The 57,671-nt window shown below is 57.5% G+C and carries 50 protein-coding genes (2 of these 50 running past the window's edge); 16 read left to right on the top strand and 34 right to left on the bottom strand.

Translation table 11 applies throughout. The annotated features are described in order from the left end of the window. The 20 genes from ureA to CHB79_RS22410 all read right to left on the bottom strand — a co-directional run. On the bottom strand, window positions 1-104 hold the start of the coding sequence (ureA, locus tag CHB79_RS10205; RefSeq protein ID WP_010488306.1) for an urease subunit gamma. 199 nt of this gene lie to the left of the window's left edge; 104 of the gene's 303 nt are visible here — the first part of the coding sequence; its start codon is at window positions 102-104; the stop codon falls past the left edge of the window. A gap of 39 nt (window positions 105-143) precedes the next feature. Then, window positions 144-995, bottom strand: a complete 852-nt coding sequence (locus CHB79_RS10200; protein WP_089359770.1) for an urease accessory protein UreD — start codon at window positions 993-995, stop codon at window positions 144-146. Window positions 996-1,074: 79 nt separating this feature from the next. Then, window positions 1,075-1,773, bottom strand: coding sequence for an urea ABC transporter ATP-binding subunit UrtE (gene urtE, locus CHB79_RS10195; protein ID WP_089359769.1), 699 nt, complete (start codon window positions 1,771-1,773; stop codon window positions 1,075-1,077). A gap of 69 nt (window positions 1,774-1,842) precedes the next feature. Next, complete coding sequence (gene urtD, locus CHB79_RS10190) at window positions 1,843-2,694, bottom strand: urea ABC transporter ATP-binding protein UrtD (RefSeq protein ID WP_089359768.1); 852 nt, start codon at window positions 2,692-2,694, stop codon at window positions 1,843-1,845. Further along, window positions 2,691-3,782 carry an urea ABC transporter permease subunit UrtC gene (gene urtC, locus CHB79_RS10185; RefSeq protein WP_425439591.1) on the bottom strand — a complete coding sequence of 364 codons (1,092 nt, stop codon included), beginning with the start codon at window positions 3,780-3,782 and terminating at the stop codon, window positions 2,691-2,693. Before urtC ends, urtD begins: the two co-directional genes overlap by 4 nt. After that, window positions 3,782-5,359 carry an urea ABC transporter permease subunit UrtB gene (urtB, locus tag CHB79_RS10180; RefSeq protein WP_089359971.1) on the bottom strand — a complete coding sequence of 526 codons (1,578 nt, stop codon included), beginning with the start codon at window positions 5,357-5,359 and terminating at the stop codon, window positions 3,782-3,784. The genes urtC and urtB overlap by 1 nt, the downstream gene beginning before the upstream one ends. 123 nt (window positions 5,360-5,482) lie before the next feature. Then, on the bottom strand, window positions 5,483-6,751 hold the full coding sequence (gene urtA / locus CHB79_RS10175; protein WP_089359767.1) for an urea ABC transporter substrate-binding protein: 1,269 nt from the start codon (window positions 6,749-6,751) through the stop codon (window positions 5,483-5,485). 194 nt (window positions 6,752-6,945) lie between these two features. Continuing rightward, window positions 6,946-7,542: a MarC family protein gene (locus tag CHB79_RS10170; RefSeq protein ID WP_089359766.1), complete on the bottom strand. Its 597-nt coding sequence runs from the start codon at window positions 7,540-7,542 to the stop codon at window positions 6,946-6,948. Between the two features lie 147 nt (window positions 7,543-7,689). Further along, the gene (locus CHB79_RS10165; protein WP_245851423.1) at window positions 7,690-10,458 is read right to left on the bottom strand and encodes a hybrid sensor histidine kinase/response regulator; all 2,769 of its coding nucleotides are present in this window, start codon (window positions 10,456-10,458) and stop codon (window positions 7,690-7,692) included. A gap of 113 nt (window positions 10,459-10,571) precedes the next feature. Beyond that, complete coding sequence (purD, locus tag CHB79_RS10160) at window positions 10,572-11,861, bottom strand: phosphoribosylamine--glycine ligase (protein WP_089359764.1); 1,290 nt, start codon at window positions 11,859-11,861, stop codon at window positions 10,572-10,574. A 225-nt stretch (window positions 11,862-12,086) separates the two neighbouring features. Continuing rightward, window positions 12,087-13,694, bottom strand: coding sequence for a bifunctional phosphoribosylaminoimidazolecarboxamide formyltransferase/IMP cyclohydrolase (gene purH, locus CHB79_RS10155; RefSeq protein ID WP_089359763.1), 1,608 nt, complete (start codon window positions 13,692-13,694; stop codon window positions 12,087-12,089). A 72-nt stretch (window positions 13,695-13,766) separates the two neighbouring features. After that, window positions 13,767-14,087 (bottom strand): DNA-binding transcriptional regulator Fis, encoded by a 321-nt coding sequence (gene fis, locus CHB79_RS10150; RefSeq protein ID WP_010488273.1) that lies wholly within the window; start codon window positions 14,085-14,087, stop codon window positions 13,767-13,769. Then, window positions 14,084-15,082 carry a tRNA dihydrouridine synthase DusB gene (dusB, locus tag CHB79_RS10145; RefSeq protein WP_010488271.1) on the bottom strand — a complete coding sequence of 333 codons (999 nt, stop codon included), beginning with the start codon at window positions 15,080-15,082 and terminating at the stop codon, window positions 14,084-14,086. Before dusB ends, fis begins: the two co-directional genes overlap by 4 nt. 179 nt (window positions 15,083-15,261) lie before the next feature. Further along, complete coding sequence (locus CHB79_RS10140) at window positions 15,262-16,584, bottom strand: DUF3426 domain-containing protein (protein ID WP_089359762.1); 1,323 nt, start codon at window positions 16,582-16,584, stop codon at window positions 15,262-15,264. A gap of 91 nt (window positions 16,585-16,675) precedes the next feature. Then, window positions 16,676-17,554, bottom strand: coding sequence for a 50S ribosomal protein L11 methyltransferase (gene prmA, locus CHB79_RS10135; protein ID WP_089359761.1), 879 nt, complete (start codon window positions 17,552-17,554; stop codon window positions 16,676-16,678). A 148-nt stretch (window positions 17,555-17,702) separates the two neighbouring features. Further along, window positions 17,703-19,052 (bottom strand): acetyl-CoA carboxylase biotin carboxylase subunit, encoded by a 1,350-nt coding sequence (accC, locus tag CHB79_RS10130; protein ID WP_010488265.1) that lies wholly within the window; start codon window positions 19,050-19,052, stop codon window positions 17,703-17,705. Window positions 19,053-19,069: 17 nt separating this feature from the next. Next, window positions 19,070-19,531 carry an acetyl-CoA carboxylase biotin carboxyl carrier protein gene (gene accB, locus CHB79_RS10125; protein WP_010488263.1) on the bottom strand — a complete coding sequence of 154 codons (462 nt, stop codon included), beginning with the start codon at window positions 19,529-19,531 and terminating at the stop codon, window positions 19,070-19,072. 22 nt (window positions 19,532-19,553) lie between these two features. Further along, the gene (aroQ, locus tag CHB79_RS10120) at window positions 19,554-19,997 is read right to left on the bottom strand and encodes a type II 3-dehydroquinate dehydratase (protein ID WP_010488261.1); all 444 of its coding nucleotides are present in this window, start codon (window positions 19,995-19,997) and stop codon (window positions 19,554-19,556) included. Between the two features lie 121 nt (window positions 19,998-20,118). After that, window positions 20,119-21,906, bottom strand: a complete 1,788-nt coding sequence (locus CHB79_RS10115; RefSeq protein WP_089359970.1) for a protein-disulfide reductase DsbD — start codon at window positions 21,904-21,906, stop codon at window positions 20,119-20,121. A 164-nt stretch (window positions 21,907-22,070) separates the two neighbouring features. Next, a complete protein-coding gene (locus tag CHB79_RS22410) occupies window positions 22,071-22,838 on the bottom strand; it encodes a methyl-accepting chemotaxis protein (protein WP_425439596.1) in 768 nt (255 codons plus the stop codon). 1,518 nt (window positions 22,839-24,356) lie between these two features. On the opposite strand from CHB79_RS22410, the gene CHB79_RS10105 reads away from it, so the two are divergent. The 6 genes from CHB79_RS10105 (at window position 24,357) to CHB79_RS10080 (ending at window position 30,116) form a co-directional block, all read left to right on the top strand. Further along, entirely contained in the window at window positions 24,357-25,424 is a 1,068-nt protein-coding gene (locus CHB79_RS10105; RefSeq protein WP_010488256.1) for a DUF2333 family protein, read from the top strand. A 3-nt stretch (window positions 25,425-25,427) separates the two neighbouring features. Next, window positions 25,428-25,979 carry an NUDIX hydrolase gene (locus CHB79_RS10100; RefSeq protein WP_010488254.1) on the top strand — a complete coding sequence of 184 codons (552 nt, stop codon included), beginning with the start codon at window positions 25,428-25,430 and terminating at the stop codon, window positions 25,977-25,979. Window positions 25,980-26,488: 509 nt separating this feature from the next. Then, entirely contained in the window at window positions 26,489-26,860 is a 372-nt protein-coding gene (locus tag CHB79_RS10095; protein WP_089359759.1) for a translation initiation factor Sui1, read from the top strand. Window positions 26,861-26,989: 129 nt separating this feature from the next. Next, window positions 26,990-28,903 carry an arginine decarboxylase gene (gene speA / locus CHB79_RS10090; RefSeq protein ID WP_010488246.1) on the top strand — a complete coding sequence of 638 codons (1,914 nt, stop codon included), beginning with the start codon at window positions 26,990-26,992 and terminating at the stop codon, window positions 28,901-28,903. 161 nt (window positions 28,904-29,064) lie between these two features. Next, entirely contained in the window at window positions 29,065-29,475 is a 411-nt protein-coding gene (locus CHB79_RS10085; protein ID WP_010488238.1) for a hypothetical protein, read from the top strand. Between the two features lie 146 nt (window positions 29,476-29,621). Further along, complete coding sequence (locus CHB79_RS10080; RefSeq protein WP_010488237.1) at window positions 29,622-30,116, top strand: DUF2569 domain-containing protein; 495 nt, start codon at window positions 29,622-29,624, stop codon at window positions 30,114-30,116. A 75-nt stretch (window positions 30,117-30,191) separates the two neighbouring features. Here the strand turns inward: CHB79_RS10080 and CHB79_RS10075 are convergent, their stop codons facing one another. From CHB79_RS10075 to CHB79_RS10035, 9 genes are all read right to left on the bottom strand, one after another. Beyond that, the gene (locus CHB79_RS10075; RefSeq protein WP_029529579.1) at window positions 30,192-31,385 is read right to left on the bottom strand and encodes an IS4 family transposase; all 1,194 of its coding nucleotides are present in this window, start codon (window positions 31,383-31,385) and stop codon (window positions 30,192-30,194) included. 262 nt (window positions 31,386-31,647) lie between these two features. After that, window positions 31,648-32,937, bottom strand: coding sequence for a CitMHS family transporter (locus CHB79_RS10070; protein ID WP_010488235.1), 1,290 nt, complete (start codon window positions 32,935-32,937; stop codon window positions 31,648-31,650). Between the two features lie 83 nt (window positions 32,938-33,020). Then, complete coding sequence (locus tag CHB79_RS10065) at window positions 33,021-33,719, bottom strand: RraA family protein (protein ID WP_010488234.1); 699 nt, start codon at window positions 33,717-33,719, stop codon at window positions 33,021-33,023. Between the two features lie 12 nt (window positions 33,720-33,731). Further along, a complete protein-coding gene (locus CHB79_RS10060) occupies window positions 33,732-34,706 on the bottom strand; it encodes a hydroxyacid dehydrogenase (RefSeq protein ID WP_089359758.1) in 975 nt (324 codons plus the stop codon). A 95-nt stretch (window positions 34,707-34,801) separates the two neighbouring features. Then, entirely contained in the window at window positions 34,802-35,722 is a 921-nt protein-coding gene (locus CHB79_RS10055; RefSeq protein WP_089359757.1) for a LysR family transcriptional regulator, read from the bottom strand. Between the two features lie 159 nt (window positions 35,723-35,881). Further along, window positions 35,882-36,190, bottom strand: a complete 309-nt coding sequence (locus CHB79_RS10050; RefSeq protein WP_010488228.1) for a DUF2845 domain-containing protein — start codon at window positions 36,188-36,190, stop codon at window positions 35,882-35,884. 38 nt (window positions 36,191-36,228) lie between these two features. After that, on the bottom strand, window positions 36,229-36,681 hold the full coding sequence (locus CHB79_RS10045; protein WP_089359756.1) for a DUF2214 family protein: 453 nt from the start codon (window positions 36,679-36,681) through the stop codon (window positions 36,229-36,231). Between the two features lie 45 nt (window positions 36,682-36,726). Beyond that, complete coding sequence (locus tag CHB79_RS10040) at window positions 36,727-37,758, bottom strand: sensor domain-containing diguanylate cyclase (protein WP_010488224.1); 1,032 nt, start codon at window positions 37,756-37,758, stop codon at window positions 36,727-36,729. A 24-nt stretch (window positions 37,759-37,782) separates the two neighbouring features. Beyond that, entirely contained in the window at window positions 37,783-39,114 is a 1,332-nt protein-coding gene (locus CHB79_RS10035) for an MATE family efflux transporter (RefSeq protein WP_089359969.1), read from the bottom strand. Between the two features lie 341 nt (window positions 39,115-39,455). Between CHB79_RS10035 and CHB79_RS10030 the strand changes: the two genes are divergently transcribed. The 3 genes from CHB79_RS10030 (at window position 39,456) to CHB79_RS10020 (ending at window position 42,562) form a co-directional block, all read left to right on the top strand. After that, complete coding sequence (locus CHB79_RS10030; protein WP_010488222.1) at window positions 39,456-40,220, top strand: FadR/GntR family transcriptional regulator; 765 nt, start codon at window positions 39,456-39,458, stop codon at window positions 40,218-40,220. Between the two features lie 32 nt (window positions 40,221-40,252). Then, the gene (locus CHB79_RS10025; protein ID WP_089359755.1) at window positions 40,253-41,275 is read left to right on the top strand and encodes a LacI family DNA-binding transcriptional regulator; all 1,023 of its coding nucleotides are present in this window, start codon (window positions 40,253-40,255) and stop codon (window positions 41,273-41,275) included. A 129-nt stretch (window positions 41,276-41,404) separates the two neighbouring features. Then, complete coding sequence (locus CHB79_RS10020; protein ID WP_089359754.1) at window positions 41,405-42,562, top strand: L-talarate/galactarate dehydratase; 1,158 nt, start codon at window positions 41,405-41,407, stop codon at window positions 42,560-42,562. Here CHB79_RS10020 and CHB79_RS10015 read toward each other — a convergent pair. The 5 genes from CHB79_RS10015 to CHB79_RS09995 form a co-directional block, all read right to left on the bottom strand. Continuing rightward, complete coding sequence (locus tag CHB79_RS10015) at window positions 42,550-43,467, bottom strand: LysR family transcriptional regulator (protein WP_089359753.1); 918 nt, start codon at window positions 43,465-43,467, stop codon at window positions 42,550-42,552. The genes CHB79_RS10020 and CHB79_RS10015 overlap by 13 nt on opposite strands. Before the next feature lie 250 nt (window positions 43,468-43,717). Next, window positions 43,718-45,238 carry a tripartite tricarboxylate transporter permease gene (locus CHB79_RS10010; protein ID WP_010488217.1) on the bottom strand — a complete coding sequence of 507 codons (1,521 nt, stop codon included), beginning with the start codon at window positions 45,236-45,238 and terminating at the stop codon, window positions 43,718-43,720. 11 nt (window positions 45,239-45,249) lie between these two features. Continuing rightward, window positions 45,250-45,735, bottom strand: a complete 486-nt coding sequence (locus CHB79_RS10005; protein ID WP_089359968.1) for a tripartite tricarboxylate transporter TctB family protein — start codon at window positions 45,733-45,735, stop codon at window positions 45,250-45,252. Between the two features lie 63 nt (window positions 45,736-45,798). Beyond that, window positions 45,799-46,782: a tripartite tricarboxylate transporter substrate binding protein gene (locus CHB79_RS10000; protein ID WP_010488213.1), complete on the bottom strand. Its 984-nt coding sequence runs from the start codon at window positions 46,780-46,782 to the stop codon at window positions 45,799-45,801. Window positions 46,783-46,816: 34 nt separating this feature from the next. After that, on the bottom strand, window positions 46,817-48,199 hold the full coding sequence (locus tag CHB79_RS09995) for an enolase C-terminal domain-like protein (RefSeq protein WP_089359752.1): 1,383 nt from the start codon (window positions 48,197-48,199) through the stop codon (window positions 46,817-46,819). A gap of 394 nt (window positions 48,200-48,593) precedes the next feature. On the opposite strand from CHB79_RS09995, the gene kdgD reads away from it, so the two are divergent. From kdgD to CHB79_RS09960, 7 genes are all read left to right on the top strand, one after another. Continuing rightward, the gene (kdgD, locus tag CHB79_RS09990; protein ID WP_089359751.1) at window positions 48,594-49,505 is read left to right on the top strand and encodes a 5-dehydro-4-deoxyglucarate dehydratase; all 912 of its coding nucleotides are present in this window, start codon (window positions 48,594-48,596) and stop codon (window positions 49,503-49,505) included. 92 nt (window positions 49,506-49,597) lie between these two features. Beyond that, window positions 49,598-51,040 carry an aldehyde dehydrogenase family protein gene (locus CHB79_RS09985; RefSeq protein ID WP_089359750.1) on the top strand — a complete coding sequence of 481 codons (1,443 nt, stop codon included), beginning with the start codon at window positions 49,598-49,600 and terminating at the stop codon, window positions 51,038-51,040. A 102-nt stretch (window positions 51,041-51,142) separates the two neighbouring features. Beyond that, window positions 51,143-52,498, top strand: a complete 1,356-nt coding sequence (gene gudD / locus CHB79_RS09980; protein WP_089359749.1) for a glucarate dehydratase — start codon at window positions 51,143-51,145, stop codon at window positions 52,496-52,498. A 63-nt stretch (window positions 52,499-52,561) separates the two neighbouring features. Further along, on the top strand, window positions 52,562-53,929 hold the full coding sequence (locus tag CHB79_RS09975; RefSeq protein ID WP_089359748.1) for an MFS transporter: 1,368 nt from the start codon (window positions 52,562-52,564) through the stop codon (window positions 53,927-53,929). Between the two features lie 26 nt (window positions 53,930-53,955). Then, window positions 53,956-55,512, top strand: coding sequence for a galactarate dehydratase (gene garD / locus CHB79_RS09970; protein WP_089359747.1), 1,557 nt, complete (start codon window positions 53,956-53,958; stop codon window positions 55,510-55,512). A gap of 103 nt (window positions 55,513-55,615) precedes the next feature. After that, a complete protein-coding gene (locus CHB79_RS09965; RefSeq protein WP_425439595.1) occupies window positions 55,616-57,025 on the top strand; it encodes an FAD-binding oxidoreductase in 1,410 nt (469 codons plus the stop codon). Between the two features lie 27 nt (window positions 57,026-57,052). Then, window positions 57,053-57,671: the 5' portion of a 2-hydroxyacid dehydrogenase gene (locus tag CHB79_RS09960; RefSeq protein WP_089359746.1), read on the top strand. 314 nt of this gene lie beyond the right edge of the window; 619 of the gene's 933 nt are visible here — the first part of the coding sequence; its start codon is at window positions 57,053-57,055; its stop codon lies off the right edge, out of view.

The following is a 57,671-nucleotide window of genomic DNA, read 5'->3' as shown; positions in this document are numbered from 1 at the left end:
GCTTCCGGGTAGTTAAGCTTGACCCCGCGTGCCAAGCGGCGCTCGGCCACCAGCCCGGCAGTGAAAATCAGCAGTTTGTCTTTTTCCCGTGGACTTAAATCCATCTGTGCATCTCCAGGCTGGACGCGAAAAAGCGTCGAAAATTAGGTGTTCCAGATTCTTGGTGGTACGGCTTCACGGCCAAGTACCGCAGGGCGCAGAAGTTGCCACAGCTGGATCAGCCAGGCACGAGCATGCAGGGCCTCGCGGGCCAGGCAGCGAGCGACCAATATGCCTGGCAACTGGCTGAGGTCGCCGCGTAGCTCCAGCCTGTTGTCTGCTGCCAGTTCGCGGCATTGCTCAAGCAACTCAGGGGCAATCTCGGCGCTGAGCAGCAAGGTGGCGAACACCGGATAGCCATCCAGGCCGATCGGCGAGTCGAGCAAGCCGTCATCGCCGACTACGCGTTGACGCTCATGCCAGAGCAACTCGCCATCGCGGCGGATATTCAGTTCGGCCTGAAAGTGGCCAAGATCGAAGCGTTCATCACTGGCCGGGCGTCCCAGGGCGACTATGTCCCAGTAAAATAGTTTGCCATCGCCAATCAGCTCAATGTCGCTGACCAGCTCGGCCTGGGCGGCGCTGTATACGATGGTTTCCTGCGGCATCCATTCCAGTGTCGCACCGGCTTCAACCCGTATATTCAATTGCTGATAAGCCGGGCCAGCGGCGCGATACCATTTGGCGGCGCCGGGACTGGTTAATTGTGCCCATGCGTTCTCGCCGAGGTTGATGTCGATATCCAGGCGATCGCCTCCGGCGATGCCTCCCGGCGGGTGGACAATAATGTGCTGGCACACTTTCGGGCCTTCGGCGTACAGGTGTTTCTGCACCCGCAACGGGCCTTTGTGGCGGCGCATGACCGGCCTTGTCGTGTCGGTGTCGTGGGCATAGCCAAGCTCCAGCTCGGCGTGCCAGCTGGGCGTGAAAATGCCTTGGGTAATTGGTGCATTCATAAGGCGCTGACTATTCAGACTCGAGTTAAGCGTATGGGCTAGTTTGGGTGCTGCTCGCGGCTTTTAAAAGCCCGAAACCTTAAATCGCCACCAAGCCTCTTACGCCGTCTGCCTCCATGGTTTCACCGCGCCCTTGCTGGATGATTTCGCCCCGCGACATCACCAGATACTGATCGGCCAGCTCAGCGGCAAAGTCGTAGAACTGCTCGACCAACAGGATCGCCATGTCGCCACGCTCAGCCAGTTTCTTGATCACCACGCCGATCTCCTTGATCACCGATGGCTGGATACCTTCAGTCGGCTCATCGAGTATCAGCAGGCGTGGTTGGCTGGCCAGGGCACGGCCGATAGCCAGTTGCTGTTGCTGCCCGCCAGACAGGTCGCCACCGCGGCGCAGCTTCATCTCCTTGAGTACCGGAAACAGCTCATAAATAAACCCGGGCACTTCCTTGGCCTGGCTGCCGGGAAAGCGCGAAAGGCCCATCAACAGGTTTTCTTCTACGGTGAGTCGGCCGAATATTTCACGTCCTTGCGGCACGTAGGCAATGCCGGCATGCACACGCTGGTGCGGCTTGAAGCCGGTGATAGCCTGGTCTTCCCAGTTGATGTCGCCCTGCCTGGCGGGGATCAGGCCCATCAGGCATTTGAGCAAGGTGGTTTTACCGACGCCATTGCGCCCCAACAGGCAGGTGACTTCGCCGATCCTGGCCTCGAACGACAAGCCCCGCAGAATGTGGCTGCCGCCGTAGTACTGGTGCAATTGTTGAACTTGCAACATGGGATATTCCTTGCTTGAGCATATTTGCGGATGCTGAGGCGCTCATCCAGACACAATTACTTATGGGGTTTAGCGGCCAAGATAAACTTCGATCACGCGCTCATCGGCCTGCACATCATTAAGCGAACCTTCGGCAAGCACGCTGCCTTGATGCAGGACGGTGACGTGATCGGCGATTGAGCCGACAAAGCCCATGTCGTGCTCAACCACCATCAATGAGTGCTTGCGCGCCAGGGACTTGAACAACTCGGCGGTGAATTCGGTCTCGGCGTCGGTCATCCCCGCGACAGGCTCATCAAGCAGCAACAGTTGCGGGTCCTGCACCAGCAGCATGCCGATTTCAAGGAACTGCTTCTGGCCATGGGAGAGCAAGCCTGCCTGGCGCTCACGCGAGCCTTCCAGGCGAATGGTTTCGAGCACCTCGTCAATCCGCTCGCGTTGCTCGCCACTGAGTTTGGCGCGCAAACTGGCCCATACCGATTTATTGGTCTTCTGCGCCAGTTCGAGGTTTTCGAACACGCTTAGCGCCTCGAATACTGTTGGTTTCTGGAACTTGCGGCCAATGCCGGATTGGGCGATCTCGACCTCGCTCATGCGGGTCAGGTCCAGGGTTTCACCGAAGTAGGCACTGCCGTTATCCGGGCGGGTTTTACCGGTAATGACATCCATCATGGTGGTCTTGCCAGCGCCATTGGGGCCGATAATGCAGCGCAACTCGCCAACGCCGATGTACAGGTTGAGGTTGGTCAGGGCTTTAAAGCCATCGAAGCTGACATTGATATCTTCCAGCGTCAGTATGGTGCCGTGGCGAACGTTAAGGCCTTTCTCCGCCAGGCGCCCGGCACCGATTGCATCGCGGGCGCTGCCGAGCGGATCATGGATGGGTTCGAGCATGGCCTCAGGGATGGGTGTGGCTCTCATTGTTTTTCCCCTCTTTTGAGCAGGCCGATGATGCCGTGCGGCAAGTACAGGGTGATCAGGATAAACAGCGCGCCGAGTGCGAACAGCCAGTACTCGGGGAATGCCACGGTGAACCAGCTCTTCATGCCATTGACCACTCCGGCGCCGAGCAACGGGCCGATCAGGGTGCCGCGACCGCCCAGGGCCACCCATACCGCCGCCTCGATCGAGTTGGTTGGTGACATTTCGCTGGGGTTGATGATGCCGACCTGTGGAACATAGAGCGCCCCGGCCAAGCCACACAACACCGCCGACAGCACCCAGATAAACAGCTTGTAGCCGCGCGGGTCGTAGCCGCAGAACATCAAGCGGTTTTCCGCATCGCGCAGGGCTGTCAGCACCCGGCCAAACTTGCTCCTGGCCAGCTTCCAGCCGAGCAGCAAGCTGGCAACCAACAGGATGACCGTGGCTAGAAACAACGCGGCGCGGGTCGCGGGCGCTGTGATATCAAAGCCGAGAATACGCTTGAAGTCGGTGAAGCCGTTGTTGCCACCAAAGCCGGTTTCATTACGAAAGAACAGCAGCATGCCGGCGAAGGTCAGCGCTTGGGTCATGATCGAGAAGTACACGCCCTTGATCCGCGAACGGAAGGCGAAGAATCCGAAAACCAAGGCCAGCAAGCCGGGGGCCAACACCACCAGGCACAAGGCCCAGATGAAGTGATCGGTTCCCACCCAGTACCAAGGCAGTTCTTTCCAGGCGAGAAAGCTCATGAAGGCTGGCAAACCATCACCGGCGGATTGGCGCATCAGGTACATGCCCATGGCGTAGCCACCCAGCGCAAAGAACAAACCGTGGCCCAGTGAAAGCAATCCGGCATAGCCCCAGACGAGGTCCAGGGCCAGGGCGACAATGGCGTAGCACAGGATCTTGCCGACCAGGGTCAAGGTATAGGCGTTGACATGAAATGCACTGTCGGCGGGCGTCAGGTGCAGCAGCGGCAGGGCGATCAACAGGGCCAGGACGACAGCGCCCACGGCAATTGACAGCCTCGGGCCAAGCTTGGCGCTGGTACGTGCCAGCAGGGTTTGATTCAGGGGCATAGTCATTAATCGATTACCCGTCCTTTAAGTGCAAACAAGCCTTGCGGGCGTTTCTGGATAAACAGGATGATCAAGGCAAGGATGAGGATCTTGCCGAGGACAGCGCCGATCTGCGGTTCAAGAATCTTGTTGGCGATGCCCAGGCCAAACGCCGCCGTGACACTGCCGGCCAGCTGGCCCACACCGCCCAGAACCACCACCAGGAAAGAGTCGATGATGTAGCTCTGGCCAAGGTCAGGGCCGACGTTGCCAATCTGGCTCAGGGCCACGCCACCAAGGCCGGCAATGCCCGAGCCGAGGCCAAAGGCGAGCATGTCCACACGTCCGGTCGGCACGCCGCAGCACGCCGCCATGTTGCGGTTCTGGGTGACGGCGCGAACGTTGAGGCCCAATCGGGTCTTGTTCAGCAGCAGCCAGGTCAGAACCACCACGAACAAGGCAAAGGCGATGATCACGATGCGGTTGTAGGGCAGCACCAGGTTTGGCAGCACCTGGATACCACCAGACAGCCAGTAAGGGTTGGCCACCTCGACGTTTTGCGCGCCGAAAAGCACCCGCACCAATTGAATCAGGATCAGGCTGATCCCCCAGGTTGCCAGCAGGGTTTCCAGTGGCCGCCCGTACAGGTGGCGGATGACCGTACGCTCCAGGGCCATGCCGATTGCGGCGGTGACGAAGAAGGCCACGGGCAGCGCAACCAGCGGATACAGGGCGATTGCTTCAGGGGCGAAGCGCTGGAACATGACCTGCACCATGTAGGTCGAGTAGGCACCCAGCATCAGCATCTCGCCGTGGGCCATATTGATCACGCCGAGCAGGCCGAAGGTGATTGCAAGGCCCAGCGCTGCGAGCAGCAAGATCGAACCGAGGCTCATGCCACTGAAAGCCTGGCCGAGCAGTTCGCCAATCATCAAGCGCCGTTTGACTTGCGCCAGGCTGGTTTCAGCGGCGGTGCGCACCGCAGCATCGGTTTCGTTGCTGTCGGCGAGCAGTCTTTCCAGGCGTACACGGGCCAGCGGTTGGCCGGTTTCACCCAACAGGCGCACAGCCGCCAGACGCACCTGAGGGTCGCTGTCAATCAACTGCAGGCTGGCGAGGGCCAGTGACAATGCTTCGCTGACATCGGCATCATCTTCCTGGGCCAGGCGTTCATTGAGCAGTTGCAACTGCGCTGGCTTGGCGCTTTTCTGCAGTTCTTGTGCGGCTAGCAGGCGAACGGCCGGGTCGGTGGAAAATAATTGGTGACTGGCCATGGTGATGGCGATCAGGCCGCGCAGGCGGTTGTTCAAACGCAGTTTGCGCAGCTTGCCGACGGGTTCCAGATCACCGCCTTCGGCAGCTTGGTAGCCTGTGTCGGTCTTGTAGAAGGGGGTCTTGTTGCTATCGGCTTCAACACGGCCGTTTTGCAGCGATTCAAGCAATGGCAGGCGAGCAGCATCGGGTGCAGCCGCCCAGGCTTGCAGCAGCTTGGCCTGTTTCGAGGAGTTGGCGGCGCTGAAATCAGCAGCGTCTCCCGCGTAACTGCTCGACCATTGAAAGCAGAGCAATAGCGCGAATAAAAGCCGGTAAAGGGCAGTGGTCATCATGCAGTTCCCTGTTAAAGCACCACCTCTCTTGATGGAGGTTTTGGCGTGACCAGCGCTTGGCTGGCAAGCCAGGCGCTGGGCGTATTAACGCTGGCGGCCCTGGAGCGAGCCGCCAGTCCTCTACTCGGATTTAACGGCGTAGTCCGGCTTCTTGTCGTTACCCTCGATATAAGGGCTCCAAGGCTGGGCGCGGATTGGGCTGTCGGTCTGCCAGACCACATCAAACTGACCGTTGTCCTGAATCTCGCCAATCATCACCGGCTTGTGCAGGTGATGGTTGGTTTTATCCATGGTCAGGGTGAAGCCCGATGGCGCGGCGAAGGTTTGCCCGGCCATGGCGTCACGAACTTTATCCACATCAGTGGTTCCGGCTTTTTCAACCGCCTGGGCCCACATGTTGATGCCCACGTAGGTGGCTTCCATTGGGTCATTGGTGACGGCTTTGTCAGCGCCCGGCAGGTTCTTGGCCTTGGCGTAGGCTTTCCATTTTTTGACGAAGTCTTCGTTGACCGGGTTTTCAACCGATTCAAAGTAGTTCCAGGCCGCCAGCTGGCCGACCAGAGGTTTGGTGTCTATGCCACGCAGCTCTTCTTCGCCCACCGAGAAGGCAATGACCGGGACGTCAGTGGCTTCGATGCCCTGGTTGGCCAGTTCTTTGTAGAAAGGCACGTTGGAGTCGCCATTGACCGTTGAGATAACCGCTGTTTTACCGCCAGCCGAGAACTTCTTGATGTTGGCAACAATGGTTTGGTAGTCGCTGTGGCCGAATGGGGTGTAGACCTCTTCAATGTCTTTGTCGGCCACGCCTTTGCTGTGCAGGAAGGCACGCAGGATCTTGTTGGTGGTGCGTGGGTAGACGTAGTCGGTGCCCAGCAGGAAGAAGCGCTTGGCGCTGCCGCCATCTTCGCTCATCAGGTATTCAACAGCTGGAATTGCCTGTTGGTTTGGCGCTGCGCCGGTGTAGAACACATTGGGCGAGAGCTCTTCACCCTCGTACTGAACCGGATAGAACAGCAAGCCATTGAGTTCTTCGTAGACCGGCAGCACCGATTTGCGCGAGACCGAGGTCCAGCAGCCAAAGGTCACAGCGACTTTGTCCTGGGTCAGCAGTTGACGGCCTTTTTCAGCAAACAGCGGCCAGTTCGATGCTGGATCCACCACCACAGGTTCCAGTTGCTTGCCGAGTACGCCGCCCTTGGCGTTGATCTCGTCGATGGTCATCAGCGCCATGTCTTTCAGAGAGGTTTCTGAAATGGCCATGGTGCCGGAGAGCGAGTGGAGAATGCCGACCTTGATGGTATCGGCTGCGTGTGCACTGAACGGGAATAGACCGCTGAGAAGCAAGGCACTTGCGGCAAGTGTTGTTTTCAGGAAAGGACGGCGTTTCATTCTTATGGCTCCATGCGCAGCTGTTGGAAGAGACTTTGAGTCTTGATTCCAATGGCAGCATCCGTGCCAAACAATGTAACTTGCTGTTTTTAAAGTGTTTTACTTGTGTTTTAGACTACTGCTAGCTTTGTTGTTGCGCTGCAATGGTGCGTGAATGGCCGAGACAAACACTCGACAGACGGTCGCGCACCGGATTAGGGCATCAGGTAGTTCTTGACCCCGGTAAAGATGATTTGTGCGGCCAATGCGCAGACAAAAAGCCCCATCAGGCGGCTGACTATCTGCAGGCCCTGGTCGCCCAGCAAGCGCTCGAACTGGTTGGACAAGTAGAGCACTACGCCAACGGTAACGCTGGCCAGGGCGATGCCCAGGATGGCGATGATCTTGTCGGCCCAATGCGGTTGGCTGGCGCCCATCAACAGCAGCGCACCTATGGTTCCGGGGCCGACAGTCAGGGGTATGGTCAGCGGCACTATGGTCACGTCCTGCTGCACGTTATCGGTCTGCACCGCTGATTTCCCCTGGGCCATGCCCAGCGCCGAAATAAACAACACGCTGCCGGCGCCAATCCGGAATGCATCGATGGTGATGCCAAACAAGGTGAAAATGTATTTGCCGAACAGGTACAGCAATACACTGGCCACGAGAACGCCGGTGGCGACTTTATACGCCAGTTTCTTGCGCTCCTTGATGGTGTAGCCACGGCTCAAGCCAATAAAGCACGACAACACGAAGAAGGGGCTGTAGAGCACAAGGAGCTTGAGGTACAGGCTGAATAAGTCGGACGCCATTATCGGGCTCTTAACTGCAAAAATGGTTGATGGGCGAGCGTATTGGCTCAGGCCGGGTGTAGAGTCTTGCCCTGTGATGGCGCATATGATCGGCGATCGAGCAGCCGATCTCCAGTCTTGATGAGGGGCGAGCCCCTGGATTGTGGATCAAGGGGCTGTGCTATTGCGTGCCGAGCGCTGGTCTATCCAGTAATTGATCAGTTCACGCAGTTGCGAAAGCTCTACGGGTTTGGACATGTGCCCATCCATGCCAGCCTGGCGCGCACGTTCTTTGTGCTCGCTGAGAATATGGGCGGTGAGCGCAACCACAGGGGTGCGAGGATGGTGTCCGGCTGCCTCCCAGGCGCGCAGCAGTTCGGTGGCTGAAAAACCATCGAGTACTGGCATCTCGCAATCCATCAGCACCAGGTCATAACGTTTCGACTTGATCGCCTGCAGGGCTTCCTCGCCATTGCTGGCAGTGTCTGGCTCCAGGTTGAGCTTGCCGAGCATGCCGCGAATGACCTTGGTGGAAATGGTGTTGTCTTCGGCAACCAGGATCTGGAAGTCGGCAGGTGGCTTATAGGTCGAAGCCTTGCCTGACGCGGACTGCAACGGCTTGTCATCGCGGCGGTGGGTCAACTCATCCGCCAGGGTTGCTTTCAATGTGTAGCCGGCAACCGGCTTGGCCAGAATACGCTTGATCCCGGCGTTGCGGGCAATGATCTTGCTCGGCATGTTGCTGATCCCGGTGAGCATGATCAGCAATATGTCGCGATTCAAACTTGGGTCTTCCTTGATTTTCGCCGCCAGCTGCATGCCGTTCATGCCGGGCATTTCCTGGTCAAGCAAGACCACATCAAAGTATTCGCCCATATGCACTTTGCTACGCAATAACGCCAGCGCTTCCTTGCCTGAGGGTACAGCGCTGACATTGAGTCCCCATGCACTGCATTGTTGCAGCAGTACCTTGCGGCAGGTCTCGTTGTCATCGACGATCAACAGCCGGGCATCTTGCAACGGGCTGTCGAGGTCGGCGGTAGGCTGCTCAAGAAGCTTGCTGTCGATTGGCACGCTCAACCACAAGGTCGAGCCCTGGCTGCTGCCGTTCTGGATGCCGAACTCGCCATCCATCAAGCGGATCAGTTGCCGGGCGATGATCAGTCCCAGGCGCCCGCCAAGTTTGGTTGCCGCCAGGAAGTCCTTGCTGTGCAGTTCGGCATGCAGCAATGCATTGCGTTCGCTCGGGGCCATTGGCTTGCCGCTGTCTTGCACCGCAAGGCGCAGGCGCGGTTTGCCGCCGCTGCTCTCAAGCGCTGCGATCAACAGGATCTCGCCTTCGTCGGTTTGCTTGAAGGCATTGTCCAACAGGCTCAACAGGGCCTGGCGTATGCGCGTCGGATCGCCGCTGATCACACGCGGGACCTGGGGTTGGATAAAACTGATCAGCTCGACTTTTTGCTGCTCGGCTTTGGCGCGGAATATGTCCAGGCAGTCTTCGATCAATGCATTCAAGTCGAACTGTACGTCGTCCAGTTCAATTTGCCCGGACTCGAGCTTGGAGATATCGAGGATCTCGTTGATCAAGCTAAGCAGCTCATTGCCAGAGCTGTGGATCGTTTGCACATAGTCGCGTTGCTTGGTTGAAAGCGGGGTGCCAAGTAGCAATTCGGTCATGCCCAGGACCCCATTCATCGGGGTGCGAATTTCATGGCTGATCTTGGCCAGAAATTCGCCTTTGGCCTTGAGCTCGGCTGAACTGGCTGCCAACTCACGGCTTGAGCTGAATCGCTCGTGGGTGATGCGTCGTTGTCTTTCACTGATGGCAAGGCACAGCACGCTGCTGCTGATGATTATGGTGAGCAGGAAGCTGTAGCCAAGCCAATCCGAGGGCATCGGCCAGATGCCAATGTGGATGGGCAGTGATGCGATGCAGGCTGCGCAGAGGATGGCAATCGAGACGAAAAATAACCGCGCCGGTGCATACCCGCTGCGCCACTGGTGCAGTGCAACCAGCAAAATACTCAGGCCACAAAGGCCTGAAGCGATATAGAGCAACAGGGAAAACGACATGAACGTGGTGGTCAGCGTGGCGGCACACAGGCCAGCGACCACAATGAATTCCGTGACTATCAGGCGCTTGAGGAAAGGATAGGACGGGCCGTCACGGAAGAAACTCCAGGTCAGAGCCAGCGAACAGAGCAGCGCGGCCAGCATCGACAGGTTGGCCGCCAGCGCCTGGTAGCGCTGCAGGCTATTAACCCCGTCGCTGGTGATGCCGAGCAAGGTACAGGCGGCAAACAACAGGAACAGATTGGTTGCGAAGAGCCATAGGTTGGAGAGCTCGCGGCTCAGCCAATAGCGCACCAGGTTGTACAGTGCGAGCATGAAGATACAGCCCAATAAAATGCCATACAGCAGGGGCCGGTTTTCATTGGCGGCAATGTCTTGGGCGTTGGCCATCGATATGGCAGGGCGCAGCATCTGGGGAGAGGCCAGGCGCAGGTAAACGTCGATAGGTTTATCGACAATAGGCAGTGGCAACAAAAAGTCTCGACTTCTCAACGGCCGGCTCGACAGCGGTAGCTTGTTGCCGGTGCGGACATGGTCGAGCAGCTTTTCGCCATCCATTACATAGAGGTCTAGGTAAGAGAGATAGGGCGCGAAGATTCTGATCAGGATCTGCTGGTTGCTCGGCTCAAGCCGGTAATGCAGCCACGCGGCGGTATTGCCGCCGCTGGTCAGCAGGTCGCTGATATCGACAGGTGCGAACTGGGTACTGTGTTGCGGGGAGCGGATGTCACTGAGCTGCAGTTCGCCGCTGGAGTCGTTGAGGATCGACCACTTGGCGCTTGCTGCGGCATGGGCAGGCAGGTGCAGGAAAACTGTCAGCAGTAAGCCGATTAGCAGTTTGGTGGCAGTCCCGAGCCGATGCACAGTGAATTCCCTTCGAAAGTTAGTTGAAGGATTATAGGGTAATAGATTAATGGGCAAACATGACAAAGACGGCCAATTGGACGCCTTTGTCATGAATTGTTGCGCGGGAAGGGTCAGTCTTTGGCGTTTTCACGTGCGATTGCGCGGTAGCCAATATCTTTACGATAGAAACAGCCTTGCCAGTCAACCTTCGCGGCCAGGGCATAGGCATTGTGTTGCGCTTGCTGGACTGTTTCACCAAGCGCGGTTGCGCACAGGACGCGACCTCCGGAAGTGACAATCTGGCCGTCTTTCAGAGCGGTTCCGGCGTGAAAGATTTTGCCGTCGGCTGTTGCGGCGTTATCAAGCCCCTTGATCACATCGCCCTTGGCATAGTCGGCTGGGTAGCCACTTGCAGCCATGACCACGCCAAGGCTTGGGCGTGGGTCCCACTGGGCCTCGACAATGTTCAGGGCCTTGGCTTGCGCCGCTTCGATCAGCAGCAACAAGCTTGATTGCAGGCGCAGCATGATTGGCTGGGTTTCCGGGTCGCCGAAGCGGCAGTTGAATTCAATGACCTTGGGCGCGCCGGACTTATCGATCATCAGGCCCGCATACAGAAAACCGGTGTAGAGGTTGCCTTCAGCGGCCATGCCCTTGACGGTCGGCCAGATCACCTCGTCCATCACGCGCTTGTGCACTTCAGCGGTGACAACCGGCGCTGGTGAGTAAGCGCCCATGCCGCCAGTGTTCGGGCCGGTGTCCTGGTCGCCCACACGCTTGTGGTCCTGGCTGGTGGCCATCGGCAGTACGTTTTCGCCGTCGACCATCACAATAAAGCTGGCTTCTTCGCCGTCGAGGAATTCCTCGATCACCACGCGGGAGCCGGCTTCACCGAATGCATTGCCCGCGAGCATGTCGCGCACGGCTGCTTCGGCCTCGGCCAGGGTCATGGCGACGATCACGCCTTTACCGGCCGCCAGGCCATCGGCCTTGATCACTATGGGAGCGCCAACCTTTTGCAGGTAGGCCAGGGCAGGCTCTACTTCGGTGAAGTTCTGGTAGTCGGCCGTGGGTATCTTGTGCCGTGCCAGGAAGTCCTTGGTAAAGGCTTTCGAGCCTTCCAGTTGAGCGGCGCCAGCGGTGGGGCCGAAGCAATGCAGGCCGCGTTGGTTGAACAGGTCAACCACGCCAGCAACCAGCGGTGCTTCGGGGCCTACGATGGTGATCTCGACATTCTTCTCGGCAAAATCAGCCAGCTGCTCGAGCGCCAGTACATCAATCGCTACGTTTTCGCATTTGGCCTCGGTCGCAGTGCCCGCGTTGCCGGGTGCGACAAATACTTTCTCGACGCGTGGGTCTTGCGCGATTTTCCAGGCCAGTGCGTGTTCACGACCGCCGCTGCCAATGATCAAAACATTCATGTCTGTCCCCTGATGGAGGTAGGCCGGTTAGCCCTGTTGGTGGATAAACTGAGCGTTATCCACCCTACTAAACTGTAGGTTTGGTGTTGCCCATGGCGGATGAAAAAAGCGTCATCCACCCTACGAACTAACCCTGCCCGTGTTCAAAACTGACAACACATTTCGAGGTTGCGATCAAGCGTCAGCATGCAACAGCGCAGGCGGATGCTTGAGCGCGACCGTCTTTTAGTGTCTAAAGTGGCGCATCCCAGTGAAGACCATGGCAATGCCGGCTTCGTCGGCGGCAGCAATCACTTCGTTATCGCGCATCGAGCCACCTGGTTGAATCACCGCGGTAATGCCAGCTTTGGCCGCGTTGTCGATGCCGTCGCGGAACGGGAAGAAGGCATCGCTTGCCATTACAGCGCCCGGTACTGGCAGCCCGGCGTGCTCGGCTTTGATCCCGGCAATACGGGCTGAGTTGACCCGGCTCATCTGGCCGGCGCCAACACCCACGGTCTGGCGATTCTTGGCGTAGACGATGGCGTTGGACTTAACGAACTTGGCCACTTTCCAGGCGAAGATCAGGTCGTGGATTTCTTGCTCGCTTGGCGCGCGAGCGGTGACGATCTTCAGGTCGTCGGCGGTGATCATGCCGATATCGCGACTTTGTACCAGCAAGCCGCCATTAACGCGTTTGAAGTCCCAACCCGGGCTGCGCTCGGCTGGCCACTCGCCGCATTCAAGCAGGCGCACATTGGCTTTGGCGGCGACCACTTCGCGGGCGGCGGCGCTGATGCGTGGCGCAATGATCACTTCAACAAACTGGCGATCGACAATGGCCTTGGCGGTTTCGCCATCGAGCTCACGGTTGAAGGCAATAATGCCGCCAAATGCCGACTCGGTATCAGTGGCATAGGCCAGGTCGTAGGCTTTGCGAATGCCGCCTTCGTCTTCAGGCACAACGGCCACACCGCATGGGTTGGCGTGCTTGACGATTACGCAGGCAGGCTTGACGAAGCTCTTGACGCACTCAAGCGCGGCATCGGTATCGGCAACATTGTTGTAAGACAGTTCCTTGCCTTGCAGCTGCACGGCGCTGGCGATGCTGGCCTCGCCCTTTTTGGCCTCGACGTAGAACGCGGCGCTCTGATGCGGGTTCTCGCCGTAACGCATTTCCTGGGTCTTGATGAACTGGCTGTTGAAGGTGCGCGGGAAGGCGCCGCGATCTTCGGTGCTCAGCTTTTCAGCGCTTTGGTCGATAGTGCCCAGGTAGTTGGCGATCATGCCGTCGTAGGCCGCGGTGTGCTCAAAGGCCTTGAGGGCCAGGTCGAAACGTTGTGCGTAGCTCAGGCCGCCTGCCTTGAGGCTTTCGACGATGCTGGCGTAGTCGCCGGTGTTGACCACAATGGCCACGTCTTTGTGGTTCTTGGCAGCGCTGCGGACCATGGTCGGGCCGCCAATGTCGATATTTTCGATGGCGTCGGCAAGATCACAGTCGGGCTTGGCGACAGTGGCTTCGAAGGGGTACAGGTTGACTGCAACCAGGTCAATCGGCTTGATGCCGTGCTGGGTCATGACGTCGCCGTCAATCGCGCGACGACCGAGAATGCCGCCGTGGATCTTCGGGTGCAGGGTCTTGACCCGGCCGTCCATCATTTCCGGGAAGCCGGTGTAATCAGCGACTTCAACTGCCGCGACGCCGTTATCCTTGAGCAGCTTGTATGTGCCACCCGTGGAAAGAATTTCCACATTGAGGGCGACGAGCTCGCGAGCGAATTCGAGGATGCCAGTCTTGTCAGATACGCTGATCAAGGCGCGGCGAACGGGGAGGCGGGTGGTCTGGTCGGTCATTTCAGAGTCCATCAGAGCAGAGATATAAACAAAAAGGCGACTGTTTAGGTCGCCCTTTTTGAGAGGAAGAAATTAGAGTAGGTCGTACTGCTTGAGCTTCTTGCGCAGGGTGCCGCGATTCAGGCCGAGCAGTTCGGATGCCTTGGTTTGGTTGCCTTTGACGTAGTTCATCACTGTTTCTAGCAGTGGCGCCTCAACCTCGGTCAATACCAGGTTGTATACGTCAGAGACATCCGCGCCCTCAAGGTGGGCGAAATAGTTATGCAGCGCTTTCTCAACATTGCCGCGTAAGGTTTGCCCTTCTTCGCTTGGCGTGTTGAGGTGCTGTTTCAAACTGGTGTTGTCACTCACAGGTGCAATTCCACTTCCTAAAGTCTCGGTCAACATCGTCATGCAGCCACCCCATCTCCATCATTTTGCCGTTCGCGGAAATACTGGCGAACGTTGGCGCACTGTGCGTCCGTACATTCAAGGCGATTGAACTCGGCGCGAAACTCTCTGGCGCCCGGCAGAGTTGCTAGATACCAACCCACATGCTTGCGGGCGATTCGAGCGCCCATCACTTCGCCATAGAAGGCATGCAGTGCGCCAAGGTGTTCCAGCAAAATGCTTTCTACTTCGACCAGGCTTGGTGCCGGCATTTTTTTGCCTGTACGCAAGTAATGATCGGTCTCGCGAAATATCCAGGGTCGCCCTTGAGCTGCCCTGCCTATCAGTAGTCCATCCGCTCCAGTTGCAGCAAGCACTGCCTTGGCCTTTTCCGGACTGGTGATGTCGCCATTGGCCAGCACCGGAATTGAAACCGCCTGTTTAATCGCTGCAATTGTGTCGTATTCGGCGTCACCGGTATAAAGATCCGCACGGGTGCGACCATGTACCGCTAACGCGACAATCCCGGCTTGTTCGGCAATCTTTGCCACCTCTACGCCGTTCTTGTTGTTTCTATCCCAGCCGGTGCGAATCTTCAGGGTGACCGGCACATCGACTGCACCGACCACGGCATGCAAGATTTCACGGACCAGGTCTTGGTCTTTCAGTAGCGCAGAACCTGCCGCCTTGTTACAGACCTTCTTCGCCGGACACCCCATATTAATATCAATTATCTGGGCGCCCAATTCGACGTTCCGCTGAGCCGCGTCAGCAAGCATCTGCGGGTCACCACCGGCGATCTGCACCGAGCGTGGCTCGGGATCATCCTGATGGATCAAGCGTAGGCTTGATTTACGCGTATTCCACAACCGCACATCGCTGGTGACCATTTCAGATACCACCATGCCCGCGCCCAAGCGCTGGCAGAGCTTGCGAAATGGTTGGTCAGTGACTCCGGCCATAGGCGCCAGGATCAACTGGTTCGGCAGTGTGTACGGGCCGATGCGTAACGTCGACATAGGGTTCCCTGCTCAAGAGACTAGCTGATGAGACAAATAGGAGACGGCGAAAAAGGGGGAGAATCATACCTGCTCTGGATGACCGGATAAAGGCTGTTTTGAACAAAATCTGAACAGTTGCCAGCTTATCGCCAAGGGTTATGAGGGCGATAAGCCGTACCTTTGTGGTCGGGGTCAAGCTATTGCGGCGAGTGGAAACTCAGGCTGTAGTTAACCGCCTGGCTGCCTGGGTCAAGGATATCCAGCGATATGTGGATCGGCGTTTGCGGGGGCATTTCCGTGCGTCCTGCGAGTTCGCCTGCCAAATATTCACCAGGGGTGAAGCGACGACTGGCAAGCAGTTTGCCGTTGATGTCGGCGAAGCGAATTTCCAGCAGCGGAAAGGGCTGCGAAAAGGCCGCACGGTTGTAGATGATTGCATCGACCACCAACGCACCGCTGAACTCGGGGTGAGAGCGCACCACCAGGTTGCTGCTCTTGATCATGCTGATGTCGACTTTTGATGGCAGTTCGCAACCAATTTTCGGGCACAGTTGCTCAAATAACGGGCGGTACTGGTCTTGGCGCGCCAACTGCTCGAAATGGTAGGCAACATACTGGCCGGCCAATGCCGCGCCAGCCAGCACTATCAGGATTGCCCAGCCAATAATCCGGCCCCAGGACGGTCCGGGCTTTTGCCACTCGAACTCGACGGGTTCGTCTTCAAGTTCAAACAGTTTGTTGTGGCCAACATTGGGCTCATGGCGAGAAACCGCCAGGGGGATAAAAGGCGCGGGTTGCGGTTCGTCGGCGTCATTATCCATGTCGCTCAGGGGCGGCTCATCGCGTTGCAGCGGTTCGGCCTGGAGCGGTGGTTCTGCCGCTTCGCTGTCGGTTGCGCCGAAATCAGCGTCGGTTAGTTTCAGCTCAGGTTCGCGCTCTATTGGTTGTGGCGCCACAGGTTGTTGCGCAAAGGGCTGGGTCGCTGGCGGCGGGCTGTTGCGGGTGTCTTGTTGTTTCAGGCCCAGGGAGGCGAGTGCAGGTTTTTCGTCTGCCTTGGCTTCATCTTCACGCAGCAGTTCTTCTGCCCAGCGCTCATCGTGCTCCACCTGTGTGTCACGCGGCGGTGAGGCGAATACAGAGCTGAAGTGGGTGCTGCGCTCAAGGTTGAGAATCTCTTGCGAGATTTGTTGCTCGCGCTCTTCAAGCTTGGCCAGTTCTTCGTCCAGGTCCAGCTCGTCAAGGTCAAGGTCGTCATGAATCCACAGGGTGTCTTCAGGTTCCTTGGTCTTGGGCGGTTCAGGTGGCGCGGGTTTGGTAGCAGCAGTGGTTTTTTCGCCAGTGACCGCTTTGCTGGTCGCCGGTGCAATGATATGACCCAGGCGCTGCAGCTGTTGGGCTGCATTAAAGACATTCAGGCAGGCGCCGCAACGCACCGCACCGTGCGCCGCAGCCAATTGCGTGGCGTTCACGCGAAAGCTGGTCTGGCATTGTGGGCACTGGGTGACAAAACTCTCGGTCATGCGGCGGTCCGGTCGAACATTGGGTTGGTTCTGCTGCTATTTGGCTCAAGTCTAACGCAAGTACAGATAGCGCTGCATATAGGCGAGGCGTTTAACGGCGCACGCCTGTGATGCGTACCCAGCCGTCGTTGGTCGCGGTTGGATCGAGCTCGAAGTCACCGGCATAGGCCGCGCGAACCTCCTCAGCCTGCTCGGCGAGGATTCCAGACAATGCCAGGCGACCACCGGGTTTGACCAGGCTGGTGATTTGCGGGGCCAGGCTCACCAAGGGGCCGGCAAGAATATTGGCAACCACTACATCGGCTGGCTGTTGTGGCATATCGGCTGGCAGGTACAGTGGGAAACGCGCCGGGTCGATGCCGTTGCGTCCGGCATTGTCGCGCGAGGCCTCAAGTGCCTGTGGGTCGATATCGGTGCCCACGGCTTGTGGCGCGCCGAGCAGCAGTGCAGCTATTGCCAGAATGCCCGAGCCGCAGCCGAAGTCGATAACACTGCAGTCTTTCAGGGGCTGGCCGTCGAGCCATTCAAGGCACAAGGCGGTAGTGGGGTGCGTGCCCGTGCCGAATGCCAGGCCGGGGTCGAGTAGCAGGTTCACTGCGTCCGGCTCGGGGGCGTCGGTCCAGCTCGGAACAATCCACAGGCGTTGGCCAAAGCGCATGGGTTTGAAGCTATCCATCCAGCTGCGCTCCCAATCCTGATCGGCAATCTCTTCGATCTGATGCTCTGGGAGTGCGCCGCCTGTGAGCAGCTCCAGATGAGCGAGCAGGGCGTTGGCGTCGGTGTCGGCTTCGAATAGAGCCAGCAAATGGGTGTGCGACCACAAGGGCGTGGTGTTCAACTCCGGCTCGAAAATCGGGTTGTCTTCAGCGTCCATAAAGGTCACGGATACTGCGCCCACTTCGAGCAGGGCGTCTTCATAGGTCGGCGCTTGTTCCGGAGTGATGGCGAGACGAACTTGTAACCAGGGCATGGCGGAACCTCGAAGACGCAAAGAAGTGAACTTTTTGAGCGGGCAAGCTTACTGTAGGGGCTGGCGCGCTTCCAGATATAGAACGGCGTAAACAACAAGGGCCGCCAAACGGCAGCCCTTGTTCTGGTCGGTCATGCAGGCACTGGTATCAGTGCTTGTCCATGCCCAGTTTCTTCTCAAGGTAGTGAATGTTCACGCCACCTTCATTGAAACCCTTGTCGCGAACCAGCATCCGGTGCAGCGGGATATTGGTCTTGATGCCATCGACTACCATCTCGTCGAGGCCGTTGCGCATGCGCGCCATGGCTTCGTCACGGGTGGCCCCGTAGGTGATCAGCTTGCCGATCAACGAGTCGTAATGCGGTGGTACGGTGTAGCCACTGTACAGGTGCGAGTCAACGCGAACGCCAAAGCCGCCGGGTGCATGGAAGTGCTTAACCTTGCCCGGGCAGGGCATGAAGTTATCGGGGTCTTCTGCGTTGATCCGGCATTCAAGCGCGTGGCCGCGAACCACTACGTCGTCCTGGGTAAACGAGAGCTTGTTGCCAGCCGCGATGCTGAGCATCTCCTTGACGATGTCGATGCCGGTCACCATTTCAGTCACCGGATGCTCTACCTGCACGCGAGTGTTCATCTCGATGAAGTAGAACCTGTCGTTCTCGTAGAGGAACTCGAATGTCCCGGCGCCGCGATAGCCAATTTCGATACAGGCATCGACGCAACGCTTGAGCACTTCGGCACGGGCTTGTTCATTGATGTACGGTGCCGGTGCTTCTTCAAGCACTTTCTGGTGGCGGCGTTGCAACGAACAGTCGCGATCACCGAGGTGAATGGCGTTGCCCTGGCCATCGGAGAGTACCTGGACTTCCACATGGCGCGGATTGCCGAGGAATTTCTCCAGGTAAACCATTGGGTTGCCAAATACCGAACCGGCTTCGCTGCGCGTCAGGCGTGCTGACTTGATCAGGTCTTCTTCCTTGTAGACCACGCGCATGCCGCGACCGCCACCGCCACCTGCCGCCTTGATGATGACCGGATAACCTACTTCGCGAGCGATCGCCAAGGCGGTTTCTTCATCTTCAGGCAGCGGACCGTCGGAACCGGGTACCACAGGCACGCCCGCCTTGATCATGGCTTCCTTGGCTGAAACCTTGTCGCCCATCAGGCGGATGGTTTCGGCTTTGGGGCCGATAAAGGCAAAGCCTGAGTTTTCCACCTGTTCCGCGAAGTCGGCGTTTTCCGCAAGGAAGCCGTACCCCGGGTGAATCGCCGTAGCGCCGGTGACTTCAGCTGCGCTGATGATCGCCGGGATATTCAGGTAGGACTGCGTGCCGGCCGCAGGGCCGATGCAAACAGACTCGTCAGCCAGAGCCAAGTGCATCAATTCACGGTCAGCTGTGGAGTGCACGGCAACTGTCTTGATGCCCAATTCTTTGCACGCGCGCAAGACGCGCAATGCGATCTCGCCGCGGTTGGCGATTAGAACTTTTTCCAACATCGCTGGCTCTCCTCGGTTCAAACGATTGTGAACAGAGGCTGGTCGTATTCAACCGGCTGGCCGTTCTCGCCCAGAATGGATTCGATAACGCCGCTGGTTTCAGCTTCGATGTGGTTCATCATCTTCATCGCTTCAACGATGCAGAGGATGTCGCCTTTCTTGACGCTCTGGCCCACTTCTACGAAGTTGCCCGAGGTTGGCGATGAAGCGCGGTAGAAGGTGCCGACCATTGGCGAGCGCACCACGGTGCCGTTGAGTTTTGGCGCTGCAGGCGCTGCGGCCTCAGCGGCAACTGGCGCGGCAGGTGCTGCAGCCGGGGCAGGTGCCTGTGCCGGTGCGTACACCGGTTGCTGCGCATAAGCAGGTTGCTTGCTGTTGCGACTGATGCGAACCGACTCTTCACCTTCGTGAATTTCCAGCTCGTCGATGCCGGATTCTTCCAGCAGCTCGATCAGTTTTTTGACTTTACGAATATCCATAGCTTTTCAACTCCCAGTTGGGTCAGGGCCGTTCAAGTTGTTCGAGTGCAGCCTCCAGGGCCAGCCGATAACCGCTGGCGCCAAGGCCGCAGATCACGCCTACAGCAACATCCGAAAAGTAGGAGTGATGGCGGAATGCTTCGCGCTTGTGCACGTTTGATAAATGCACTTCGATGAATGGGATGCTCACCGCCAGCAATGCGTCACGTAATGCGACGCTTGTATGTGTGAAAGCGGCTGGATTAATCAGGATAAAGTCGACGCCTTCGCCTCTGGCAGCGTGAATGCGCTCGATTAACTCGTACTCGGCATTACTTTGCAGGTACAGCAAGTGATGCCCGGCTTCACGGGCACGGCGCTCCAGATCAAGGTTGATCTGTTCCAGTGTCGTGGCGCCATAGACGCCCGGCTCGCGGGTGCCAAGCAGGTTTAGATTCGGGCCGTGCAGGACCAATAAGGTCGCCATGTTCGGTGTTCCTTGTTGTTTTCACACGCAGAACTATGCCGGAGTCGGCTCGTGACTGTCTAGTTCTATGCAGTAGCCAGCACGATAGCCGGTGTTTGCGCCAGTTTTATGACCGAGATACCTAAAAGCGTTCGCGGGCTTTATCCAGACGGGCGGAGAAGGTTTCGGCGTCCACTTCACCCACCACGCGCAGGTCGTGCCATTCGTCGCTGTTTTTATCGAAAAACAGAATGGCGGGGGGACCGAACAACGAATAGCGATCCAAAACCGAACGTTGAGCTGGGGTGCTGTCGGTAATGTCGAAGCGCACCAAGGCATAGTCGTTCAAGCGGGTCATGACATTGGGATCGGTGAGCACTTCTCGCTCGATGACTTTGCAACTGATGCACCAGTCCGCATACCAGTCGAGCAGCAGGGGCTTGCCATTGCTTTTGGCGGCGGCCAGGGCGGCATCAAGTTCTGCGCCGCTGGTGACGGTTTGCCAGCTGCCATGCCGGGCCTGGTCGCTTGAGGTGATTTGTGTGTTGCCCAGTTGCATGCGTCCGAGCGGGCGAAGCGGGTCATCATGGCCCTGCAGTGCGCCCACCCAGGCAGTCAAGGCATAGACCAACAGGGCAAGGCCTGCGAGTTGCGCGAGCTTGCCTCTGGAGCTTTTGACATTGAATTCCAGGGCGCCGAGAAATAGGGCCGAACCCGCTGCCAGCAAGCCCCACAGCGCCAAGGTCACAGGGCCAGGCAGCAAGCGATCAAGCAGCCAGATGGAAACAGCCAGCAACATCACACCGAACAGGTTGCGCACACCGTTCATCCAGGCACCGCTGCGTGGCAACAATGCCCCGCCGCCAGCGCCAATCAGTACCAGTGGCGCACCCATCCCGAGGCCCAGGGCAAAAAGTTGCAAGCCACCACCCAGGGCATCGCCGGTGCTGCTGATATAGAGCAACAGGCCGGTCAGCGGCGCTGTTACGCAGGGCGAAACGATCAGGCTGGACAGTACGCCCAGGGTGGCGGCGCCAGCGATCGAACCGCCCTGGGTTTGCGAAGCCTTGCGGTCCAGTCGTTCGCGAATGAATGCCGGCAAGCGAATCTCGAACATGCCAAACATGGCAATGGCGAACAGGCTGAAGAACAAGGCGAATGGGATCAGCACCCAAGGCGATTGCAGCATGGCCTGCAGGTTGAGGCTTGCGCCGAACAGGCCCATCAATGCACCGAGCGCTGCGTAGCAGGCAGCCATTGGCAGTACGTAGGCCAGTGATAGCACCAGGCCGCGACGGTTGCTTGGGCGGCCGCGCAAGACCACGCCAGAAAGGATCGGCAACATCGGCAGCACGCAAGGCGTGAAGGTCAGGCCCAGGCCTGCCAGGAAAAACAGCGCCAGGTCTGTCCATTTCCAGTTGGACCTGGCGGTGGCTTCGCCGAGGGTGTCGCTGCTGGCCGCTGCGCCGCCACCAATCTGGATCTGCTCGGTTTCAGGCGGATAGCACAGGCCTTTGTCAGCGCAGCCCTGGTAGGTGACATTGAGGGTGTAGGCACGGTCGGTCGGCGGGCTGATCGGCAGGTCCACGTCGACAATGTTGTGGTAAACCTCGACCTCGCCAAAGTACTCGTCGGTTTTCTGTTCGCCGGCAGGCATTTGCGCCTCGCCGAGGCCGATATCGGCTGGTTCGGTGCTGAATTTGAAGCGGTGCTTGTACAGGTAATAACCGTCGGTGGCGACGAAGCGTAGCTTCACGCCATCGGCCGAGCTGCTGATCAGGTTGAGCTTGAAGGCTTCGCGAACGGGCAAAAAGTCGGCGCTGTTATTTAGCGCGGCGCCGATGGGTGCGAGGGCGGGCCGGCTGTCGAGCAGGCTGGCACTGGCCGGGATTGCGATGATGAGCAGGATCAGACTGATTAGGCGACGCATGTGAATCTCGACAAACAAGTATCCGCCCATCATAGCGGAGCCGGGCAAGCGATGGCATCGACTGAGCTGTAAGCGGCTTTGTCAGGCCGATGAAATGCCGCAAAACGTCCAGATGGCAAGGTGCAGCGCTGGTGCGACAAATATACGCATCCAGCGGCTAGTGGCTATAAATTGAAGGCTTGCACTGCCGTGCGTAATTCCGCGCCGAGCTGGAGCAGTTGTTTACCCTGGTCGCGGCCCTTGCCGATACGTTGCAAATTGTCATCGCCGAGGCTGTGGATTCGCTCGCTGTGACTGCGGATTTCACTGACGGCTCCACTCTGCTGGGCTGTAGCGGCTGCAATGCGGTTGGCGATATCAGTGATCGTGCGAATCGAACTGACGATCTCATCCAGTGCGCCATCCGCCTGTGCCGCCTGGTTGGCGCTGACCTGCGCGTGCTCCAGTTGACTGCGCATTGCATCGACCGAGTGCCTGGCCGCTTGTTGCAGGCGTGCGATCAATTCCTGGATCTGTTCGGTTGCGCCGCTGGTGCGCTGCGACAGTGAGCGAACCTCTTCGGCGACCACTGCGAAGCCACGGCCCATTTCACCGGCGCGGGCAGCTTCGATGGCGGCATTGAGGGCCAGCAGATTGGTTTGCTCGGCGATGCCGCGGATAACCGTCAGTACATTGCCGATGGTGGTGGTTTCCTCGGCCAGACGCTCAATGGCCTGGGCGTTGTTTTGCACTTCCCCGGCCAAAGTATGCAGGCCGGACAAACTCTGGCTGATGACCTGCTGGCCTTGCTCCAGGGCCTTGTCGGCATTGCGGCTGGCATCTGCGGCGTCGCTGGCGTCACCAGCAACCTGGACGATAGTCGACTCCAGGCTGCCCAGTGCGTCGCGAATCTGGGCGGTGTCCGCGGCTTGGCGTTCGGCACCCTGGTGCATTCCGCCGTTCAGGTCGGCCAGGGTTCGGCTTGAGCCTGCGACTTGCTCGGCGTGCTGGCGAATAGTGCCAACCAGTTCGACCAGGTAGCTGCGCAAGTGATTCAGCGAGTCTTCGATATCCACCAGTTCGCGGGTTTTGTTGTTGAGCTTGATCGGCGTGGCAAAGTTGCCCTGTGCCCAGTTCGACAGCGCTGGAACCAGCAAGGTCAGCACGCGGGTCAGGCGTCGCTGCAAGGTATCGATGATCAGGGCAATACACAGGATCAGTCCAATCATCGCCCCCTGCAAGAGCCGGACTTCGCCCTGGATCTTGCCATGCTCGGCGCGGACCAGGGGCTCCAGTTCGTTCAGGGCCTGGCTGAGATTGTCGATTTGCGTGCGAGTGGCCTGGCTCAGTTGATTGCGTTGCTCGATCAGGTTGAGCGTTCTCTTGAGCTCGTTCGGGTAGCGTTTGATCAGGCTGGAGAACTCGCGTTTCAGGCCGATGCCACGATCCTCTGTCTGCCCTTGCTGGTCGGCGGTGTCGAGCCCGAGCATGGCCGCAAAGCCCTCACTGGCCGATTCATTGCTCTCTTTTATGCCCAGCAGGGGAAGTTCGCCCAGGATCTGGGCCTGTTGCTCCAGTGCCAGATGTTCGCGTTCAACGTCGGCAGCCAGTTCGCTGTTGGCGCTGGCGACCATTTTGTTTCGGGCGTGGGCAAGCTTGAGCAGGTGTTGCGAGGCATTGAACAGCGGTGCGTGGTAGCGACTGGCCGCTTGTGGATCACCGCTGGCGGCATATTGTGCGAGTTGCTCCAGGGCGCTGGCCATTTCGCGTTCGGCCTGTACCAGCAGGCCTTGTGGATCACCGGCCAGCTTGCCAGCGGCCAGCAGCTCGCCAGCACTGAAGTTACGCAGCGCATCGAGGTTGTTGCGCACGTTGCCGGCGAGCGCTGCAGGTAGCTGGTCAAGCTCCGGTTGCAGCTCATCAATGGCCTTAAGGGCTTCGCTGTGGCGCAATGCATCGCCGCTTTGCAGGTAAGCATAAATATTGCGGCTGACGTTTTTTTGGAAACGTTCAGACAAATTCATGTAGCGCTCCATCAGCGCATAGGGGCGTTCAAGGGCGTGTTGCGACCACCAGAGTGTCGCGCCCAAGGCAATGCAGGCAGTAACAAGCAGGGCGGTATTGAGATTGGTGAGGAACTTAAGGCGCATAGGACTCTACCGACAACGTAACGGTATGGGCAAAATCGAGCAGCTGCGATCTGCCGTAAGTCCATGAAGTTATTGCGTTTTTATTACAGGAGTATGACGCTGTCGGAAATTGCCAAGTGGCCTGCAGTTCAGCGCACCAGTCTTTGAGCCGGTGCTGGCGTCTCAGGGTATTGAGCGCGGGTATAACGCAGCGTGCAATGCTAAGGTTGTGGTTCACGGTGCGCATTGCTGCGCGTTTCCCTTATAGTGGAAACCTGTCGCGCAACCCTTGCCTGAGGTTGCGGTCGAACTACCGAACGCCGTACAAAGAAGGACATTGCCATGCTGGATTGGAAGAAACGCACGACTGGCGCGCGTGACAGTGTCGACGACTCAGTCGGCAACGTACGCAGTTATTTTCGCGGAGGCTGGGTGACCAAGATATTTGGCACGCTGCTTGGCATCTATCTGTTGGTGGCACTGGTCATTGGCTGGTACTGGAGCCAGGAGCCTGAACAGTTCCCTGTGCAGCAGCACGCCGAATCAGCCGCACAAAATGCGCAGCGGCAGATGGTCAACGGTTACACCACAGTCGAAACCCTGAAATATGTGGCCACGACCCTGCTCGAAAAGCCGGGTGGCTACCTGTCCAACGATCTCGCGCCTCCAGGCCTGTGGCTGGACAACATGCCGAGCTGGGAACTGGGTGTGCTGGTACAGGTGCGTGACTTGTCGCGCGCCATGCGCAAGGATTTTTCTCGCTCACAATCACAGTCCACCGAAGACATTGACCTGGCCAAGGCTGAGCCACGCTTCAACTTCGATAACAAGAGCTGGGCACTGCCTGCATCCGAGTCTGAATACCGCGAAGGCATCAAGTCCCTGGACCGCTACCTCGCACGCCTGGCGGGCGACGCCAAGCCTGCCGCGCAGTTCTACACCCGTGCCGATAACCTCAATAACTGGCTGGGCGATGCCGCAACACGCCTGGGTTCGCTGTCGCAGCGGCTGTCGGCCAGTGTCGGCCAGGTACGTTTGAACACTGACGTCAAACAAGATCTTGTCGCCGCCGGAGCTGCGGTCAAGGTTGACGAAAGCGCCTACGAAACCCCGTGGATGCAGATCGACAACGTGTTCTATGAGGCGCGCGGCCAGGCATGGGCGCTTGCCCAGTTCCTGCGTGCAGTGGAAGTCGACTTTGCCGATGTGCTGGCCAAGAAGAACGCCACGGTAAGCGTGCGTCAGATCATTCGCGAGCTGGAAGCGGCGCAAGAGCCCATTTGGAGCCCGATGATCCTCAACGGTAGCGGCTATGGATTGCTGGCCAACCACTCGCTGGTCATGGCCAACTACATTTCACGGGCCAACGCCGGGATCATCGACCTGCGCCAACTGCTGTCACAGGGCTGATCGATGCCTATCTCGCAAGCCGAGGCCGCGCACAGGGCGGCCTCAGACGCGGAACGAATCGCCTGGGTTGACGAGCAGGACCGTCAACTCGGGGCCTTGCCCCGCGCGCAGTTGCGAGAGCGCGGCCTGATTGGTCGCGCGACCTTTATCCTGTTATTCAACTCCGCAGGCTTGCTTTGCGTGCATCGGCGTACGTTGAGCAAGGCACTGTATCCCGGATACTGGGATGTAGCCGCTGGCGGCATGGTCATGGCGGATGAAAGCTACGCTGAATCGGCTGCCCGTGAGCTGCACGAAGAACTGGGGATCGGTGGGGTCATATTGCGTGAGTGCCAGCGCTTCTTTTTTGACCAGGCTGACAACCGATTGTGGTGCGCCGTGTTTTCGGCGGTGTCCGACGCGCCGCTGATCCTGCAGCCGGAGGAAGTACTTGAGGCGCGGTTTATAAGCGTGGAGCAGGCTCTGGCCGAATCTGTTGTCAGGGACTACTGCCCAGACTCATTGCAGGCCTTGCGGGCCTATCTTGAAATGCAGCGTCAAGACAACGGGTGCTGAGCCTTTACGGGCTACCGGCTGATTTTGTTCAGGATATGCAGGCAGGCTGTCCACGATGTTGAACGCATGCCGGTAAGCGTCGCTAAATCAGCGATTAATGGCGCGTTTTTATGCTTAGCATCCGGCAATTTTCTCGTTACACTGCGCGCCCTTTAAACCACAGCCCAAGGGAACCTCTGAAGAAGGTTGCGAGCAAAGATAGGACAAGGCGCAACGACCAACGGGAGTAACAGCCAAAGGCTGGCCCGAAGGGTGAGTGCCAGCGAGTCAAAAACTGTGAAAAAGCGACCGGGGTCGCGCTCGACCTCAGGTGTTGTAAATGAGCATTTTGAACAGTTTTTAACGCCCTAATATCGAGCGCAGTAGTTATTCAGGGGATTCCAAGGGTTGTGGTGCGCTGCCCCTGCCAGAGTGGGGCTTCGCGGTTGACGCTTGTCAGCCTATCGCTTTCAAACCTGTTGGATTGATTGTCATCCAGCACGTTTCTGACCTGCCAAAGAGGATAGCCGGTGGTCAAGAAAGCCTCGTCATTCGCCGCCTTGAGCGGTTTGGTGTATTCCACTGACACAGGCCGGCATTGCCCGGATTGCAGTCAGCCAGTCGATGCCTGCATCTGTAAAAAAAATCGAGTCCCTGAAGGCGATGGTATTGCCCGCGTGCGCCGAGAAACAAAAGGCCGTGGCGGTAAAACCGTGAGCACTGTAAGCGGTGTGCCTCTGCCTGAAGACCCCCTGAAAGAGCTTGCTTCTGCGCTGAAAAAACGCTGCGGTTGCGGCGGCTCGCTGAAAGACGGGGTGATTGAGATCCAGGGCGATCATGTCGAACTGCTGCTCGAAGAACTCACAAAGCGCGGTTTCAAAGCGAAGAAGTCTGGCGGCTAAGCCAAGCGACTATTCTAAACTTGCTCGGTAGGTTGCTTGTCAGCTACTGAGAAATCGTCATTTCCAGATTTTAACCTGTAGAGGCACTGGCTCAGCCAGGGCTATCTATCGCAAGCAAGGGAGACTTCAATGTCTGCGCGACGCACACGTAAAGATGACGGCAGCCAATGGACGGTTGCCGACAGCCGTAGCGTTTACGGAATTCGTCATTGGGGCGCTGGTTATTTCGCCATCAATGACAGCGGCCGCGTAGAAGTGCGCCCCAATGGCCCCGACAGCACGCCGATTGATCTTTATCAGCAGGTTGACGAGCTGCGCGCCAGCGGCCTGAGCCTGCCGTTGCTGGTGCGCTTCCCGGATATCCTGCAAGACCGTGTGCGTCAGCTGACCGGTGCATTCGACGCCAACATCGCGCGCCTGGAATACCAGAGCAAGTACATGGCGCTGTACCCGATCAAGGTCAACCAGCAAGAAGCGGTGGTCGAGAACATCATCGCCACCAAGGATGTCGCCATTGGCCTTGAAGCCGGCTCCAAGCCTGAGCTATTGGCCGTACTGGCGCTGGCGCCAAAGGGCGGCACCATCGTTTGCAACGGCTACAAGGATCGCGAGTTCATCAAGTTGGCATTGATGGGCCAGAAGCTCGGTCACAATGTGTTTATCGTCATCGAGAAAGAATCCGAAGTTCAACTGGTGATCGATGAAGCCGCTGAGCTCAAGGTGGCGCCGCAGATTGGTCTGCGTGTGCGCTTGTCTTCGCTGGCGTCTTCGAAGTGGGCCGATACGGGCGGTGAAAAGTCCAAGTTCGGCTTGTCTGCCGCCCAGTTGCTCTCTGTGGTCGAGCGCTTCCGTGAGGCCAAGCTGGACCAGGGTATCCGCCTGCTGCACTTCCATATGGGATCGCAAATCGCCAACCTGGCCGACTACCAACACGGCTTCAAGGAAGCGATTCGTTACTACGGCGAATTGCGTGGCCTTGGCTTGCCGGTTGATCACATCGATGTTGGCGGAGGCCTGGGCGTTGACTACGACGGCACCCACTCGCGCAATGCCAGCTCGATCAACTACGACATGGACGACTATGCAGGCGTTGTCGTTGGCATGCTCAAGGAGTTCTGCGACGCGCAGGAGTTGCCGCATCCCAATATCTTCTCGGAAAGCGGCCGCTCGCTGACCGCACACCACGCCATGCTGGTGGTGCAGGTGACCGACGTTGAAAAGCACAATGATGAAGTGCCGGTGATCGAAGACCGTCAAAGCCTTCCGGAAACCGTGGGTTACCTCGCGGACCTGCTGGCGCCGACTGATTTTGAAATGGCCACCGAAACCTACTGGCGCGCCACCCATTACATGAGCGATGTCGCCAGCCAGTATGCCGAAGGCAAGATTGGCCTGGTTGAAAAGGCCCTGGCCGAGCAGTGCTACTTTGCGGTGTGCCGTCGCCTGTACAACTCGATGAAGGCGCGCCAGCGTTCGCATCGCCAGGTGCTTGATGAACTCAACGACAAGCTGGCCGACAAATACATCTGCAACTTTTCGGTATTCCAGAGCCTGCCCGATACCTGGGCGATTGGCCAGGTATTGCCAATACTGCCGCTTAATCGTCTCGAGGAAGAGCCACTGCGCCGTGCCGTGCTGCAGGACCTGACCTGTGACTCCGACGGCAAGATTCGTCAATACGTCGATGAGCAGAGCATCGAAAGCAGCTTGCCAGTGCATGAAGTGCGCGAGGGCGAAGACTACCTGCTGGGTATCTTCCTGGTCGGAGCGTATCAGGAAATTCTCGGCGATATGCACAACCTGTTCGGCGATACCGATTCGGTGAATATCTACCAGAACCCGGATGGCAGTGTTTACCACGCTGGGATCGAAACCCACGACACCATCGAGGACATGCTGCGCTACGTGCACTTGTCGCCAGAAGAGCTGATGACCCATTACCGCGACAAAGTCGCCAGCGCCAAGATCACAGCCCGTGAGCGCACCACCTTCCTTGATGCGCTACGTCTGGGCCTGACACGCTCCTCGTACTTGTCTTCATAAGCTGAAACTGAACAAAAAACCGGCCATGTGCCGGTTTTTCTGGTTTAGGGTTGCAGGGAGTGAAGAAAAGCCGTTTAAGCTACTCAAGCTGAGGCTTTGATTAAGCAGTGGCCTGTGCCCTATTCATCACTCAGGGAAATCCCAATAACAAGGAGTTATCGATGAACAAGTTTGTATTAGCTACTTTTTTGGCTTGTGTTTGCCTTACACCTGTCGTTGTACAGGCTGAAGAGCTACAGGATCAGCGGATCGTTGGTGAGTGGGAAGGCATGAGGGAGCAAGGCGGGAAATGCCGGTTTCTGGCATGGAACTCAAAGTTCACTTCCGACGGGCGATTTGAAATTTCGTTTTACGCTGACAAAAATAAATCAAAACCCATAAGTACCGAAGTTGGCAGATGGAAAGCAATCGATGGAAAGAATGAGTTGAAAACTGATGGAGTGCCAACCGCAGAGGTGTATCTCTACACCGTAATCGATAGCGATACGATCAAGTATGTCAATACGGTTAAAGACCCTTCCGCTGACTGTCAAGCTGACTACGAGTTCGTTGAGCATCGTATTAAGAAATAGTAAATAGGGGGCTGGCTACGTTTTCTAGCTGATATTTTGAATTAAGCGTGGTCTGTCCCTTGTTGTTCTTATTGTTCCTGCGTTACGCTATCAAAACTTGAGCTAATCGTTGTTAATAAAGTCATCTATCTAGCTAAGGAGAGGTTATGCAAGAGGACAAAGTATTAAAAGGCTTGCAAGGTTGGCTCGTACTTATAGGGTTAGGCATAATCGTTACACCTCTTCGCATAGCACATACGCTTGCTACTTCGTATTATCCTGTTTTCACAGATGGTACATTTAATTTTTTAACAACACCTGGAACAGAGCTATACCACCCACTCTGGGGGCCGCTATTAATCGCAGAGCTAATTTATAACTCTGCAATTGTCATGGTATATATTTATTTAATTTATTTGTTTTTCTCTAAGCACTACTTATTCCCCAAGGTTTTCATAACCGTAACACTCGTGGCTGTTGTTTTTATTCCTCTTGACGTTTGGGTTGGCACTTTTATTCCTGACAGCGGGCCTGCATTCGACCCTGAAACTAAAAAAGAATTTTTACGAGCATTGTTTGTCGTTTTAGTTTGGGTTCCGTACATGCTTGTATCCAAAAGGGTAGAAGCTACGTTTGTGGGGCACATGCCTAACAAAGAGTAAATAGGGGACATACCACGGTTTTCTGACTGATGTTTAGAATAAAACGTGGTCTGCCCCTGAGGAATCCCCACAAATCTACTCCAGTTGGAGAGCTTGGCGGCGCACTTCATCACGCAGCAGTAGCTCCATTTCAGCAAGTACCGAATTGGAAAAATCACTTTCTGAGCGCCCTAGGTATTCGAGCCCGATTCGCCAGAGCGACAGCACAGTTTTATGCTTGATACTGTTGCTTTGGAAACGACGAGCCTGACCTGTTGTTCGAGCTCTCAGGCCTACCAAATACAAGATGTAGCAGGCCAGCGCAACGATCAGCAACAGGATCTCAATGCGACGTGGGCAGCGCGTGCGGTGCAGGTCGAAAGCAAAACCGAAGCGTAGGCTTTTCACGTCCCGAAATCCTTCCTCGATTTGCATCCGCTTGCGGTAAATACCAACGATCTGGCGAGCCGTCCATTGTGGTTGTGGCAGGTTGCTGGCCAGCAACCAAGGTTCCTGCTCACGTCGAGCGTTCTGTCGGCTCATTTTGTTGCGGGCAATACTTCCGTTCACCCGCCGATGCTTACGCCCCTTGGGCGTTTGGTGCACGCAATAAAGCGGTAAGAGATGCGGGGCTCTGCGCGTCATCTCGATCAAGCCGAGTGATCGGGCGGCCGATGTCGCCTGCTTGTATAGCTGCTTGATTGGTTGCCACTGACCTAACTCATTGCGATAGAGATCCCTGTTACGCACACGGCCCACGTAATACCAGCCTTTGCTCTCAACGGCTTGAAACCAGGGACGCCGAAAACCAGCATCAGTCACCAGAATCGGAACACAGTGTTCTGGGAGCATGAGCGCCAAGGCATCGAGCAGTTGACCCTGCCGCTTGGGACATCCTTCCCGATCATGCACTGCCTCGTAAATTGGAAACGCCCGCCCGGCGAGCGGAATAGAGGCGCGCAACAAATAAAGATCAGAGGCAGCATTGATCGGCGACCAATCCACCAGGATCACAGAATGAGGCAGTGAGCCAAGCAAGGCCCTGAGCATCATCCAGTAGAACAACGGCCGTTCGTGATGTAAGTGGTGATTACCAAGCAAACGATCTACGCGCTTGATCGAGTGCTTGACGTAAGCCTTGCCGGGCAAGCTTCTACCGAGGCTGGTCAGCGTTAAGCGATGACCGCGAAGCAAAGATGCGACACAACTCATCAAGGAGGTAAGGCGTTTAGCGTGAACGGTTGGGAGTGCTTGAGAAAGTGACTTGTGTAAAAATCGTACGGCCTGCATGAGTCTCGGAAGTTGGTTTGTTTGGCGACTACCAAACTGCCCGAATCATGCAGGCTCTTTCAAGCTATCCAACTGATGCAAAAGGGAATTTTGTGGGGATTCCTCAGGGTCTGTCCCCTATTGTTCTGCTATTGATACATTGAGCTCTGCACCATCTGCGTGAGGAGGTCGGCTAAATAATTTCCAGGCCATGAGTTCTTAGCCGAAACTGTAAAAGACCAAGCCTTTTCGCTTACGGCGTTGTTAATTGAGCCCAATAGATTTACCGAACATACAAAGGGAAAATCCCAGTCAGGAGGGAAACGCAGAGAAGTATAAGACTGCTTACCACAGACCACTTCAGCGTAAAACGCTGGTTCTCGGCGTAATCCAGCTTGAGCATGCTCACCACTAGGTAAGTCGAAGCCACCAACGGACTGAGTATGTGCACGGGCTGCCCGATCAAGGAGGCTCGTGCCATCTCGATGGCACTTATCCCGTGATGTTGTGCTGTATCTGCGAGGATAGGCAGTATGCCGAAGTAGAACACATCGTTGGAAACCAGCCAGGTCAGTGGAATACTGAGTAACGCTGTCAGCAGAGCCATGAAAGGGCCGAAACTATCTGGAATGATTTCTAGCAATCCAGTTGCAACAGTTTTTGTCATGCCAGTGCCGGTGAGTACCCCGGTGAAAACGCCAGCTGCAAAGATCAAGCTGGAAACTGCCAGTATTGGCGGTGCATGAAGTGCCAGTTGATCCTGCTGGTCTTTAAGGCTAGGAAAGTTAACGATTAGTGCCATGCACGCCGCGACCATAAACAGGTAACTCAGGGGGAACAGCTCCAGGCATAGCGCCAAGATCAGTAGGCTCGTAAGGGCCCAGTTGAAGTTGAAACGCCAGCCTCCAGCACCTCGATGCTCACCCAGTTCAGAGAAATCACCATTGATGTCAATGGCTCCCCCTAGGCGAACTCTCTCGCGACGCCCAAACATATAAGCCAGGGCGAATGTCCAAGCGACGGAAGCGAGTATTGCTGGAATCATTGGGACGAACATTTCGCCCACATCGACATGCATCGCGGTGGCCGCGCGTGCGGTCGGCCCGCCCCAAGGCACCATGTTTCCCAGGCCTGATACCTGCAGTAGCAAGCAGCAAACCATTGGGCGTGAGAGGCCGAGGCGTTTGTAGATGGGCAGGAACGCAGAAAGCACAATCATGTAAATAGTTGCTCCGTCGCCATCGAGCGCAACGATGAAAGCGAGCAATACGGTTCCGATAAATATCCTTACAGGGTCACCACGTACGGCTCTTACGATCCTGGCTACCAGGGGATCAAACATTCCAGCTTCGGTCATCGTCAGGAAGTAGAGCATGGCGAAAATCATCAGCACGCCATTGGGCGCAACCAAGCGCAAACCATCTATCACATATTTACCCAGTTCAGCATGAAATCCTCCAATGAGTGCGAACAGGGTCGGGATGAGAATCAGCGCTGTGAGCGCAGACAGTTTCTTACTCATCAAGAAATAGATAAAGCTAGCCAGCATTACGCAGCTAAGGATCATAAGCATGTCGTCGTCCTGTTTTTTATAGTTGTACAGGTAGGCCGCATTCGCCCTAATGACAAATGAGCGAGTTCTACGTTAGAAAGGATTCAAACTGGAAGTCCTTTTGAGCGTAACAACGCGTCGAAACGCTCAGGATCAGCGGTACCGAGCCTGTTGGTTTCACGAATTGATGCTTCGCGTTCAAGATGCGCCAACGTCTTTGGCAAGAGCTGTTCGGCGTCTAGAGCAGGAATTGAGATCACGCCATCGGCATCGCCAAGCACGAGATCGCCCGGTAGTACGCACAATCCAGCACAGGCGATTGGCACGTTAATTTCACCTGGGCCGTCTTTGCTCGGGCCTCTATGAGTATGGCCGGCGGCAAACACCGGAAGGATGCCCTCTGCGAGCTCCTCAAGATCACGCACGGCACCATCGATTACGATGCCCCCGAGTTTGACTCGAAGTGCCGTAGTGCGGACAAGTCCACCAATGACTGCTTGGCTGACATCGCCACCGCCATCAATAACGAGTACGTCCCCCGGTTGAACCATCATCAATGCTTTGTGCACCATCAGGTTGTCGCCAGGGCGGATGCGAAGGGTGAAGGCCGGGCCGCACATTTTCAACGACAGATCGCCGTGATACATATGCAGGCCGCGAGAGCCAATACTGCGTCCCATGCAGTCGCCTGCAACAGCGACAGGAATCGCGCGAAACGCTTCAATAAGTGACTCATTCAGTGCGTTGACACGCGGGTTGATACGATAGCCGGTAGGCCAGTTTTGAATGCTGCAACTAGACATGGGAGAACCTGATCAGTGATTGAGGACGCTGGGGTTAACGCAGGCGGATCGAGCACTCGGCTCGCCGTTGAGGTAACCCAGTACGTTGCGTGCAGCACCCATTGCCATGGCCGAAAGTGCGGCAGGCGTTGAGCCGCCCACGTGAGGGGTAAGCACTACGTTTTCGAGCATCAGTAGTGGGCTGTTTTCAGGGAGTGGCTCAAGGGCCATGGTGTCCAGGCCAGCGGCATATAAGCGGCCTTCGCTCAGCGCTTGTGCCAGGGCTTGTTCATCAACAACTTCTCCACGCGCGGTATTAATCAATACTGCGTCTTCTGGCAGCATCGCCAACTGCGTTGCTCCAATGAAGTTGCGCGTCTGTGATGTGAGGGGAACATGCAAGCTCAAAATGTGGCTGCGTGGAAGAAGGTCAGTTAACGAACCGACGCGCTCTGCGCCTTCCATATCACTGTCATGGGGAAGGAGGGGGTCATACACAACGACCGACATGCCTATTGCTTGGCAAGCTCTCGACACTCGTCGGGCCACCTGGCCGAAACCAACCAAACCCAATGTGCGACCGCTTAGCTCCAGGCCGTCCTGGGATCTCGACCAGCGACCTTCACGGATCTCCCGATCCAGCCAGTTGACCCGGCGAGCCGCAGCGAACATTAGCGCGAGTGTCATCTCGGTGACCGATTGCGCATTGGCTCCGGGCGTGATGTAGACAGGAATCTGGCAAAGAGTGGCCGCTGCGACATCAATGTTACTGACACCGACTCCATGCTTGGAAATCACTTTCAAGGTCGGGCAGTTGGTAATAGCGGCGGCATTCAGCTCCAGGGTGCGAGAAATAACTGCATCGACTGGCTCGCTTGTCATGATCCTTGCAATATCTTCAGGGGCTTGTCCTGAAGGAGTGAACAGAACACGGCAGTCCTGAGATAACAGCAAATCAAGGCCCGCACTTGCCAGCGTTGGTGCTGTGACAAGAATGGTGTGAGGCATGAGGTGCGCCCTTTGTCTTTGTTTGAATGACCTCATCATTCAATGGGCGCATCTATAAATCTATTTCCAGTTTTTTATCTTTATATGAATTGGTTTTATATATCCTGAGAGCAGTGCGCAGTGAACAGTGCTTTACCTTCTCGCTGGAGAAGATCGACGACAAACGCTGCTGGGGGCGACAGGTATGCCTCGCGACGCCGCACCAGACCAAAACTTCGGTTCATGGTGGTTTGCTTCAGGACGATTTCTTTCAAATTAGCCCCTGCGTGGCCTAGTTTGAGATTGTGTCGGGAAATGAAGCTGAGCAGTTTCGTGTGAGTGATCAAGCGTGGCATAGCGCTTAGGGAGTTGGTCTGAATGTGGATCTTGGGAAGATCCAAGTGGTGGTTGAAAAAGGTATTGTCCAACCAGCGCCGTGTTGCTACTGAAGGTGCTGGTAAGACCCAGCGACAGGAGCAAAGGTCAATCAGGGATACCTCCTTTTCCAATAGCGGGTGGTCGCCGCTGGCGACCACTACCACCTCATCCTCAAGTAACGCATGTGTCTCGAACACTTCAGAATCAATTGCAGATAACGGGCTGATCAGCAAGTCGACATGGCCGGTACGTAGAGAGTTGACCAGCAGATCATTTTGGCCGGTGATCAAATCCAGAGTCAGTTCAGGCGCCAGCTCAAGGAGTATTTCCACTAGGCGCGGCAGTAAAAACTCAGCAGCTGTCGGCCCGCAGCCAAGGCGTACAACACCTGCTGTTCCCTTGGCGAAACCCTGAATTTCTCGCTGCGTCTCTTCGACGCCTAAACGCAAATGTCGGGCCCGTAGCAGCAACAACTCACCTGCCGGAGTAAGACGCATGCGGCGGCCTTCGCGATTGAACAGAGCTGTATCGAGTGTAGTTTCAAGGCGCTGAATACTTTTCGAAAGAGCGGGCTGGGTCTTGTGCACGCGGTCTGCGGCGCGTACGAGACTTCCGTAGACGGCAACCATTTCGAAATAATAAAGATCTCGCAAATCCATAGTCACATCCAACCCGACAAAGAATCTCAGGGTAAACGAATATGGAGGGATCAATGCCCATCGTTTCTACTGCTCACAAAAGCCCGCACGTTCATCTGGCTGACTATTTGAGCAAAACCCAACCTGCCATCCCTCAGTCCCGTTGTTTATCCAACAGACCTAAAGACGACCGCTGTCGATTTTCACCAGTTTGCCATCAATGAATTTCAGATATTTATACGCGCCGTTATCTGGCCCATAAACCCAGTTTTCGACGGTGACTGACTTGGCCTTGATCTGGCCATTGCTCTCGGTCTGGGGAGGGATGATTTGTCTAGTGTTAGGTTCGCCGCATTTTTCCAGCACGACAAGGGTCAGATCGCCTTCGTCAATAATGCCGTTGCTGCAGCGCATTGATGCATGTGCTGAACTCAATGCCATTAAATAAACAAGCAAGCCCATTAGGCCGCTGCATAGCAATTTCAACATGTAAGGCTTTCTCAAATGATGGCGGAACCTGCATGTCATCAGCCTGAACCAAACCCACGTGCCATCAATGTGGCAAGCAGGGGAATGATCAGGAGTAGCAGCAACTCCAGGCGAATGATCATGGTTACCAGGAGTTTTTCCCGGCGGCTGATCACTGGCGCTTGTCCTGCCTTTAGGGTGTTACGCCAGTTCAGGTAGACGTAGGTGGGGTATGCCGAAAGCAGGCCGACCAGGATAAACAGCCCGACTTTGGTGTGGAACAGGCTGTTGGAAATATAGTATTGCCAGCCTTTGCCATACCAGATGACCCGTACCAAACCGGTCAGCAGGACCAGGCCTGCACAGACACCATAGGCCAGGTCGGTGATAACAAGGCGCCGCGCGCGTGCTACATCCAGCTCCTTGCTGAAGCTCACATGCTCGATGCTGAGCAGTGCGAACAAGCCAAAAATCGATAGGTAATGCAGGTAAGCCGCAATTGCCTCGCCCATGTTGTTTCCTTGCTGGTTATCAAGACTCTTCTGGAGTGTTATGCGTCAGTCCGTTGCGGTTTCGACCCGGTCGCGACCATTGTGCTTGGCTCGATAGAGTGCTCGGTCTGCACGTTTCATTGCATTGGCCCCGGTCTCGGCTTCGCCGATGAGCGTGCAGCCAATGCTGATAGTCAATGGTAGCTCTGCTTGCTCAAGGGTGAAGTGGCTGTCGCCAATTTTGCTGCGGATGCGTTCGGCTATGTGCTCCAGTTCACGCACGTCATTGACATGGGCCAGCACCACGAATTCTTCGCCGCCATTACGGGTGACAATGTCATTGGGGCGTACCGCGCTGGATATTCGCCGTGCGGTTTGCCACAGGACCTGATCACCGGCGTCATGACCGTGGGTGTCGTTGACTTGCTTGAACCGGTCGAGATCACAAAACAGTATGCCCAGGTGGGCGCCACGCTCTTGTGCGGTGCGTTGCTCATGGGCCAAAAAGTGCTCCAGGCCAGCGCGGTTCCACAGTTGGGTCAGTTGATCGAGCATGCCCTTGCGTTGTTCGCGGCTCAGGGCGTCGCGCAGTTGCTCGGTCTGGTGGCTGACGCGGCGCAATTTCAGGTAGCCCTCGGCCAGGGTCGCCATGTCCTTGAATAGCGCTTTTTCTCGCGGGCTGAGTTTTCGCGGTTGTGGATCAATCATGCACAGTGTGCCAAGCGCCTGGCCCTCTTCGGAGAACAGTGGCTGGCCGGCGTAAAAGCGCACATAGGGATTTTCGGTGACCAGTTCGTTATCGCGAAAACGCTGATCAACATGGGCGTCGTTGACGACGAAGGTGTCTGCGCTCTGGATCGCCTGGTCGCAGAAGGAGATGCTGCGCGGCGTCTCGGCCACATCTAGGCCCAGGCGCGACTTGAACCATTGGCGATCACGATCTATCAGGCTCACCAGTACTGTTTGCACGGAAAACAGGTCGCGTACCACGCGCACAATGGTGTCCAGGTAGGGATCGGCCGGCGTGTCCAGCAACTCCTGGTCGTCGAGGGCTGCTTGGCGTTGTGTTTCATTTTCAGGCAGTTTGAGACTTAGCATAATGAGGTTGCTCGCTTCGGTATTTCACCAACTGTCATGCCGGTTCATAAGATAAGCATAGGCGCCAAGGCTGATACCGCGTAACGCCATGAAGCCAAGAAATGCGAGCCACAGGCCGTGATTGCCCAATCCTTGCAGCAGCCAGCCCAATGGCAGGCTTATAGAGACCGCAATGAGCATGGCGTTACGCATCTCCCTGGCTCGGGTAGCGCCAATAAAAAGACCGTCCAGCACATAGCTCCAGACCGCAATCAACGGCAAGAGTGCCAGGTAGGGCAAATAGATGTGGGCAATGTCACGCACGGGTTCAATATTGGTTTGCAGCCTGATGAACCAGTCTCCTGCCAGGAAAAAGAACAAGGCAAACAGCAGGCTTGCGACTAACGACCAGCCGGTGGCAACGATCAAACTACGGCGCAGCGCCTTACGATCCCTGGCGCCCAACGCATGGCCACAGAGCGCCTCGACGGCATGGGCCAGGCCATCCAGTGCATGGGCGGTGAGCAGCAGGCCGTTCAAGAGCAAGGCATTGGCGGCGACTGTTGCATCGCCCAGGCGCGTGCCCTGCACCGTGACCAGGAAAAATACCAGCTGTAGTCCGAGGGTGCGGATGAATATGTCGCGGTTGACGGCCAGCAATGGCCGCCAGCTTGTCCAGCGGCGCAGCACTGGCCAGTTGATCTCACCCACATAAGGGCGCAGGGCCTTGCGTGCCAGCCACAGGCCGAGCAGGGCACCAGTCCATTCCGCGACGACCGAGGCCCATGCCGCGCCACTGACGCCCCATTGCAGGCCCAGAACCAAGAACAGGTCGAGCCCGACATTCAGTATGTTGGTGGTCAGTAGTATCGCCAGTGGGCCGCGTGCGTTCTGGGTGCCCAGTAGCCAGCCAATCAGGGCATAGGTCGCCAGCGCTGCTGGCAGGCCAAACAGGCGGATATGGAAGTAGTCGAGAGCCAGTTGATTGAGTTCAGCCGAGGGTTGCATCAAGCTCAAGGCGAGTCGACTGAAAGGCACGGCAAGGGCAATCAGCAGTACCGCGAGCGTACAAGCCAGTAGCAAGCCCTGGCAGAGTACCTGGCGCAATGCCCCACCGTCTTGCCGACCAGAGGCCTGGGCGGCAAAACCTGTGGTGCCCATGCGTAGAAAACCCATGGCCCAGGTCAGCAGGGTATATAAGGTTCCGCCTACCGCCACTGCAGCCAGTTGATAGGCGTGGGGCAGATGACCAACCACTGCGCTGTCGACCAGGGCGACCATTGGGACCGAGACATTCGACAGGATCATGGGGGCAGCCAGGGCCCATACGCGTTTATGGGTTGGGCGGTGACGCCATGCTTCGGTTAAGTACTGGATCAAGTTAGCTGCGCCTGACTGCAAATCAAACAAGCATGGCAGGCTGTAACACAAAGATAAATATTGCTGGGCTGATCGGACCAGGCATCTGCCTCGCTTGTTGCTCGATATCCCGCTCAAGGTTTTGCATGCGCAGGTTAATCGACAAGGCTGGATCGAATACGCTGGCAACTCATTGTCCAGAAAGGATTTACGGCTCCTGAATCGGACGAAACCTACTTGTGCCTAACTTTTGATTAGCTCCACAATCAAGCATGGCAACCGACTTGCCATCATTGCGCTGTTGTCATACAACTATTGGGTTATGATGTATACATATTGACCCACAGGCCCGAAGAGTCATGCTCAATCAAAACAATCAGCAGCTTCCCCGTCGTAAGCATCGCAGCCTTGCCCAGGAGCTTGTCGCTGAGCTTTCGCAGCGCATTCGCGATGGCGAGATCAAGCGCGGTGAAAAGCTGCCGACCGAGTCGGCGATCATGGCGGCGCAGGGGGTAAGTCGCACGGTTGTTCGCGAGGCGCTGTCGCGGCTGCAAGCCTCGGGTCTGGTTGAGACGCGCCACGGTATCGGTACATTCGTCATCGATGTGCCCACCGCCAATGGATTTCGGATTGACCCAGCCACCATTGTCACCCTGCGCGATGTACTCAATATCCTGGAGCTGCGCATCAGCCTGGAAGTCGAGTCAGCCGGTTTGGCGGCCCAGCGCCGTAGCCCGGAGCAATTGTTGGCGATGCGGGCCGCACTGGATGCGTTGAAAGACAGCGTGGCTCACGCCAGTGATGCCGTCGCATCCGATTTCCAGTTTCACGTTGCCATTTCAGAGGCCACGGGTAACCGCTATTTCACCGACATCATGAGCCACATGGGCACCAATATCATTCCGCGTACGCGGGTGAACTCGGCGACCTTGGCCCATGATGACAAAGGCTTGTACATGGCTCGCCTTGAGCGTGAGCATGAGCAGATATTCGAGGCCATCGAGCGCCAGGATGCTGAGGCTGCACGAGCGGCGATGCGCCTGCACCTGACCAACAGCCGCGAGCGTTTGCGTCAGGCTCATGAGCAAGCTGAAAGCGAAGCCCAGCAGACGACTGCGATCTAGTCAGCGGTGAGTCAGTTGCCAGGAGCTTGATCATGGCGAGCCACAAGCCAGCCGGTTCCTCCAGCACGCCAACCCTGATTGATGTTGCGCGAGTTGCGGGTGTCTCGCCCATCACCGTGTCGCGTGCGCTGGGACGGCCCGAAGTGGTTGCCGATAAAACCCGCCGCCGGGTGCTCGAAGCTGTGCGTGCCACCGGATATGTTCCCAATCTTGCTGCTGGCTCACTGGCTTCGAGCCGAAGCCGTCTGGTGGCGATCATGCTGCCGACCATCGCCAATTCGATTTTCTCCGACACAGTGCAAGCGCTCACCGAGCGCCTGGCCGAGGCGGGTTATCAAACCTTGCTTGGTCTGACCGGCTACGAAGCCGAGCAGGAAGAGGCATTGCTCAGTGCGTTGTTGGGGCGTCGGCCAGACGGGATCGTTCTAACGGGCACCGAGCACACGCTGGAGAGCCGACAACGTCTGGCGCGAGTCGGGATTCCGCTGGTGGAGGCCTGGGATCTATGCGATCAGCCGCTGGACATGCTGGTGGGCTTTTCCCATGAGGCTGTTGGCCAGGCCGTGGCGGATTACCTGCTGAACAAAGGCTATAGACGCGTCTCGGTCATCACACTCGACGACCCGCGAGGCATCAGGCGTAGCGAAAGCCTGGCCCAGGCGCTTGCGCAGCAGGGTGTTGCCGCTGTGGCGATTGAACGTTTAGTTGCACCAGCAACGCTGGCAACCGGACGCGAAGGGTTGAGCCGTCTGCTGGTCCAGGATAAAGCGGGTGAAGTGGTGGTTTGCAGCTCCGATACCATTGCCCAGGGCGTGTTGGCGGAGGCTGCCAGTCGGCAAATCGCAGTGCCGTCAGAGTTGGCGGTGATGGGCTTTGGTGATTTATCCAGCGCGGCGCACACTCATCCAGCACTCTCAACGGTGCGTGTTGATGGCCTGCGTATCGGCCGGTCGATTGCCGAGGCACTGCTGGCGCGGTTTGCCGATCCATCTTTAGCGCGCAAGCCCTTGCGTCTCGACACGGGTTTCGAGGTGATCGAAAGGGGCACTACATAATTTTTTTTGGCTGTTGAATGATTGCGCAATCATTTTAGAATCAAAGGGGCTGTGTTTTTTCCATGTCCTGTGATTCGGCTCCAATACCGGGTCACGGACGCTATTTGATTCGCCAAGGTGGAGACTCCAATGAACCAACAGCCTGCTATGACTTGCGCAGACGAAGACCGTATCGCCTGGCTCCGTATACGTTCCGTGGCGTTGCCGCTGGCTAACCCGATCAGTGATGCCAAGGTCCTGACCGGACGGCAAAAGCCCATGACTGAAATTGCCATTCTGATTGCTGAAATCCAGACCCGTGATGGTCATCAAGGCATGGGGTTCAGCTACTCCAAGCGCGCCGGTGGACCTGGCCAGTTTGCCCACGCGCTGGAAATCGCGCCAAACCTGATTGGTGAAAACCCCAGTGATATCGCCAAGCTCTGGGACAAGCTGTGCTGGGCGGGTGCCTCGGTTGGACGCAGTGGCCTGGCGACGCAGGCCATTGGGGCCTTTGACGTGGCGCTCTGGGACCTCAAGGCGCGCCGCTCGGGCCTGTCGCTGGCGCGTTTGCTCGGCGCCCAGCGGGACTCGGTACGTTGCTACAACACCTCCGGCGGGTTTCTGCATACCCCTCTGGAGCAATTGCTGAAAAACACGGATGTCTCCCGTGAACAGGGCATTGGTGGAATCAAGCTTAAGGTCGGCCAGCCCGATGCCGCGCTGGATCTGCATCGGGTGGCTACGGTGCGCAAGCACCTGGGGGAGTCCTTCCCGTTGATGGTCGACGCCAACCAGCAATGGGATCGCACCACCGCGCGGCGCATGTGCCGCCGCCTGGAGGACTTCCAGTTGGTCTGGATCGAGGAGCCGCTCGATTGCTACGACGCCGAGGGTCATGCCGAGTTGGTGCGCCAGTTCGATACCCCGATTGCCACCGGTGAAATGCTTACCAGCCCAGCCGAACACTGGGAGTTTATTCGACAACGCGCAGCGGACTACCTGATGCCGGATGCGCCGCGTGTGGGTGGCATCACCCCGTATCTACGGGTGCAAACATTGGCCGAACAGGCGGGCATGACGCTGGCGCCGCACTTTGCCATGGAGTTGCATGTGCACTTGGCTGCAACCCATACGCGTGAACCTTGGGTGGAGCATTTCGAGTGGTTGGAGCCGCTGTTCGAGGAACGCCTGGAAACCCGCGACGGCCGCATGCTAGTGCCGACCCGTCCGGGGTTGGGCCTGACGCTAAGCGAGCAAGTAGCAGGTTGGACCGTGCAACAGGCCGAGGTCGGTCAGCGTCCCTGATCCTGCTCGTTGAGCACATGACTTTCCAGCTGCGCGGCGCTGAGCAGGGCTTGCCTGACCGCCGCGCAAGCTGGGTTGTCGTCGTCTTCGCGCCAGGCCAGATGCAGGGTGCTGTGCATGCCATCCGGCAAGTCTATGGGGCGAAAGCACAGGTTATCCTGGCGCAGGCGTGAGGCCCCCAGTGGCACCAGTGCCAGCCCCATGCCCGAGTTGACCAGGGTCAAGATTGTCAGGGTCGAGCTCAGTTCCTGCACCACCCTTGGCTGGATGTTATGGGTGCGGAGCAAGCCGTTGATCAACTCGTTGAAGGGTTGCCAGGACGACAGGATGAAGGGTTGGGCATCGAGGTCCCTGACTCGGACCAGCGTTTGGTTGGCCAGCGGATGCTGGCGTGGCACGGCGAGTACGAACGGCTCATGCAGCAGGCTGAGACTGCTAATGCCCGGCTGCATCACTGGCGTGCGTACAATGCCTATGTCAATGCGTCTCTCGCGCAGCGCTTCGATCTGCTCGAAGCTGGTCATCTCCTGCAGTTTCACCTCTATATCCGGCAGGCGTTCGCGTAAGTCGTTGAGCGCTCGCGGCAGCAAGCCATGGACCGCGTTGGCGACGAAATTCAAGGCTACCGAGCCCAGGTCACCAGCGGCGATTCTGCGCGCCCTTTGCGTAGCCTGTTCGGCACGCTCAAGCAGGCTGCTGGCCTCAATCAAAAAGGCGCGTCCCGCAGCGGTCAGGCAAACAGAGCGGGTGCTGCGCTTGAACAGGCTGACGCCAAGCTGATGCTCCAATAACCTGATCTGTCGGCTCAAGGGCGGCTGGGTCATATGCAGGCGTTCAGCTGCTCGCCGGAAGTTGAGTTCCGTGGCAACCATGGTGAAACAGCGCAGTTGGGCAAGTTCGAACATTGATTCAATTCGGGTATTAATGGAGTGGTTAATTAGAATAGACCTTGCCAATCCGTGCCGTCATGCTTCTTCTCAAGAATTTGCACAGCGAGATAGCGCGATGCATCCGGACATGAACGCCCAAGCCTCAAGCGGCCGAGCTCAATTGCGTTCAAACAAGCCGTCCGTGGATCGCGCCCAGGCCTGTATCAACGCCCAGGCAATAAAAAAGGCCAGCTACAAGAGCTGGCCTTTCAAGGTTAAGCATCCATCAGGTGCGGATGATTTCGTTGATCATGCTCTTCTTTGGGCGAATCGCGCTGACCAGTTGCCAGATTACAAAGGCCAGCGCCAAACCGAGGAAGGTTGCCGAAATCGGGTTGGTGAGGAAGGTGCCGAAGTTGCCATCGGACATCATCAGGCCACGGCGCAGATTGGTTTCGGCCATTGGTCCAAGAATGAAGCCGATGATAAACGGCGCCGGTGGAATACCCGCTTTGACGAAGGCGTAGCCCAGTACGCCAAATACCAGGATCGACCAAACGTCGAACAGGCGGCTGCTGAGGCCGAATGCACCGACCACGCACAAAACCAGGATGATCGGCAGCAAGATGTGCTTGGGGATCTCCAGCAGCTTGATAAAGATGCGCAAGCCATAGAATTCCATGAACAGCATCAGTACGGTCGATACCAGCAAGGCGGCGAAGATGGTGTAGACCAGCGGACCTTGGGTGATGAACAGCAACGGGCCGGGCTGGATGCCGTGAATCAAAAAGCCGCCAAGCAAAATCGCGGTTACCGTATCGCCCGGGATACCCAGGGTCATCAGGGGCAGCATGGCACCGCCGATACCGGCATTGTTAGCGGTTTCACTGGCAACCACACCGCCCATGTTGCCCTTGCCGTAGCTGTCTGGATCTTTCGCGCGTTTCTTCGAAATGATGTAGGCCAGCAGGTTAGAGGTGCCAGCCCCGATGCCTGGTAGAATCCCGACACCCAGGCCGATCAGGCCGGAGCGCGTTGCGTTGGGTACCTGCTCGCGAAACTCGCGCATCGAGAAGCCGAAGCCCTTGATGTTCTTCATGCTGACCGGTTCAGCCTTGGCTTCCACAGGGCGGCGTCCGCGCTCGGCCACCTTGATGATCTCGGCCACTGCGAACATGCCGATCATCACTGTGAGCATGGCGAAGCCGCCATTGAGTTCGGCGAAGTCGAAGGTAAAGCGGCGAATCGCTTCAACCGGGGCAATCCCCACGGTGGAAACGGCAAAGCCCAGCGCTCCGGCGAACAAGCCCTTGACCATCGAGCCGGCGGAGAGCGTGGCAATCAGGGTCAATGAGAATACGGCGATGGAGAAGTATTCCTGCGGGCCAAAGCGCAGGGCGAACTTGGCCAACTGCGGTGCCAGGAACATCAGGGCGATGATGCTGAAGATGGTGCCCAGAAAGGAGAAGACAATACCGACTCCCAGCGCTTTAACGCCTTCGCCTTTCTCCATCATCGGGCCACCGTCGAACACAGTGGCAATGGAGGAGGGGGTTCCCGGAATCTTCAAGAGAATGGCCGATATCAAGCCGCCGGACGTGGCGCCGATAAACAGGGATACCAGCAGTGACAAGCCGGCGTGCGGGCCCATGGTGAAGGTCAGTGGCAGGCACAGGGCTACCGCCATTGTGGCTGACAAACCAGGCACTGCGCCAAAGACGATGCCGACGGCGACACCAATGACCATCAGCAGCATGATATGGATTGAAAAAACAGCACCGAAGCCTTGCTGCAATAAGTCGAGCATGGTCGATTCTCCTAGAAGCCAAACAGGCCGGATGGCAGCATCAGGTCAAAGGCCTCACGGAACAGGGTGTACACCACTGCAGAGGTGATCAGTGCAATCAGCACATAGACCAGGTGGTTGACCTTCTGGTTGACGGGGGTGAGCACGATGAACTGCAGGTAGAGGTAAATCGTGGTCATGATCGGAAAGCCGACCGTTTTCAATAGAGCGATGTAAGCGACGATCAACGCCAGGGTTTTGACAACTGCCTTGGCGTCTAGCGGCTCGCCGGCGGCTTCGTCTGGTGTGCTTGCCGCTTGCACGGCCTGTGGCATTTTTACCGCCGCCAGCATATGCAATGCGCCAAGCATGCACAGTAGGGCCGAGAGCAGGTAAGGGACGAAGGTCGCGTCGATACCGCTATGGTGGGGCAACTGGGTCGTCATCAGCAGGTAGCCAATGCCGACAGCCAGCATGCAGCCGGCAATGGCCAGTTCAGTTTTCTTGTTTGTAGCCATCATTTAACCTCTGGTGATGGTCGCTTGGCGCGTGCCGGTCAGCAGACCGGCCCGACCTTTACATCATTTGGACTGGCGCAGGGCGTCCTTGTACTGCATGAAGTCTTCGCGGGTCTTTTTCAGGGTCGCGATGGCTTCTTCGGTGTTGTAGTAGGCAACAGGTTGCTTGAAAGATTTCTTCAGCTCTTCTGCGTACTCAGGGTTTTCAGTGATCTGCTTCATGATGTCGGCCATCTTTTTCACGATTGCCGGATCAGTACCCTTTGGAAAGGCAACCACGTAAGGCTTGTCGATAGTGAAGTCGACACCTTGTTCCTTGAAGGTCTTAACGTCGCCCAGCAGCGCGTTACGCTCGGCGTTTGGCTGGCCCAGCGCAACCATCTGGCCGCCTTTGATGTAGTCCTGTACCGAGCCATAGCTGATCGCGCCCAGGTCCATGCGTCCACCCAGCAGGGCAACCACTTTCTCGGACACTGTGCCGGCGTCGATCATTTTCAGTTTTACACCGGCCAGCTGTTCAAACATCAAGCCCTGGATGTGCGAGAAACTGCCGATCTCGGTGCCGTAGGCGATGGTGTTTGGGTTGGCCTTGGCTTTTTCGATCAGGTCTTTGAGGCTTTTCACGCCGGCTTGTTCGCTGGCAACAAAGATGGCGCCTTTGTCCACGCCTGCGATGCAGGAGATATCGAAGGCGTCGTAGCTGTCTTTGGACAGGCCAGCCACTTCGTTGACGATCAACTGACCGGTGTGGGTGAACAGTATGGTGTTGCCATCCGGCGCTGCGCCTTTGACCTGTTCGGCAGCCAGGGTGCCACCGCCGCCAGCGACGTTGGTCACGACCATGTTCTTGCCGGTGATTTCGCTGAAGTACTTGGCCATCATGCGGGCGTTGAAGTCAGTGTCGCCGCCAGGGTTGGCGATTACCACCACTTGCACCGGGCGTGTCGGCCAATTGGCTGCATCAGCTGCAAAGGAACTGGCTGGGCCGCTTAATACGCCCATGGCGATCATTGCAGACATTAGGGAGGCACGGATTGTTTTTTTCATTGGAATTCTCCGGGTGGTTGTAAATAGGCGCGCCTTAACGGGTGCGGCCCAAGCTTGGACGTTTCGGGTCGTACTGCCAGCCCGCCACGAGGTACTGCATGGCCATGGCATCGTCACGTGCGCCGGTGGCGACGCGCTTATAGAGTTCATGGGCGCTGTGTATACGATCCAGGTCGGGTTCGATACCGAGGCCCGGACGTTGTGGTACCTGAACCTTGCCGCCGATGATTTGCAGCGGTTCGCGGGTCAGTCGTTCCTGGCCTTCCTGCCAGATCCAGTGGGTGTCGATGGCCGTGATGCGCCCGGGTACGGCGGCGGCAACATGGGTAAACATGGCCAGCGATACGTCAAAGTGGTTATTGGAGTGCGAGCCCCAGGTCAGGCCGAACTCGGCGCACACCTGGCCAAGGCGGACGGCGCCCTGCATGGTCCAGAAGTGTGGGTCGGCCAACGGGATGTCCACCGCTTCAAGGCGCAGTGAGTGCCCCATCTGACGCCAGTCGGTGGCGATCATGTTGGTGGCAGTCGCAATGCCGGTTGCGCGCTTGAACTCGGCCATGACTTCCCGGCCGGAGTAACCATTCTCCGGGCCGCAGGGGTCTTCGGCGTAAGCCAGCAGATGGTTTTGACCCTTGCACAGGGCAATGGCTTCATCCAGCGACCAGGCACCGTTCGGATCAAGTGTGACGCGGGCCTGCGCGAAGCGCGACTTGATGGCGGCAACGGCAGCCATTTCTTCGCTGCCGTGCATGACGCCACCCTTGAGCTTGAAGTCGCTGAAGCCGTAACGGGCGGCGGCAGACTCAGCCTGGTCGGCAATGGCTTGCGGGGTCATCGCAACGCTGTGCCGGTGTTTGTACCAGTCATCACCCGTGCCTTTTACATAGGGCAGGTCGGTTTTATTGCTGTCACCGATATAAAACAGATACGCCAGCATCGGTACGCTGTCGCGCTGCTGGCCTGCGCCAAGCAATTCAGCGACTGGAACCTTGAGGTACTGGCCAAGCAAATCGAGCAGGGCCGCTTCAACCGCCGTGATGACGTTATCCAGGCGCAGGTTGATCTCGTGGGGCTGGCGCAGTACGGCGGCTTCAGCTTCCGAGGTGACCTGGTGAGCGATGGTTTGAGGGCCGTCAGCCTTGCCTGACAGGGCCTGTTGCAGGCTGCGCAGCACACGGTTATAGGCGCCGATTGGCTGGCCTTCGACCAGGGGGCGGATACGCTCCAGTGCCTGGCGAATACCTTCACCGCCCGGCACTTCGCCGATGCCCATGTTGCCGGCGTTGTCCTTGAGCAGCACCAGGTTACGCGTGAAGTAGGGCGCATGGGCTCCGCAAAGGTTAAGCAGCATGCTGTCCTGGCCGGCAACGGGGATCACCTGCATGCTCATTACGCTGGGGGTTTGGTGCTGGCTCATTGCAGCGTCCCCCTTGGGCGATTGATCCCTTGGCGAGACGTTTCCAGGCGCCCCCTCAAAGAGGGTGTGTCCTGAGAATGCTTTGGAATCGAAGGCATAGATTGATTCTCGTATTTGTTTTTATTGGTGTAGTTATGCGTCGTCGTACGACATGGCGAATTTGTACCAACCACAAGCTTGGCTGTCAACGACCATCTGTTCGCAAATGATGCAAGGCAACTTCTGGCTGCGCTATTTTGTGGCGCTTATGCCTATTGCAGACGGCTGCATGCCCAAAACCTGTTGCGCTAGACTTAAGTCGAATGAAAAGGAGTGTTCTTTTTTATAGTTGTACGATAACGTATCACTTCAGCCGAGGCTGCCAAACATACTCAACATCCAGGGTGTTCACATAATGAATCCACAAGAACTGAAGTCCATCCTCTCTTCCGGTCTGCTGTCCTTCCCGGTGACCGACTTCGATGCTGCCGGCAATTTCCGCGCCGATACCTATGCCCGTCGCCTTGAATGGCTGTCTCCCTATGGCGCCAGCGCACTGTTTGCGGCGGGCGGCACTGGCGAATTTTTCTCCTTGGCGCCTGATGAGTATTCATCGGTCATCAAGACTGCAGTCGATACCTGCGATGGTGGCGTGCCGATCCTTGCCGGTGTAGGCGGCCCAACGCGCCTGGCCATTCAATACGCACAAGAAGCCGAGCGCCTGGGCGCCAAGGGCTTGTTGCTGCTGCCGCACTACCTGACTGAAGCCAGCCAGGAAGGCGTTGCCGCGCACGTTGAACAGGTGTGCAAGTCGGTGAAAATCGGCGTGGTGGTGTACAACCGCAACGTTTGCCGCCTTAACGCCACGCTGCTTGAACAACTGGCCGAGCGCTGCCCGAACCTGATCGGCTACAAGGATGGCCTGGGTGATATCGAGTTGATGGTGTCGATCCGTCGCCGCCTGGGTGATCGTTTCAGCTACCTCGGCGGCTTGCCGACTGCAGAGGTCTACGCCGCTGCCTATAAAGCCTTGGGCGTGCCGGTTTATTCCTCGGCGGTGTTCAACTTTATTCCGAAAACCGCGATGGATTTCTACCACGCCATTGCCCGTGACGATCACGCCACCGTTGGCAAGATCATCGATGACTTCTTCCTGCCTTACCTGGAGATTCGCAACCGCCGTGCCGGTTATGCGGTCAGCATCGTCAAGGCTGGTGCCAAGATCGCAGGCTACGACGCCGGTCCGGTTCGCGCGCCGCTGACTGACCTGCTGCCGGAAGAATACGAGCAACTCGCCGAACTGATGGCCAAGCAAGGCGCGCAGTAATTCATCTAGAACCCTTGGCGCGACTTGCCTCAAGGGCTCGCTAAACATTCAACGCGCCGTGGCGTGCTGCGGCCTGTTACCAGGAGGCTCTTGTGGCTGAGACAAAACGCTTTGAAAACTTCATCGGCGGCGAGTGGGTGGCTGGCGCTACTTATTCGGTTAACCGTAACCCCTCTGATCTGAGTGATGTGATCGGCGAATTCGCTCAGGCTGACGCCGCTCAGGTCGAGCAGGCAATTGCTGCTGCACGTGCTGCGTTTCCTGCCTGGTCGACCTCCGGAATCCAGGCGCGCAGTGACTCGCTGGATAAAGTAGGTAGCGAAATTCTTGCACGCCGCGCAGAACTTGGCGAATTGCTGGCCCGTGAAGAAGGCAAGACATTGCCTGAAGCCATTGGCGAAGTGACTCGCGCTGGCAACATCTTCAAGTACTTCGCTGGCGAATGCCTGCGCCAGTCCGGTGAAGTACTGGACTCGGTGCGCCCAGGCGTGTCGGTCGAGGTGACCCGTGAAGGGCTGGGCGTGGTTGGCTTGATCACTCCTTGGAACTTCCCCATCGCAATCCCGGCCTGGAAAATCGCTCCGGCCCTGGCCTACGGCAACTGCGTCGTGATCAAGCCAGCTGACCTGGTGCCGGGCTGCGCCTGGGCAATCGCCGAAATCATTTCCCGTGCGGGCTTCCCGGCGGGCGTGTTCAATCTGGTGATGGGCAGCGGCCGTGTGGTCGGTGATGTGATAGTCAACAGCCCGAAAGTGGATGGCATCAGCTTTACCGGTTCCGTGGGTGTTGGTCGCAGCATCGCCGCAGCCTGTGTTGCGCGTCAGGCCAAGGTGCAGTTGGAGATGGGCGGCAAGAACCCGCAAATCATCCTCGACGACGCCGACCTGAATGTTGCAGTTGAACTGGCGGTACAGAGCGCATTCTACTCAACGGGCCAGCGCTGCACGGCCTCGAGCCGCTTGATTGTGACGGCGGGCATCTACGATAAGTTTATCGAAGCCATGGCCGCACGCATGAAGTCGATCAAGGTTGGCAACGCCCTGGAAAAAGGCGTGGATATTGGCCCGGTGGTCTCTGAGTCGCAGCTCAATCAAGACTTGAGCTACATCGAGATTGGCAAGGCTGAAGGTGCGCGTCTGGTCTGTGGTGGCGAGCGCGTCTCTTGCGAAAAAGAGGGCTATTACCTGGCGCCAACCCTGTTTGCCGACTCCACGGCTGACATGCGTATCAGCCGCGAAGAGATCTTTGGCCCGGTTGCCAACGTGATTCGCGTGGCTGACTACGAGGAAGCGCTGGCGATGGCCAATGACACCGAGTTCGGCCTGTCGGCAGGTATTTGCACCACCTCGCTGAAGTACGCCAATCACTTCAAGCGCCACGCTCAGGCGGGCATGGTCATGCTCAACCTGCCAACTGCCGGTGTTGATTACCACGTACCATTTGGTGGTCGTAAAGGCTCTTCCTATGGCTCGCGGGAGCAAGGTCGTTACGCCCAGGAGTTCTACACCACCGTCAAGACAACCTATATCGGCTGATACTTGAAAGATGTACGGCACCTCCTCGCAGGCGGGGAGGTGCCGTCGAGTGATACAGCAGCATATGCAAGCCCTTCATAAGAATAATTTGGGTAAACAGCTATGAACACATCAAGCAATGGCCAGGCCTTCGCCGGCGCGCCAATGATTACCGAATTGACTGTCGTGCCAGTTGCTGGCCAAGACAGTATGTTGATGAACCTGTCTGGGGCCCACGGCCCGTATTTCACCCGCAACATCCTTATTCTCAAAGACAACGCCGGTCATATTGGCGTTGGCGAAGTACCGGGCGGCGAGTCTATCCGCCAGACCCTCGAAGATGCGCGCACCCTGCTGGTTGGCCAATCGATTGGCGATTACAACGGCATTCTCAATCGCGTGCGCAAGACCTTTGCCGATCGCGACTCGGGCGGCCGTGGCTTGCAGACTTTCGACCTGCGCATCACCATCCATGCCGTGACGGCGCTTGAAGCCGCTTTGCTCGATCTGCTCGGCCAGCACCTTGGCGTGCCTGTTGCCGCCTTGCTCGGTGAAGGCCAGCAGCGCGATGCCGTGGAAATGCTCGGCTACCTGTTCTACGTCGGCGACAAACAGCAGACTGACCTGGAATACCGCGATGAGTCCAATGCCGACGATGCCTGGTTCCGGGTACGTAACCAATGCGCAATGACTCCCGAAACCGTGGTGCGCCAGGCCGAGGCTGCCTACCAGCGCTACGGCTTCAAGGACTTCAAACTCAAGGGTGGCGTATTGCAGGGCGCCGCCGAAGTCGAGGCCATTCGCGCTTTGGCCGAACGCTTCCCGGATGCCCGCGTGACCCTCGATCCAAACGGCGCCTGGTCGCTGAACGAAGCGGTGTCACTGTGCCGTGATCTGCACGGTGTACTGGCTTACGCTGAAGACCCATGTGGCGCTGAAAATGGCTATTCCGGCCGTGAAGTCATGGCTGAATTCCGCCGCGCCACTGGCCTGCCAACAGCCACCAACATGATTGCCACCGACTGGCGCCAGATGGGCCACACCATCTCCCTGCAGTCGGTGGATATCCCGCTGGCCGACCCGCACTTCTGGACCATGGCCGGTTCCGTTCGTGTCGCCCAGATGTGCAACGAGTGGGGCCTGACCTGGGGCTCGCATTCCAATAACCACTTCGACATCTCGCTGGCCATGTTTACCCATGTGGCTGCCGCCGCGCCGGGCAAAGTCACGGCCATCGATACCCATTGGATTTGGCAGGATGGTCAACACCTGACCCGCAACCCGCTGAAAATCGAAGGCGGCCTGGTGCAGGTTCCCAAGGCGCCTGGCATGGGTGTTGAGCTGGATTGGGATGCGCTGGCCAAGGCTCACGAGCTGTACAAGGCCAAGGGCTTGGGCTCGCGTGATGATGCGATTGCCATGCAGTTCTTGATTCCGAACTGGAAGTTCGACAACAAGAAGCCTTGCATGGTGCGCTAAACCGCGTGCAACTCACGCCAGTTCAACACTGGCGTGATCCTCAATCTTTGTTGAGTCAGCCAGATGTCCGCAGTCAAACAAGGCCGGGTGCGCTACAGCGTCCTGCTTATGCTGTTTCTCGCCACCACGGTGACCTTTGCCGATCGTTCAAGCCTGTCGATCGCCGGTTCCGCGATGCAGGCTGAGTTGGGTATTGATGCGCTGACACTTGGCTACATCTTCTCGGCATTCGGTTGGGCTTACGTTATCGGCCAGATTCCAGGTGGCTGGCTGCTTGATCGCTTTGGCGCCAAGCGCGTCTATGGGATCACTTTATTTTGTTGGTCAGTCTTTACCCTGCTGCAAGGCATTGCTGGCGTGTTGCCGCTGGCTTGGGCGGTGGTGACTTTATTTCTTTTGCGCATGGCGGTTGGTTTTGCCGGTGCGCCTTGTTTTCCCGGAAACGCACGCATTATTGCAGCCTGGTTTCCCACTGCTGAACGCGGCACTGCCACTGCTATTTCAAGTTCGGCGCAGTACGCCGCGACGGCTGTTTTTGCGCCGCTGATGGGCTGGGTGGTGCAGGCGATGGGTTGGCAGCATGTGTTCGTGGTGCTGGGCAGCCTTGGCCTGGTGTTGTGCCTGGTGTGGCTGAGTGTCATGTTCGGCCCCCGTGAGCATCCGCGGATTGGCGAGGCGGAGTTCCGTCATATCGAGAAGGGTGGTGCCTTGCTTGATCTTGCCCCGCGTCCAGCTGGTGCTGCCGGCTTGCAAGGGCGCTACCTCAAGTTATTGCTGACCCAGCGGACCTTGATCGGGGTGTATTTTGGTCAGTATTGCAATAACGCGATCACCTATTTCTTTCTGACCTGGTTCCCGGTGTATCTGGTGCAAGCCCGTGGCATGACCATTCTTACCGCTGGCTTTGTTACTTCATTACCGGCCATAAGTGGCTTTGTTGGTGGCGTACTGGGCGGGTTGTTCTCCGATGGTCTGCTGCGCCGGGGCTACTCATTGACCCTGGCGCGTAAATTGCCGATTGTCAGCGGTATGTTGCTGTCGAGTTGCATCGTTCTATGCCTCTACGCACAAAGCGATGCCGCCGTTGTCGCGCTGATGGCTTTGGCGTTTTTCGGCAAGGGCTTTGGCTCGCTGGGCTGGACGCTGGTGGCAGATACCTCGCCCCGGCAGATCATTGGTTTGTCCGGCGGCCTGTTTAATACCTTCGGCAATCTCGCGGCGATCACCACACCAATTGTGGTTGGCTACCTGGTCAGCCGCACCGGTTCATTTGACGCCGCGCTGATTTATGTCGGCGCAAACGCTTTGCTGGCGGTGATCAGTTATTTGTTCATCGTTGGTCGTATTCACAGGATCGAGTTGGGCGAAGAGACTGGACCAGGCGCCAATAGCGCTTTGCTTGGCCCCGCCACTTCTAACTCCGCATCCTGATCCTTATGTCACAGGAGAGCATGTCCATGCAGTTGATTCCCCATCAGGATTCGCCGCGCTACATCCGTCTGCACCCGGCCGATAACGTCGGCGTGGTGGTCAACGAGCAAGGTGTGGCAGCGGGCGGTCGCTTTGACGACGGCCTGGAAGCGGTTGAAGGTATTCCGCAAAGCCATAAGGTCGCACTGCAAGATATTGCCCTCGACGGCGAAGTGGTGCGTTATGGCGAGGTGATCGGCTACGCCCTGGAACCCATTGCCGCCGGGCGCTGGGTGACCGAAGCGCAATTGCGCATGCCCGAGCCGCCTGCCTTGGATAACTTGCCGAAAGCGACGATTCCGGCTGCCAGGGTTGAGCCGTTGGAAGGTTACAGCTTCGAAGGTTTCCGCAACCCGGACGGCACGGTTGGTACGCGCAATATTCTCGGTGTGACCACCACTGTGCAGTGCGTGGTTGGCGTGCTGGACCATTGTGTCGAGCGGGTGCGCAAAGAGCTGCTGCCCAACTACCCCTATGTCGATGATGTGGTCGCGCTGTCGCACAGCTATGGCTGCGGCGTGGCGATCAATGCGCCCGATGCCGTGGTGCCGATTCGCACGCTGTACAACATCAGTCGCAACCCTAACCTGGGCGGTCAGGCGCTGGTTATCAGCCTCGGTTGCGAGAAGCTGCAGGCCAGCCAGTTGATGGATGGCGATGCGCTGACCAATGGCATGGACGAAGAGGACTGGCTGTTCCGTCTGCAGGATTCGGGCACCGGTTTCAGCGGCATGATCGAACAGATCATGCAGATGATCGATGCGCGCCTGCAGGTGCTGAACCTGCGTCGCCGTGAAACCGTACCGGCCAGTGAGCTGTCGGTCGGCATGCAATGTGGTGGCAGCGATGCATTCTCGGGCATCACCGCCAACCCGGCGCTGGGCGTCGCCGCTGACTTGCTGGTTCGTGCCGGGGCGACCGTGATGTTCTCGGAAAATACCGAGGTGCGCGATGGCATCCATTTGCTGACCCCGCGTGCGGCGTCGGTCGAAGTGGCTGATGCCTTAATCCGTGAAATGGATTGGTACGACAAGTACCTGCAGCGCGGCATGGCCGATCGCAGCGCCAACACCACGCCGGGCAACAAGAAAGGCGGGCTCAACAATATTGTCGAGAAAGCCATGGGCTCGATCGCCAAATCCGGCTCCAGCACCATTGCCGGTGTGGTTTCGCCGGGTGAGCGGATTCGCGGCAAAGGCTTGTGGTTCTGCGCGACACCCGCCAGTGACTTTATCTGCGGCACCTTGCAAATAGCCGCGGGCATGAACCTGCATATCTTTACCACCGGGCGCGGCACGCCCTATGGCTTGTCCATGGTGCCGGTAATCAAGGTGGCGACGCGCACTCAGCTTGCTGAGCGCTGGCCGGACCTGATTGACGTGGATGCCGGGCAAATCACCTCCGGGCGCATGACGCTTGAAGAAATGGGCTGGGCGATTTTCCAGCTGTATCTGGATGTCGCCAGCGGCAAGTCGCAGACCTGGGCTGAACGTCATCGGCTGCATAACGATCTGGTGTTGTTCAACCCGGCCCCGGTGACCTGAGTTTGGTTTCGCCGGGCCTGTTGTCGCGCGATACGGCTTGTCTTGCTGCGCGTTGAATATGGCAAGACGCGTTGCCAACCAACCCATTGTGGAGATTACCGTGCTGCACGAAAAACTGATTCGCGACATTGAGCAGGTGGTCGGCCCGGCCGGGCTTATAACCGACGCCGAGCGCATGCAGAGCTACCTCAGTGACTGGCGCAATGCATACAGCGGCAAGGCGGCGATGGTGGTGCGCCCGGCGAGCACCGAAGAGGTCGCGGCGGTCGTGCGCTTGTGCCATCAGGCGGCTGTGGCGGTTGTCCCCCAAGGCGGCAATACCGGCTTGTGCGGCGGTTCGATCCCTGACCAGAGTGGCGCCCAAGTGGTGTTGTCGCTGACCCGGATGAACGCGATCCGGGCGGTCGATACCGGCAATGAAACCATCACGGTCGAGGCCGGAGTCATTTTGCAGAACCTGCAAGAGGCCGCTGCCGAAGTCGGACGCTTGTTCCCGCTGTCACTGGGTGCCGAAGGCAGCTGTACGGTAGGCGGAATCCTGGCGACCAATGCTGGCGGCACCGCTGTTTTGCGTTATGGCAACATGCGTGACCTGACCCTCGGGCTTGAGGTGGTATTGCCCGACGGGCAAATCTGGAATGGCTTGCGTGGCTTGCGCAAGGACAACACCGGCTACGACCTCAAGCACCTGTTCATCGGCGCCGAAGGCACCTTGGGCATCATCACTGCGGCGGTGCTCAAGCTCTATCCGGCGCCGCGCAGTACCACTACGGCCTGGGTGGCGCTGCCAAGCACGGAGGCGGCCATCGAGCTGATCGCCCTGATGCGCGGCCAGTGCGGTGATCGCCTGACCGGCTTCGAGATGATGTCACGCCAGAGCGTCGAGTTTGTGGTCAACCATGTTGCTGGCTGCAATGACTTGTTTGCCCAGGTTTATCCTTGGTATGTGTTGATTGAAGTCAGCGATACCCTTGCCGATGCCGGGTTGGCGCAAATGCTTGAAACTGCGCTGGCGGATGCCTTCGAGCGGGAGATTGTGCTCGACGCAGTGATCGCCAGCAACGAGACGCAAGTGGCCGGTTTGTGGGCGATCCGCGAAGGGATTTCCGAGGCGCAAAATCACGAAGGTCCGAGTCTCAAGCACGACATCAGTGTTCCGGTGAGCAGTATTCCTGCATTTATCGAGGCGGCTGACCAACGTCTGCTTGAGGTCTTTCCCGGTGTGCGTATTGTGGCTTACGGTCATGTGGGCGACGGCAATCTGCACTACAACATCAGCAAGCCCGTTGGTAGCGAGGATGCACCCTTCAAGGCGCAGGCCGAGGCGATCATGCAGGTTATCTATGATGCGACGCTGCAATTCAGTGGCAGCATCAGCGCCGAGCATGGCCTGGGCCAGTCCAAGCGCGAGGCGGCGGTGCGCTACAAAGATCCGCTTGAGCTCCAACTGATGCAGGCCATCAAAACCACGCTTGACCCTGCTGGGTTGATGAACCCCGGCAAGGTGCTCTGAAACGCATACAGACAACTAAGGAACCCCATGAGCAAGATTCTCCAGATTGGCCCCTTAAGTGAAAATTTCAACCAGGCACTGGCCGCTGAACACCAGGTAACAGCACTCTGGCAGCAGGCCGACCCACAGGCATTTCTGCGTGAGCAGGGCGCACAGTTCGAGCTGGTCGCGACCTCGGCGCGCTTCGGCCTCAGCGCCGGGCAAATGGAACTGTTGCCTTCGCTCAAGGCCATTTGCAGCTTTGGCGTTGGCTATGATGCTATCGCGGTGGAGCAGGCTCGCGACCGAGGTATTCCTGTCAGCACCACGCCTGATGTGCTCACCGATTGTGTGGCCGACCTGGCCATGGGCATGCTCATTGATATCGCCCGTCGCATCGCTGAATCAGACCGTTTCGTGCGTTCGGGCGACTGGGAAAAACGTGGGTTTCCCCTGGCCATGCGCGTGAGCGGCATGCGCATGGGCATTGTCGGTTTCGGCAGTATCGGCCAGGCAATTGCCCGCCGTGCTGGCGGTTTCGACATGCCGGTGCGCTACCACAGCCGTCGTCCGGTGGCGGATAGTCCTTACACCCATGAAGCCGACTTGCAGGAACTGGCGCGCTGGGCGGATTTTCTGGTCCTGGCATGCCCAGGTGGCGATGCAA

Source organism: Pseudomonas segetis, from assembly GCF_900188155.1.
Taxonomy (GTDB): Bacteria; Pseudomonadota; Gammaproteobacteria; order Pseudomonadales; family Pseudomonadaceae; genus Aquipseudomonas; species Aquipseudomonas segetis.
This window is presented reverse-complemented; position numbering and strand designations above follow the sequence as displayed.

Coding starts and splice junctions, on each gene's coding strand:
- CHB79_RS10200 (WP_089359770.1), bottom strand. CDS start 995: ATGAATGCACCAATTACCCAAGGCATTTTCACGCCCAGCTGGCACGCC.
- urtE (WP_089359769.1), bottom strand. CDS start 1,773: ATGTTGCAAGTTCAACAATTGCACCAGTACTACGGCGGCAGCCACATT.
- urtD (WP_089359768.1), bottom strand. CDS start 2,694: ATGAGAGCCACACCCATCCCTGAGGCCATGCTCGAACCCATCCATGAT.
- urtC (WP_425439591.1), bottom strand. CDS start 3,782: ATGACTATGCCCCTGAATCAAACCCTGCTGGCACGTACCAGCGCCAAG.
- urtB (WP_089359971.1), bottom strand. CDS start 5,359: ATGACCACTGCCCTTTACCGGCTTTTATTCGCGCTATTGCTCTGCTTT.
- urtA (WP_089359767.1), bottom strand. CDS start 6,751: ATGAAACGCCGTCCTTTCCTGAAAACAACACTTGCCGCAAGTGCCTTG.
- CHB79_RS10170 (WP_089359766.1), bottom strand. CDS start 7,542: ATGGCGTCCGACTTATTCAGCCTGTACCTCAAGCTCCTTGTGCTCTAC.
- purD (WP_089359764.1), bottom strand. CDS start 11,861: ATGAATGTTTTGATCATTGGCAGCGGCGGTCGTGAACACGCACTGGCC.
- purH (WP_089359763.1), bottom strand. CDS start 13,694: ATGACCGACCAGACCACCCGCCTCCCCGTTCGCCGCGCCTTGATCAGC.
- fis (WP_010488273.1), bottom strand. CDS start 14,087: ATGACGATGTTGACCGAGACTTTAGGAAGTGGAATTGCACCTGTGAGT.
- dusB (WP_010488271.1), bottom strand. CDS start 15,082: ATGTCGACGTTACGCATCGGCCCGTACACACTGCCGAACCAGTTGATC.
- CHB79_RS10140 (WP_089359762.1), bottom strand. CDS start 16,584: ATGACCGAGAGTTTTGTCACCCAGTGCCCACAATGCCAGACCAGCTTT.
- prmA (WP_089359761.1), bottom strand. CDS start 17,554: ATGCCCTGGTTACAAGTTCGTCTCGCCATCACTCCGGAACAAGCGCCG.
- accC (WP_010488265.1), bottom strand. CDS start 19,052: ATGTTGGAAAAAGTTCTAATCGCCAACCGCGGCGAGATCGCATTGCGC.
- accB (WP_010488263.1), bottom strand. CDS start 19,531: ATGGATATTCGTAAAGTCAAAAAACTGATCGAGCTGCTGGAAGAATCC.
- aroQ (WP_010488261.1), bottom strand. CDS start 19,997: ATGGCGACCTTATTGGTCCTGCACGGCCCGAATCTAAACCTGCTTGGC.
- CHB79_RS10115 (WP_089359970.1), bottom strand. CDS start 21,906: ATGCGTCGCCTAATCAGTCTGATCCTGCTCATCATCGCAATCCCGGCC.
- CHB79_RS22410 (WP_425439596.1), bottom strand. CDS start 22,838: ATGCACCAGGGTGCCGAACGCCAAGCCGCGGACACCGCCCAGATTCGC.
- CHB79_RS10105 (WP_010488256.1), top strand. CDS start 24,357: ATGCTGGATTGGAAGAAACGCACGACTGGCGCGCGTGACAGTGTCGAC.
- CHB79_RS10100 (WP_010488254.1), top strand. CDS start 25,428: ATGCCTATCTCGCAAGCCGAGGCCGCGCACAGGGCGGCCTCAGACGCG.
- speA (WP_010488246.1), top strand. CDS start 26,990: ATGTCTGCGCGACGCACACGTAAAGATGACGGCAGCCAATGGACGGTT.
- CHB79_RS10085 (WP_010488238.1), top strand. CDS start 29,065: ATGAACAAGTTTGTATTAGCTACTTTTTTGGCTTGTGTTTGCCTTACA.
- CHB79_RS10080 (WP_010488237.1), top strand. CDS start 29,622: ATGCAAGAGGACAAAGTATTAAAAGGCTTGCAAGGTTGGCTCGTACTT.
- CHB79_RS10075 (WP_029529579.1), bottom strand. CDS start 31,385: ATGCAGGCCGTACGATTTTTACACAAGTCACTTTCTCAAGCACTCCCA.
- CHB79_RS10070 (WP_010488235.1), bottom strand. CDS start 32,937: ATGCTTATGATCCTTAGCTGCGTAATGCTGGCTAGCTTTATCTATTTC.
- CHB79_RS10065 (WP_010488234.1), bottom strand. CDS start 33,719: ATGTCTAGTTGCAGCATTCAAAACTGGCCTACCGGCTATCGTATCAAC.
- CHB79_RS10060 (WP_089359758.1), bottom strand. CDS start 34,706: ATGCCTCACACCATTCTTGTCACAGCACCAACGCTGGCAAGTGCGGGC.
- CHB79_RS10055 (WP_089359757.1), bottom strand. CDS start 35,722: ATGGATTTGCGAGATCTTTATTATTTCGAAATGGTTGCCGTCTACGGA.
- CHB79_RS10050 (WP_010488228.1), bottom strand. CDS start 36,190: ATGTTGAAATTGCTATGCAGCGGCCTAATGGGCTTGCTTGTTTATTTA.
- CHB79_RS10045 (WP_089359756.1), bottom strand. CDS start 36,681: ATGGGCGAGGCAATTGCGGCTTACCTGCATTACCTATCGATTTTTGGC.
- CHB79_RS10040 (WP_010488224.1), bottom strand. CDS start 37,758: ATGCTAAGTCTCAAACTGCCTGAAAATGAAACACAACGCCAAGCAGCC.
- CHB79_RS10030 (WP_010488222.1), top strand. CDS start 39,456: ATGCTCAATCAAAACAATCAGCAGCTTCCCCGTCGTAAGCATCGCAGC.
- CHB79_RS10025 (WP_089359755.1), top strand. CDS start 40,253: ATGGCGAGCCACAAGCCAGCCGGTTCCTCCAGCACGCCAACCCTGATT.
- CHB79_RS10020 (WP_089359754.1), top strand. CDS start 41,405: ATGAACCAACAGCCTGCTATGACTTGCGCAGACGAAGACCGTATCGCC.
- CHB79_RS10015 (WP_089359753.1), bottom strand. CDS start 43,467: ATGTTCGAACTTGCCCAACTGCGCTGTTTCACCATGGTTGCCACGGAA.
- CHB79_RS10010 (WP_010488217.1), bottom strand. CDS start 45,238: ATGCTCGACTTATTGCAGCAAGGCTTCGGTGCTGTTTTTTCAATCCAT.
- CHB79_RS10005 (WP_089359968.1), bottom strand. CDS start 45,735: ATGGCTACAAACAAGAAAACTGAACTGGCCATTGCCGGCTGCATGCTG.
- CHB79_RS10000 (WP_010488213.1), bottom strand. CDS start 46,782: ATGAAAAAAACAATCCGTGCCTCCCTAATGTCTGCAATGATCGCCATG.
- CHB79_RS09995 (WP_089359752.1), bottom strand. CDS start 48,199: ATGAGCCAGCACCAAACCCCCAGCGTAATGAGCATGCAGGTGATCCCC.
- kdgD (WP_089359751.1), top strand. CDS start 48,594: ATGAATCCACAAGAACTGAAGTCCATCCTCTCTTCCGGTCTGCTGTCC.
- gudD (WP_089359749.1), top strand. CDS start 51,143: ATGAACACATCAAGCAATGGCCAGGCCTTCGCCGGCGCGCCAATGATT.
- CHB79_RS09975 (WP_089359748.1), top strand. CDS start 52,562: ATGTCCGCAGTCAAACAAGGCCGGGTGCGCTACAGCGTCCTGCTTATG.
- garD (WP_089359747.1), top strand. CDS start 53,956: ATGCAGTTGATTCCCCATCAGGATTCGCCGCGCTACATCCGTCTGCAC.